The sequence below is a fragment of the Streptomyces sp. DG2A-72 genome, assembly GCF_030499575.1.
Taxonomy (GTDB): Bacteria; Actinomycetota; Actinomycetes; order Streptomycetales; family Streptomycetaceae; genus Streptomyces.
On record NZ_JASTLC010000001.1, the window covers coordinates 6389918 to 6447588 of the forward strand.

The window sequence follows — 57671 nt, forward strand, 5'->3', positions numbered from 1 at the left end:
TCGCCGAGGGTGAGGTGGACGCGGTCAATTAGGGCAGTCCGGCTTTGAGGAGGCGCTCGACGTCCAGCACCACCTTGCCGCCCACAGACTCGGGGAGCGTGACGAGCTCCCCGGGGATGTGGATCCCGCGTGCGGTGTAAGTGCCGCCTATCGGTTCGGTGAGGACATGAAGGCGCTGGTGCTTGCGGTCGATGATGACCGTGAACAGCTCATGCACCTCCCGCACCAGCGCGCGTGGTGAGCCGCCTCAGGCCCTCCGTGCGAGCTCGGGCCGTTTCGTGTAGTCGGTGAGCCCGATGACGTTCCCCCACGGGTCGGCGACCTCGACGGTCCAGCCGGTGGCCACGGAGAACGGCTCGTCGAGCAGGGCGATACCGGCACCCAGCAGCGCTTGGGCGGCGATCTTGGCGTTCGGCACCTCCAGCCACACCTTGGGCGAGGGCCACGTCGGCGGCCGGTGCCCGAACTCCTCCTCGGCCCGCAGCAGAATCCCCGGCGTCTCGCCCCCGACCTTCAGCAGGGCGATCCCGGCCTCGTCGAACCGGAACGCCACCGCGAACCCGGCCCGCTCGTAGAAGTCGACGGCCTCACCGAGGTCCCCGACGGGCAGCAGCACGTTGTCGAAACCGAGCAGCTCGTACGACTCGTCATCTGACATGACGTCAGAGTAAGAAGTGGTACGGCTCTCCTGGCGGCAGCAGAGCCCGGGCCGACGATGTGATCACTCGTTGAGGTGAAGCGGCTCGGAACGCTGAGCGGACAGGCGGGACTCCGTCGCGCAACTGACTGCCCAACGCCAGAGGGCCCTGTTTCCGAAGTAGCGGAAACAGGGCCCTGAAGCCAGACAGAGAGGGTCAGAAGCGGCGCGTGATCAGCGCCTTCTTGACCTCCGCGATCGCCTTCGTGACCTCGATGCCGCGCGGGCAGGCGTCCGTGCAGTTGAAGGTCGTGCGGCAGCGCCAGACGCCGTCCTTGTCGTTGAGGATCTCCAGGCGTTGCTCGCCCGCTTCGTCACGGCTGTCGAAGATGAAGCGGTGGGCGTTGACGATGGCGGCCGGGCCGAAGTACTGGCCGTCGTTCCAGAAGACCGGGCACGAGGAGGTGCAGGCGGCGCAGAGGATGCACTTCGTCGTGTCGTCGAAGCGTTCGCGGTCCTCGGCGGTCTGCAGGCGCTCACGCGTCGGCTCGTTCGTGTCCTTGGTGATCAGGAACGGCATGACGTCCCGGTACGCCTGGAAGAACGGCTCCATGTCCACGACCAGGTCCTTGAGGACCGTCAGGCCCTTTATGGGCTCGACCGTGATCGGCTTCTCCGGGCTGAGATCCTTGATCAGCGTCTTGCAGGCCAGACGGTTCTTGCCGTTGATCCGCATCGCGTCGGAGCCACAGATGCCGTGGGCGCAGGAGCGGCGGAAGGTGAGCGTGCCGTCCAGCTCCCACTTGATCTTGTGCAGGGCGTCGAGGACGCGTTCCTTCGGGTCGATCTCCACCTGGAAGTCTTCCCAGGCCGCATCCGCCGAGACCTCGGAGTTGAAGCGGCGGATGCGGAAGGTGGCCGTGATGTACGGGGAGTCGGCGAAGCCGGGCTCAGGCGTGCCGGCCGCGTCCGCCTTGTCCAGGGTCGGGGTTGCCATCAGTACTTACGCTCCATCGGCTGGTAGCGGGTCTGGACGACCGGCTTGTAGTCGAGACGGATGGACTCGGTGCCGTCGTCGCCCACCTCGCGGTACGCCATGGTGTGGCGCATGAAGTTGACGTCGTCGCGGTTCGGGTAGTCCTCGCGGTAGTGGCCGCCGCGGGACTCCTTGCGGGCCAGGGCGGAGACCGCCATGACCTCGGCCAGGTCGAGCAGGTTGCCCAGCTCGACGGCTTCCAGGAGGTCGGTGTTGAACCGCTTGCCCTTGTCCTGGATCGAGACGTTCAGGTAGCGCTCGCGGAGTTCCGCGATCTTCTCCACCGCCGTCTTGATCGTCTGCTCGGTGCGGAAGACCATGACGTTCGCGTCCATGGTCTCCTGCAGCTCGCGACGCAGGACCGAGACCCGCTCGGTGCCGGTGGCGTCGCGAAGGCGCTCCACCTGGTCGAGCACCAGCCGCGCGGGGTCCTCGGGCAGCTCGACGAAGTCCGCCTTCTGCGAGTACTCGGCGGCGGCGATGCCGGCCCGCTTGCCGAACACGTTGATGTCCAGCAGGGAGTTGGTGCCGAGGCGGTTCGCGCCGTGGACGGAGACGCAGGCGACCTCGCCCGCCGCGTACAGGCCGGGGACGACCGTCGTGTTGTCGGCGAGCACCTCACCCTCGACGTTCGTCGGGATGCCGCCCATCGCGTAGTGCGCGGTGGGCTGGATCGGGATCGGGTCCGTGTACGGCTCGATGCCCAGGTAGGTGCGGGCGAACTCCGTGATGTCGGGCAGCTTGGCGTCCAGCTGCTCCGGGGGAAGGTGCGTCAGGTCCAGATAGACGTGGTCACCCTCCGGGCCGCAGCCCCGGCCCTCGCGGATCTCGGTGTAGATCGACCGCGATACGACGTCACGCGACGCCAGGTCCTTCATCACCGGCGCGTACTTCTCCATGAAGCGCTCGCCGTCCTTGTTGCGGAGGATGCCGCCCTCACCACGAGCGCCCTCCGTCAGCAGGATGCCCATGCGCCAGATGCCGGTGGGATGGAACTGGAAGAACTCCATGTCCTCCAGCGGCAGCCCACGACGGTAGACCGCCGCCTGGCCGTCACCCGTCAGCGTGTGCGCGTTCGACGTCACCTTGAAGAACTTGCCGCAGCCGCCGGACGCGTAGATCACGGCCTTCGCCTGGAAGACGTGGATCTCGCCGGTCGCCAGCTCGTACGCCACCACGCCGGCCGACCGCTTCACGCCGTCGACCTCGGTGATCAGCTGGTCCAGGACGTAGAACTCGTTGTAGAACTCCACGCCCTCCTTCACGCAGTTCTGGTACAGCGTCTGGAGGATCATGTGGCCGGTGCGGTCGGCCGCGTAGCAGGAGCGGCGGACCGGGGCCTCGCCGTGGTTCCGGCTGTGACCGCCGAAGCGGCGCTGGTCGATCGTGCCGCCCGGCGTGCGGTTGAACGGCAGGCCCATCTTCTCCAGGTCGAGGACCGAGTCGATGGCCTCCTTCGCCAGGATCTCGGCGGCGTCCTGGTCGACCAGGTAGTCACCGCCCTTGACCGTGTCGAAGGTGTGCCACTCCCAGTTGTCCTCCTCCACGTTGGCCAGCGCGGCGGCCATGCCGCCCTGCGCGGCGCCCGTGTGGGAGCGGGTGGGGTAGAGCTTGGTGAGCACGGCGGTGCGGCTGCGCTTCGTCGACTCGATCGCGGCGCGCATACCGGCGCCACCTGCGCCGACGATGACTGTGTCGTACTTGTGGATCTTCATGAGTGGTTCTCTCAGTCCCTCAGTCCCGTGCGCCTAGCGGATGTTCGGGTCGAAGGTGAAGATCACCAGCGTGCCCAGCAGGATGGTGAACACCGTGGCGGTGTAGAGCAGGCCCTTCAGCCACAGCCGGGTGTTCGCGCGCTCCGCGTAGTCGTTGATGATCGTGCGCAGGCCATTGGTGCCGTGCAGCATCGCCAGCCACAGCATCAGCAGGTCCCAGACCTGCCAGAAGGGGCTGGCCCAGCGGCCGGCCACGAAGGCGAAACCGATCTTCGACACGCCGCCGTCCAGCACGAGCTGGATCAGCAGGTGGCCGATGACCAGGACGACCAGCACCACGCCGGACAGGCGCATGAACAGCCAGGCGGCCATCTCGAAGTTGCCCCGCGTGGACTTCGGGGTCTTCTTGGTCCGCTTGCGCGGAGCTTCGATCAGCGGTGCCGGGTTGTCGACGGTGTAGATGGACTCGCCCTCTACAGGGCCGATCCCGGCAGCGGTCTTTTCGGTGGTGGACATGCGCGTCAGCTCCCGAACAGTTCACGAGCGGCGTGACCGAGGACGGGGTAGATCGCCCCGAGCATCAGTACGAGCCACAGGCCGACGACGGACCAGAGCATCTGCTTCTGGTAGCGCGGGCCCTTGGACCAGAAGTCGACGGCGATGACACGCAGGCCGTTGAGCGCATGGAAGAGGATGGCGGCGACGAGGCCGTACTCCAGCAGCGCGACGAGCGGCGTCTTGTACGTGGCCACGACGTCGTCGTAGGCCTCGGGAGAGACACGGACGAGAGCGGTGTCCAGCACGTGAACGAACAGGAAGAAGAAAATGAGGACGCCGGTGACTCGATGAGCCACCCAGGACCACATTCCTTCCCGGCCGCGGTACAGCGTTCCAGCCGGCACGGAAGTTCCTCCGGGAGCGGGGATTGGGGCCGCGCCGGCTTGTGCTGTCGGTCGGGCCCGGCCGGGTACGGTCCACCGGCCCCCAGCATCGTAGCGAGGCGCTGCGGCTGGGCTTCGCCGGGGCCTCTCGGTGTGATCAATGTGGCAGGCGAACGGGCTATTGGGGGTGGTGTGTGCGGTTATGTGCCGGGTGCGGCTGGGTGGGGGCTGGTCGCGCAGTTCCCCGCGCCCCTGAGGGCATCTCTCAACCGTCCCTTTGCCAGGCGGCGGAGTTCCTCTGCCGCTACCACCCGTTCCTCTTCCGGATCGTTTGTCAATCGTGACCGGATTCCTGCCAGTACGTGGTTGAGGACCTCGTTCGGCGGCAGGTTGCCCACGTAGATCACGAATACATGCCCGAATTTAGCCTCGTATGCGGCATCCGCGGCACGCAGTGCGGTATGGGCGGCCGAGTACGTTCCGTCGGGGAGTTCAGGAAGCGTTTCTTCTGCCAGTGCCGCTGCCAGGTCGGCCGCCGTCAGGTCGTACGCCGCCTCGTCGGACGCGGCCAGGAGGGACTCGAGGTCCGGGTAGGGGCGGTGGTCGGCTACCCGGTGGGCCCAGCGGGGGCTGTGGAGGCAGGTCAGGAGGGTGTGGTGGACGTCTTCGAGGGGGGCCGTGTTGAAGTGGTCCAGCGGGGAAGACGTGTGCCGGGTCTGCTCGGGTATGGCGACTTGGCCAGGGAGGTGTGTGGGCGTCACGTGATTCGGCAGGGGATGGTGTGAGAGATGTGCCACCACGTTATCGAGAACGGACATGACGTGTCCGACGGATGCCCGAATTTCACCCGCACGGGAGAGTTTCGGAACGCGTGGTGGACGGATGTCGCACGGCTCAGGGCCTAGGTTGGCGCCCGTGAGTCAGCACAGGCGCAGGATCTCGGCATGGACGGACAGGCGGCGGATGCTGGTCGCGGCGGCGACCGTGGTGGCGGTCGGGCTCGGTCTCGGGATCTGGGCGGCCGCGGGGGACGAGGGTGATCCCGGGACCGGTTCGGCGTCCCGGCTGCCCACGGCCGGAACGACGACGACGTCGGCCGCGGCCCCCTCGGAGACTCCGAGTCCCCGTCCCAGCCCGAGCCGCACCTACCCGCTGTCGAAGACGCCCCGCACCATCCCCGCCGTACGCGCGCACACTCCCGCCCGTGGGCCCGGCTGGAAGCCGGCGCGCGGTCAGCGGGTGGTCGTGAACGACGCGGAACTCGTCGACGAGGGGCGGCTGCTCGCGGGTGAGCTGGGGCTGTCGTACGCGGGGGAGAAGGGCGACGTGCGCGCCGGGGACGTACGGCTGGCGCTGAACGACGACGAGGGCGCGGATCCGGAGTCGTACACCATGACCGTGCGCGGCGGGCGGGTGAACATCAGCGGGCCCGCGGACTCGGGCGTGTTCTACGGCACCCGGACGCTCAAGCAGGCGGTGCGCGGCAGTGGTGCGGCGCCGGAGGGCGTCGTACGCGACGAGCCGGCGAAGCCGCAGCGGGGGCTGATGCTCGACATCGCCCGCAAGCACTTCACGGCCGGCTGGATCGAGAACCGGGTGCGTGAGCTGGCGGACCTGAAGTTCAACCAGCTGGGGCTGCACTTCTCGGACGACCAGGGGTTCCGGATCGAGTCCGACACGCATCCGGAGATCGTGTCCAAGGAGCATCTGACCAAGGCGCAGGTGAAGAAGATCGTCGAGCTGGGGGAGCGGCTGCATGTGACGGTCGTGCCCGAGATCGACTCTCCGGGGCATCTCGGGGCCGTGATCGCCGCCCATCCCGATCTGCAGCTGCGCAGCGCGCAGGGGGCGGCGCCGCGGGGTGCGATCGACATCTCCAAGGATGAGGCCGGCACCATCGTCGACGATCTGTTGAACGAGTACGCCGAGCTGTTCCCCGGCGGCTACTGGCATCTCGGCGGCGACGAGTACGCGGCGCTGACGTCGGACGATCCCGAGGCCGCCTATCCGCAGCTGGCCTCCGCGGCCACCGAGGCGTACGGCTCAGGCGCCACCGTCGCCGATCTCGCCACCGGCTGGCTCAACGACCGTGCGGACACGATCCGTACGCACGACCGGACGATGCGGGCGTGGAACGACGGCTTCTACGCCGGTACGTCCGTCGAGGCGGCCGAGGATCTCCAGGTCGCCTACTGGACGGGCAAGGAGATCGGGGCGCGGTTGCCGGTGGAGTATCTGAGAGCCGGGCGCGACCTCGTCAACTACAACGACGAGTTCCTGTACTACGTCCTCGGGCAGCCGCAGACCTTCGTCTATCCGACAGGGCAGCGGATCTACGAGCAGTGGACCCCGCGGGTGGTGCGCGGTACGCAGGCGGTGCCGGTGCGGTACGAGGACCAGATCCTCGGCGGCTCCTTCGCCGTGTGGTGCGATCTCGCGGACTCGCAGACCCAGGACCAGGTCGCGGCCGGGATCCGGATGCCGTTGGCGGCGACCGTGCAGAAGCTGTGGAACCCGGGCCGGCCGCAGCTGTCCTGGGCGGAGTTCAAGGCGCTGGCCGAGCGGCTGGGGTGACGGCTGGAGTTGCGCAGACACGCGCGAATTGTCCGATGTTGCTGCGAACTCCCGTGCGACTGTGGTGTATTCGGCGCGAGCCGAAGCCGAGAAGGGGGCCGGGATGGGCTACTGGGGGTACTTCGTCGTGGGGCGCAGCGAGCGGCCGCTCGGCGAGTTGGTGATGTTGTGGGGCGCGCTGGGTATGACCCCAGCGCGCCTGCCCCAGACGGCCAACTGGCAGGTGTGGGAGTACCGTTCCTCGCGGCGTCGGGTGATTGCCTGACTCCGCGTCCGGGATGTGCCGGACTGCCCCGCGAACGGTCTTCGGGGGCGGGGGCGCGCTGGTCCGTCTCGGCGATCCGCGTCTTACGGCCGACAGGCTGCGCGAAGTCCTCGGCGGGGCTTGACCGCTCCCCTGCGATCCTCGGCTGCAAGCGCCCCGACGGGTAGCTCTCTCGGCACGATCCTCTGGTCGCGCAAAGTCACACCTCGCCGATGGCAGGCACTCCGCTGTGATCGACGAATGTACGGTATCACCCAATGAGAGTAACCCGTGACCTACTGTGACCACTGGCGCCGATCCGTTGGCCGAAAATCTATTCTTCCGTATGCTCGACCGGCTCGGCGTCGTTCCCCTGTGACACTCGCGGGCCGTCGCACGCAGTAAGGGGAAGTGCGGGCTCCGTAAAGGTGGGCGCCCCGCGAAGCCCCGCAGAGGGAGGCGTGGATGAGCCTGGTGGAACTGATCGCGCAGGCCGACGAACGCGGCCTGGCCGCCAGCGGGTTGGCTTGTTTGGATCGCTGCGTACCGCTGCTGGGCGGTGACGACGAGGTGCTGCGGCCGTTGTGGGGGAACCTCGCGGACGGCGGGGACACCGCCGCGTGGGGCGAACTGCTGGAGCAGGCGCGCGGAAAGCTGGGCATCGCGGACGTCATGGACGACGCGGATGTCGAGGACGAGGCCGCGCTGCTCGTCCGGCGCATGCTGGCCGCCGCCCCGGCCGTCCGGTCCGCCGCCGAGGCGCGGACGTGGGCCGACGCCTGCTCCGTCGCCGCGCTGCAGATCCACCGGCTCCTCGACGTCGCGGACGACGACGCCTCGCTCGACGCCCGCCGCGAGGGCCGTACGGAGGGCATGCCGCCGCTCGTCGCCGCCGAACTGCGCCGCCAGGTCGCCGTCCTGGAGCTGCTCGCCGGGCATGGTGCGAGCGGCCTGCGCCATGCGCTGGAGGTGTCGACGGAGGGGCGGCGCGTGCTGCGCGCGGTCGTGTCGCGGCGGGCGCGGGGGCGGCGCTGAGCGTTCGGCTCAGGTGACCAGCCACTTCACCACCGCGTCGCCGTACTCCGCCGTGCGGGCGTAGAACGCGGTCAGATCGCGGTGGGACGCCGCGAAGACGCCGTGGACTTCCGGCTCCGCGTCGGGTCCGCCGTACCGCGGCAGCAGCTTGTCGCGCACCGGCCGCCACAGGGCGTCGAAGTCGGCGCCCGTGAGGAACGCGGCGACCCGGGCCACCTGCGCGGCGGTCAGCATCAGGAACGGGGGCCTGTCCGGCTCGGGATGGAGCACCGGCCGGCCGCCCAGGACCACATGGGCCCACGGTCCCTCCTCGGCGTGGTGCGGGGGCGTGCAGGCGTAGAGGAGCTGGTGGTCGACGTAGTGCTGGTCGAGCATTTCCTCGCGGTGCCGGTCGAGGCGCCGGCGCACGGTGTCCCAGTCGTCCTCGAAGAGCTTCTGCTGCCAGGTGGCGCTGTTGCGCAGGGCCGCGGGTGGTACGGCGCGCAAGTGGAAGTACATGCTCATCGGTGACAAGAGCGCACCGACACCCCGAATCGTCACTGGGGCGTCAACCCGTCGTGCTGAGCGAATCCTGTGCGGGTCGTGCAGGCGGTGGGGCGGTCCTGCACCGGTCTCGCGCAGTGGCCCGATCCGCGTGACGAAATACCCGCTGACCTCGCTTTTCCCTATGTGACGACACAGCAGGAGAGCAGGCCCCAGGCCGCGGTGAAGCCGGTGCGTTGGGCGGCGGACGCGGTGGCGACCATGCGCGAGGGTGCGCGGCTGCGGCTCGACTACTCGGCGCAGAGCCTGTGGCGCGTCGACCGGATGATCGAGGAACTGCGCCGCGAGGGCACGCCGTACACCGCCGTGGAGAGCATGCTGCGCGGCTTCGGCGCGTACGCCGGTGAGGTCGTCGTCCGGCAGACCGGCGCCGAGTGGTGGGCGGGCGGCGGCGACCACTGGGTCCGCACGCCCGACGGCCGGCTGTGGGACCCGATCGACGAGGCCCGGCGCTGCTTCGCCGGGGACGGCTCGCTGCGGCTGCTGTGCCGGGACGCGACCCGCGGAACGGCACGCCACTGACCGGCCGGGGCCCTGCCCACTGCACAGGGCCCCGGCCGACCCGCCTCGCTTACGGCGCCAGGGTCTGGCCCAGGCGGGCTCCCGTCGGCAGGCCCAGCGTGCCCTTGCCGAACATGACGGTGTACGAGTACCCGAGCCCGGTGCTGTTGCTCGGGACGTACGTCAGGACGCCGTTGCCCGCGTCCTCGCCCTGCGCGCCGAACGTCAGGTCCGTGCGCCCGTACCCGGACAGGTCCGCCAGCGACACGGACGAGCCGAACGCGTCGCCGCTCTCGGTGGCGCCGGGGACGCCGGTGGTGTCCTGCGAGATCGAGACCGCGCCGGAGCCGGTGAGACCGGACGACGTGCCCTTGATGAGGATCGCGTTGCCCGCGTTCGTCTGGTTGACGCCGCTGCGGATGAGGTCCTCGTTCGGGACGCCCGCGAGGACGTCCGCGTAGCCGTCAGCGTTGTAGTCGCCGATCGAGACCGAGGCGCCCATCGCGTCGTACGACTCGTTGGCGCCGGGCACTCCCGTGGTGTTCTGGTGGATGGTCGTCATCCCGGTGGTGGTGAAGCCGGTGGACGTGCCCGGGACCATGGTGACCTGGCCGGCGGTGACCCCGCTGGACTCGGCGGCGATGGGCTGGCCGATGACGATGTCGTCGTAGCCGTTGCCGTTGACGTCGCCCGCGGCGATGGAGCGGCCGCCCTTGACGGAGATGACGCCCACCTTGGCCAGGCCGGTGGCCGAGCCCGCGAAGCGGACGACGCGGCCGATGCCGCCGGTGTCGCGGTAGTTGAGGGCCACGTCCGCGTAGCCGTCCCGGTTGAAGTCGCCGGTCGCGGCGTCCAGGTAGGCGAGGGAACCCGTGGCGCCGGTGAGCCTGCCCGATGTATAGCCACCGTCGGTCAGCCGCACGTTCCAGTTGCCGCCCGTGCCGGTGCCGGCCGAGAAGACGTCCGCCTTGCCGTCGGCGTTGAAGTCGCCGACGGTGACCGTCGAGCCGAGCTTGGCGCCGGACGCCGTGACGCCGCTGGTGGTGTACGCGAAACCGCGGGTGAGGTCCGGGCCGTACATCACGGACACCTGGCCGCGATCGGCGTTGCCGCTGGTGTCGTCCTCGCCGGGGGAGCCGATCGCGAGGTCGGCGTAGCCATCGCCGTTGACGTCGCCCCACGCGGTCGAGTAGCCGAAGTTGTCACCGGTCTCGGTGGTGCCGGGGATGCCCGCGCTGTTCTGCGTGAACGCCCGCTTCGAGGCGGTGACCGGGCCGTCCAGGCCGCCCGGGACCACGGTCACCAGGTTCACCCTCGGCGTGCCCGCGACCAGGTCCTCGGTGCCGTCGCGGTTGAAGTCGGCGGTCGGGATCGCGGAGTTCTTGCCCGCGCTCGCCGCGAAGCGCCGGATCTCGGCCAGCTTGGCGTAGAGGTTCTTGCCCGGGCAGGCGGTGGCGAAGCCGTCGCGGTGACCGGAGATGGTGTTGAGCGTGGCCTGCTGGCCCTCGTCCCAGACGCCGGTGTCGGCGCCCGCGGTCAGCGTGACCTTGCCGGTCGGGTTGCCGCCGTACTGGCCGAGCTTCCAGGCGGCGACGCGGGCCACGGACTCCAGGGTGGCCCGGGTCGGCCGGCCGGCGGGCTTCGCGGGTGTGGTGGCCGTAGCGGCGGCGCCCTCGAAGTCGCCGAGGACGGCGATGCCCGTCGAGTCACCGTTGAAGCCGTAGGTGTGCGCGCCGCGCACCGGCAGGTCGACACCGCCCGCGCGGCCCTCGAAGATCCGGCCGCACTTGTCGACCAGGAAGTTGTAGCCGATGTCGTTCCACTGCTCGGTCTGGACGTGGTACGCCATGATGCCGCGCACCAGCGAAGCCGACTCGGCGCAGCTGTAGTTGTTCGTGCCGACCGTGTGGTGCACGAAGACCGCGCTGACCTTGTCGATGTACTCCGCCGGGTCGTCGACCATCGACTCGTCGGCGCCCCACTGGGCGCGGGAGATGATCGGCGGCCGGTGGACGGTGGAGGGCGGGGCGGTGGGGACGGTCGCCGTGGGGGTCGGGCTGGGGCTCGGGCTCTGGCTCGCGCTCGGGCTCGAACTCTGGCTCGGGGACGGGCTGTTGCTCTCACTCGGGGAGGTCGAGGTGGTCGGGGGCGGCGACGCCGATGTGCTGGACGGCGACGCGCTCGCGTCCTCGACGACGAAGGCCGCGGCCTCCATGCCGGAGCCGGAGCCTGAGCCGTCGAGCGCCTTGTTCTTCGCCTCCGCGGCGGTCACGCCGGGGTCGACGAGGTTGATCTCGAGTCCCTTGGGCAGACCGGCACTCGCCGAGCCTCCCCCAGAGGGGGTACCCCCAGCGGCGACGACACGGGCCTCGACCCCGTCGGACGGCCCGACCCAGAGCGGCTCGGAACCGCCCCGGGCGTCCTCGGCGCCGGGCTCGGCACGGTCGACGGGGTGCGCCTCGTCGACGTCCAGGTCCTGCCAGCCGGTCCACTCGCCGGTCTCGACGCTCCGGGTCCGCACCTGCGCGGTCCCGTCGAGCGCCTGGGCGTCCTCGGCCCAGGTGACGCCGAGCAGCGAGAACTGCTGGGTGCCGGTCCTGGCGAGTTCCCGCTTGCCGGTGCCGGCGGCCTTCATGGTGAGGTCGTGGACTCTCACCGGCCGCTTGTCGCGGGCGACTTGGGCCGCTTGATCGGAACTCGGTTCGGCGACCGCGTAGGTCACGACTCCCGCGCCCCCCAGTACCACTGCCCCGATGGTGAGCCACGTTCTTCGCTTGAGGCTCAGTGGTCTGTACGCATGGGTCGTCTTGCGACTCAAATGTCCCACCCCTAGAAATCAACAGAAGGCCCACCCGTCACAGGGGTCGGCGATCCTTACAGCGCCTGGCGGTCTGTGAACATCACGGGACGGGGATGTGCCCTGCGTCACTCCCTTCACCGGCGGCACGCCGGGGGCGCTGTGACACTTCCGTGAAGCCCGGCGCTGATGACCATGGGGGCTGTTCGCGCGGGCGGTGACGTCGCGCCGGGCGGTCCGCCACGGACTCGGTACGAACGAGGACAGTTCTTGGGCCAGGGAAGGGAACCCCGCCGCGTGCACGCGTACGACGGGGAACTGGGCGCGGCCGTCGCGCGGGCCCAGGACGGTGACGAGGCCGCCTTCGCGGTCGCCTACCGGATCGTGCAGCCCGGACTGCTCGGCTATCTGCGCGGGATCGTCGGCGACGACGCGGAGGACGTGGCCTCGGACGCGTGGCTGGAGATCGCCCGGGACCTCGGGCGGTTCAAGGGCGACGGGGCCGGGTTCCGGGGCTGGACGGCGACCATCGCCCGGCACCGGGCGCTGGACCATCTGCGCCGGCAGAAGGTACGGCCCCGGTCGACGGCGACGGAGCAGGACGTACTGGATCTGCCCTCCGCGCACAGCACGCACGACCAGGCGCTGGAGGGCATCTCGACCGAGTACGCCCTGCAACTGGTCCGCGGACTGCCGCGCGAGCAGGCCGAGGCCGTACTGCTGCGGGTGGTCGTCGGCCTCGACGGCCCCGCCGCCGCCCGCGTCCTGGGCAAGCGGCCCGGCGCGGTGCGCACGGCCGCGTACCGGGGGCTGAAGCGCCTGGCGCAGCAGCTCGGAGTCGAGGGTGTGACGGATGACGGGTCCCGGACGCTGGGGGAGTCGACATGAGCGATGACGCCGGCGGGCCGCCGGACAGGCCGGAGGGCCGGACGAGGAACGGGATCGGACATGGGTGAACGGCAGCGCGGAGACCGGGCCGCATCCGGCCGCCGGGGTGCGCGACCGGGCGACGCCGTGTCCGGACCCGGGCGCGACGGGGCGGGTCTGGAGGCGCTGCTGGCCGCCGCGATCCGCGAAGGCGGTGTCGACACGGCGGGCGAGCAGCGGGCCGTGGCCGCGTTCCGGGCTGCCCGGGACGCCGGCGAGCACCGGGCCCGCACCCGCCGCCGCGACGACTGGCGGCCCCGGGAGCAGCGCGGCGTGAAGCGCTCTCTGAAGGCCACGCTCTCCCTGTTCCTCGCGAGCCTCACCCTGGGCGGCGTCGCGGTCGCCGCGATCGGCACGGTCGGTACGTCCTCCGACGGCGCCGACGGCAGCCACCAGCGCCCGCACGCGTCGGCCGGCCCGACCGACGCGACCGACGCACCGGCCGCGGAGCCTTCGGCGACGGAGTCCGTACGTCCGCACCGTCCCGCCACCGCCCGGGACACCGAGGCATACTGCCGCGCCTACGAGCACGTCAAGGGAAACGGCAAGGCCCTGGAGTCGACCGCCTGGCAGCGGCTGATCGCGGCCGCGGGCGGGGAGCGGAACGTCACCGCCTACTGCGCCCGGCAGCTGACCGACGGCAAGAAGGGCAACGCCGACAAGGCGGATAGGGCGGACAAGAACGGTAAGGGCGGCGCTCGGGCCGGGGTCGGCAACCTGAAGGGGAACAAGAAGTAACCCCTTCGAGACCTGGACCGCCGTGCCACCTCCCGGTCAGCCCACTCCTCGGCCGTCAGCCGACCACCGTAGAGACACCTCACTCGCCGGCAAGGCCCGGCCCACGACAGCCATCACGACCCGACGTACCCCGAACCGTTGAACATCCCCAAGAACCACAGGAGTTGCGTCCACGCCGCGGTTGCCGGAAGAGATGGTAACGTCACCAGCCGCGCGTACCCGGTACCAGGTAGTGAAGTCGGCTGCCTTGGCCTGTCAACCATAGGAGTCGGCTTGGCACCTCGTAAGGGAACCGGCTGGTGCGCCGCTCTCCTGTTGACGGCCGTGTCGGCGACCGGAGCTCTCACCGGGTGCCAGACTCTTGCAGATGCTGCTTCCGCCTCGGGCTGCGAGGGTACCGAGAGCCGGGTTGACGAGCTGAAGTCGCACGGCGTTCTCGACTCTCGGCCTCAGGGGACAATCGTGCCCCAAGGATTCGAGGATCTCGAGGCCGGCTGCTGGGAGGACAGCGGCGAGGCATGGTTGTACGCCGAGCGAACCTACGTCTTCCCCGGCGACAAGGCCGACGTGACCCAGCACTACCGGGCCGCGGCGGAGCGTGAAGGCTGGAAGCCGTCTCCGGCTACCCGGCAGTCCTCGAAGGAAGATCAGCCCGCAAGCCTGTGCTTCACCCTCGGCAAGGCGGACAACGCGGCGATGCTGGACGTCTACTTCCTGACCGAGGAGATCCTCGACGCGGAAGAGAGCAAGCCCGGGCCCGAATTCAGCTCTGGAGCCGGCTACCGCGTAGCCATCACCTCCACGGCCGACGGTTCCGCGACCAGTTGCTCGGATTGAAGCCGATCAGCTGCGCAGGACGAACCGTCTAGGGCAACAGCTCCTTTTCGCATGACCACCTGCAACAGATCGCAACTTTCCTCACGATCCGAACCATGAGACGACCGGTCAACTGTGCTTCCTGCAGAGCGGTTGTACGGGGCCCGTCGACTGGTGATCGCGATTCCTGCTTGTCCTCGGCCATCGGCAAGGTGAACAAGTCGTTTCCTCCAACTCTTGCCGGAGAGCGGCCATTTGGGCATTGACATATGTGAGCATCGTGTAAAGATCCTCAGATGCTTGCGGGGGGACCCGCACCGTTGCAAGGAGTGAGCTTGACAGCCACGTTCCTCAGACCGGGGCGGAGACCGGACAGACCGTCCGTCCAGCCCTTCCTCCCTACGGCTCAGCGAAGACGCCTGCGTTCGGTGGCAGCGGCAGTCGTACTGGCGATGGCGTTCGAGACCACCGTGATAGTCGGGAACGCCAACGTGGCAGCAGGCGTGGGCCTCGAAGCCCCGACTGCTGACCGAAACAAGCCGGCGAAGGACCTTGGGCCCGCGACCGCCGGCTCGGTGGCCGCCGCCCGCTTGAAGGCGAAGATCCAGAACCGTCGGATCGAGGCGCTGGACGCCCGGACCGAGACGTCCACGACGTACGTCAACCCGGACGGTTCGGTGACCGAACAGGCGTATGCCGGACCGATTCGGTTCCAGGACGACCAGAATCAATGGCAGGACATCGACGTTTCCCTGCAGAAACTGTCGAACGGCTCGGTCGGTGCCCGGCGGCATCCGCACGGGCTGCGCTTGGCAGGCAAGGCCACGGCTCCCAAGGGGCTGAAGAGTGTTGGTGAGAGCACCGGTTCGGCCGGCGTGCCCCTGGTGACGATGGAAGGCCGGACCGGGCAGCGGATGCGGCTGGGCTGGTACGGGGCCCTTCCCGCGCCGGAGATCGAGGGCGAGGAGAACAACATCGCCCGCTACCGGAGCGCCCTCCCCGCGACGGACCTCCTGATCGAGTCGACGCGTACCGGCTACGAGCAGTTCCTGGAACTGAAGGATCGTTCCGCCGTCGACGCGAGCGGGGCGATCACCTACAGCCTGACGGCCAAGGGGCTGACGGCGAAGGAGAACGCGGACGGCTCGGTCTCCTTCACCGATGCCAAGGGCAAGTCCGCTGGGGTGCTGCCGGCGCCGGTGATGTGGGACGCGCAGGTGGACGCCAAGTCCGGTGAGCACAAGCGCACCGCCCCCGTGGGGGTGAAGGTGGCCCAGGACGGCGACACCGTCACCCTGACCCTGACACCTGATGCGAAGTTCCTGGCCGACGGTTCGACGCAGTTCCCGGTGACGATCGACCCCGCGATCAACGTAGGGGCCAGCTTCGACACCTTCGTACAGGAGGGGTACACCACCGACCAGTCCGCCTCCACGGACCTGAAGCTCGGCAACAACGGCTCCTCGCAGGTGGCGCGGTCGTTCCTGTCGTTCCCGATGAAGAACATCACGGGCAAGCAGGTCACGGCGGCGAAGCTCAATCTGTTCGAGTACCACGCGTGGTCCTGCACCGCGAAGAGTTGGGAGGTGTGGTCCACCGGAGCCGCGAGCACGTCCTCGCGCTGGACGGCACAGCCGGCCTGGGGGACGAAGTACGCCACCAGCACCCAGACCAAGGGCTTCTCCAGTGCCTGCAACGACGGATGGGTCACCGCCGACGTGACCTCCCTGGCGAAGGCGTGGGCGGCCAACGGCAATGGCACCAATCACCTGGGTCTGCGGGCCACGGACGAGACCGACCCGTACGGCTGGAAGCGGTTCAACTCCGGCAATGCCGCCTCCAACACCCCCTATCTGTCGGTCACCTACAACTCGGTTCCCGAGCTGCCGACTCTGATAGCCCCGCTGAGTGCGGCGGCCACCAATGACACCACCCCGACGCTGTCGGCGAAGGCCCTGGACGGCGACGGCTCGCAGGTCACCCTCGACTACGAGGTGTGGACCTCCACCGGCACCTCCGCCCTGCGGACCGGTAGCAGTGCCGCGGTCGCCTCCGGAGCCCAGGCCAACTGGACCCCGGCCGCACTCGCGACGGGCTCCTACAAGTGGCGGGTGCGTGCCGGTGACGGCTCCGCCGTCAGCGCTTGGTCGGCGTTCCGTACCCTGACCGTGGACACCACCTCCCCTGCCGCGACCGCGGTCTCCTCCACCGACTTCCCCGCCGGGCAGTGGTCCGGCGCTCCGGACAGCAGCGGCGACTTCGCCGGAAGCTTCGCCCTCACTCCGCCCTCGGCGGACGTCAAGGAAGTCCAGTGGCAACTGGACGGCGGAGCCTGGCAGTCGATCGCCACCACAGGCGCGGCCGTGACGGCCAAGCCGGTGTTCCGCGCGGGCCGGCACACGCTGGCCGCCCGTACCAAGGACGCCGCCGGTAACGCCTCCACCACCACCAGCTTCACCTTCTACGCGGGCTCGGGCGCGGCGCTGCTCACCCCGACGCAGGGAGACCGCCCGGCGCGGCGGACCGTGCTGACGGGCCAGGGCAAGACCGCTGACACGGGGGTGCGCTACCAGTACCGGCGCGGTGAGACTGATGCCTGGAAGGACGTCCCCGTCGCCGACGTGCGCCGCAAGTCGGACAACGCGGCCGTCACCGCCTGGCCGGTGACGGTGAGCGGCGGCCTGCCGGAGGCGTTGGTGTGGAACATCACCGACAGCCTCGCCGAGGACGGTCCGATAGACGTCCGCGCGGTCTTCGGCAACGGCTCCAGCACCGACGCCTCCCCGGCAACCTCCATCACCGTCGACCGCGATGCAGGCGCCGCACCGACCCAGGGCGCCGGCCCGGGCGACGTGAACATGCTCACCGGTGATTACACGCTGTCCGCGACCGACAGTTCGGCTTTCGGCCTGACTGCGAGCCGCACGGCGTCGTCACGCCGTCCCGCGGAAGGCGGGCAGCAGGAAGGACAGGTCGCCATCTTCGGTCCGCAATGGACCGCGGGCACCGCTGCGGAACTCAGCGACTCCGAGTCGCTGTACATCCGCAAGACGTCGAGCACCTCTGTTGCGTTGGTGGACGTCGAAGGTGAGGAAACCGGGTTCACCGCGACGAGCGGCGGCGGATGGAAGCCCGAAGAAGGGGCTGAAGCCCTGACCCTGACCGGCAGCCTGACGGGCTCCTTCACCCTGAAGGACACCGAAGGAACCACGTCGCAGTTCACCAAGATCGACGCGGCCGCGACGACCTGGCAGCTCTCCAAGAGCTCGCTCTCCACGGAGAATTCCACCACCTCTCTCATCTCGGAGAAGGTCACCGTGGGCGGCACCGTGCTGGCCCGCCCGAAGTATGCGATCGCCCCCACCTCGGCGGTGAGCAACGAAACCTGCGCGAACACCCCGTCCACCAAGGGCTGCCGGATCCTGGAGTACCAGTACGCCACCACGACTACGGCGACCGCCGGCACGCTGGGCGACTACGCCGGACAGGTCTCCCGTATCCGCGTGTGGTCCACCGACCCCGGCGCGGCCGGCGCCACCGCCATCGTGGTATCGAGTTATGCCTATGACGCCTCGGGTCGCCTGCGCGAGCAGTGGGATCCCCGGGTCTCCCCGGCGCTGAAGACGACGTACACGTACGACAGCGCCGGCCGGGTGGTCACCCAGACCCCGCCGGGCGAGCTGCCGTGGACGTTCGAGTACGGCAAGGCAGGCGCCAGCTCGGTGGTCGGCGACGGCATGCTGCTGTCCGTTTCACGGCCCACCCTGAAGCCGGGCAGCAAGGACGAGACCGACGGCGGCAAGGCAGCGGTCTCCCTCGTCTACGATGTTCCGCTCTCCGGCGCCAATGCGCCCAACCAAGTGTCTCCGGCCGACGCCAGGACGTGGGCACAGACGGACACGCCCACGGATGCCACCGCCGTCTTCCCCGCCGATCAGGTGCCTGCCTCTCACAGCGGGAATGATCTCGGCGCGGGCGACTACGACAAGGCGACCACCACCTACACCAACGCCTCGGGGCTCCAGGTCAACACCGGCCTGCCCGGTCGGCACTTGACCACCACCCAATACGACGCGTTCGGCAACGTCGTCTTCGAGCTGGGGGCCACCAACCGCGAACTCGCTCTCGGCAGCGAGGAATACCAGGTCAACACCCAGAGTGAACTCGGCATCCTCTCTGATTCGACAGCTGAGCGCGCCCAGAAGCTGGCCACCGTCGCGAAGTACTCCGCCGACGGCAGACGGATGCTGGAACAGCACGGACCGGTTCATCTGGTCACCCTGACCAAACAGCTCCAAGGCGACGCCGACAGCCCCGGCATCGCGGTCGGCACCCAGGTGCCCGCGCGTGAACACACCGTCACTCGATACGACGAAGGCCGCCCCACTGACGGGTCCGCTCTGGTCCTGGACCAGCCGACCACGACATCAACCGGTGCGTCCGTCGAGGACTACCCGACCGACGGCGACGTTCGTACCACCACCACCAGCTACGACTGGGTGAAGGGCCTGCCCACCAGCAGGGTGACGGACCCGACCGGGCTCAAGCTGACCCGTTCCTCCGTATACGACGCCCAGGGACGAGTCACCAAGAACAGTCAGCCCAAGTCCAACGGAGCTGATGCCGGAACGGTTGTTTCCCAGTATTGGTCGGCCGGCGGGACCGGACCGTGTGCGGGGCGCCCCGAATGGGCGGATCTGCTCTGTTCCAGTGGCCCGGCAGGAAAAATCACCGGTGGCGGCTCGAATCCCGATGAGCTGCCCGCCAAGAGCCTCGAATACGACCGCTGGGGCAACGCCACCAAGGTCGCCGAAACCGCCAACGGTGTAACGCGCACCACGGTCACCACGTACGACGCGGCCGGACGAGGAAAGCAGATTCAGATCAGTGGGGGCGTCGGCACAGCAGTACCGACTCAGACCATCACCTTCGATCCTGCGAACGGACAGGTGGCCACCATGTCCGACGGTGCCGCCACAGTTCGTCATGTCGCTGACAAGCTCGGTCGTGAGATCTCGTACGACGACGGCGCGGGCAACGTCACGCGTACCGAATACGACGCCCGCGACCGCGTCACCAGGAGATCCGACTCGGCTCCTTCGGAGACCACGTACAGCTATGAAAGCCTGACCGGCCTGCCGACCCGGATGCACGACTCCGTCATGGGAAGCATCGGCGACGTCACCGGCTCCTACGATTCCGACGGGCGCCTCTACAAGCAGAAGCTGCCCTGGAACATGGACGTCGAGTTCAACCTGGACCCCACGGGCAGTGAGACCTCACGTTACTGGCACTGGGAATCCGGCTGGACCGTCCAGGGCGAGTCGCTCAGTGAGAACATCCACGGCCAGGTCGTCTCCCGCACCACCTACACGGGCGGTGGCGCGTACCAGGCATACTCCTACGACGCGGCCGGCCGCCTGACCAAGGCCGATGACACCCAGACCGGCGTCACGACCCACCGCGGTTATGGGTTCGACGACAACACCAACCGCACGTCCCTGGTGACCACGGTCGACGACGTGGACGGAGGAGCCCCTGCCACCACGACGGTCAACTCCTCCTACGACAGCGCCGACAGACTGATCGCCTCCGGCACTGCCTACGACGCTTTCGGCCGTACGACCACCCAGTCGAGCGGCGCCCAGAACTCCTACTACGCCAACGATCTGGTGCGCCAGATCACGGCGCGCGGCGAGCGCACCACCTGGAGCCTCGACGCGGCCGGCAGGCTCGCCTCGTCCACGACCGAGAGTCAGGACGACAACGGGGCCTGGGCCACCACGGCAACGGTTCGCAACCATTACGGGGCTGACGGAGACAACCCCACGTGGATCAGCGAAGGCGGCAGCAAGATCAGCCGAAACCTGTCGGACCTGACCGGGGGCCTGATCGCCACTACCGGCGGTACCGCTGGTGATGTGGTCCTCCAGCTCGCCAATATCCACGGTGACATAGCCACCCAGATTCCCCTGGTGGACGCCACCACTCCCGTCGTCAACAGCTACGACGAGTACGGCAAGCTCCTTCCTGGAACAGACGTGGCCCGGTACGGCTGGCTCGGCGGGGAGCAGCGTTCGTCCGAGACCCCGAGCACGGTCACGCTCATGGGAGTTCGCCTCTACGACTCGGACACAGGGCGATTTCTTTCCGTCGATCGCATAGTCGGAGGGAACGCCGGCTCCTACGACTACTGCTTCGCCGACCCGGTCAACTGCTATGACATCAGCGGAAACTACAGCATCAACGGCCTCATCCCGGAAGCCGCGATATGCGCCCTGTTCCTGCTGTGGTGTGCGGACATGGCTTATATCACTTACTGGGCCCTTGGTGAGGCGAAGAAGAGATACTCGAACGGGGCGAAGCAGAATGCCTACCGTCACTGCATTTGGCAGGCGATGCTGACCTGGGCGGTCGGTTCCTACTTGGCCAAACAACTCGGTAATGCCCACGAGAAGAATGCGGGAAGCTCTGCGGCGGCAAAGCGTGACTCCAAGGCCGACCAGTACAACAACAAGATCGGAAGAAACCGGGGAGGGAAAATCACGGCCTGGACGTACGGGAAGGCAAAAGAGACTGCTTGTCGCTTCTGCAAGGAGGCGGTCAAGAAGCACAAGCTGAAATCCAACGCCGCAGGCAAGACATGGGTCTAGCGTAGTGCCCGTGCGGGCTTGGGTTGAGCGGGGTGGCGCGGCGGTTCGCACCACCCCGCTCAACACGGGATCAGAGGCACGCATCGCACCTGACACTCGCCGTCATGTCAGGGAAGGAGTCGCCGGCCCACTGGCCGTGTCCCCGGCCTCATCGGCGAAGGCCAGGACTCCGTGCATATGGCGCAGGGGGTGGGCATTCATCTTGCGATTCGCGAAGTCATCCAACAATGCGTATCCGGCGACCAGCACGACCTCATTTCCCTCATACGACTCCAAATTGATCACCGCAGCTTCGAGTGAAGCAATCTCTTCGGCAAGTAGAGGGATGCTGTGGATGCCCTGGATCGATGCGAGTCCGACCCGTGCGAAAAGTGACGGTATCAACGTGGAACCGCTGGCGTCGGCGATCGTTTCCTTGTCTGTATCGCTCAATTCGGAAATCCGAGCATGTGCATGCTCGAAAATCTCAACGAGAGTGATTGTTTCCCGAACTGTAATGGCAATCGCATCTTTAGTGGCTGGCGCCAAAGGGGGGTGATGCTTGTCACGGTTACGTCGGCGCATTGCTATGCTCCCGGAAGAACCTGTGGCGGGGAAGTCAATGCCTCTTGATGCTCGGGCATTCCATTCCAGGGCTGATGACCCAGGGGGTCAAGTGGTGTCCCAAGTGTAGCGCAAGCGCTTTCTGTTTTTGAGCAGTCCTGATCGCATTTTTGTAAAGACTTGCATTCAGGCCGGCGACCCATACCTATACGGACTCGGGCCGCGACCGATAAGGCCGATCCGCCTCCACCTCCACGTCAAGCCGCACATCTGGGGTGCGTTCTCCGGATCCGGCGATGCGGTCGCCACTCACGCCGGCCTACGGCCAGGGAGTCTGCGTCTGACCGACTGGCGTGCACACGCACTAGTGTGTTGCGGCAGAACGGCCCTGTGACGCATGGGACTTGGAAGGGTTGACAGAGGATGCCGCTGAGCACCGACGAGCCGGAGTCCATCGGCGCGATAGGCGGCTACACGCTCGTCCGACGCCTCGGCAGCGGCGGCATGGGGGTCGTCCACCTCGCCCGCTCCGCCTCCGGCCGCCATGTCGCCGTCAAGGTCGTACACGCGCAATACGCGCAGGACGAGGAGTTCCGCACCCGTTTCCGCCAGGAGATCGCCGCGGCACGGCGAGTCAGCGGAGCGTTCACCGCCCCCGTCGTGGACGCGGACCCGGACGCCGAACTGCCGTGGATGGCGACGCTGTACGTGCCGGGCCGCACCCTCGATGACATCGTTGCCGAGCAGGGCCCACTCGGCGGACCCGGACTGCGCACGCTGGCCCTGGGGCTGGTGGAGGCGCTGCGGGACATCCACCAGGCCGGTGTCGTGCACCGGGACCTGAAGCCGAGCAACGTGCTGATGGCCGACGACGGCCCGCGCGTCATCGACTTCGGCATCTCGCGGGCGGCCGACAACGAGGCCCTCACCGTGACCGGACGACTCATCGGCACCCCGCCCTTCATGTCCCCGGAGCAGTTCGCCTCGCCCAGGGACGTCACCGCCGCCTCGGACGTCTTCTCGCTGGGCTCGCTCCTGGTGTACGCCGCCACCGGCAACCGCCCCTTCGACGGCGGCAGCCCGTACATGACGGGCTATCAGGTGGTGCACGAGCAGCCGGCCTTGAGCGGCGTCGCCGAGCCGCTGCTGGGCATCGTCGTGCGCTGCCTGGCCAAGGACCCGGCCGACAGGCCTCAACTGGCCGAACTGCACCGGCTGTTCAGATCCCTGCCGGACCTGGCCGACGCCCCGGCGGTGAGCGGCCCGCCGGCCGCGCCGGGACACCGAAGGCGCTCCCGGGGTGCCGACGACTCCACCGCCGCCGGGCGCTGGGGCCGCGGACGCCGGCCGCGGCGGCTGGTTCTCCTCGGCGCGGCTCTGGCCGTCACCGGGGTGTCCGTGTCGGCGTACCACCTCATGTCCAGCGCTCGGACCACCGAGGCCGGTCCTGGGGCGAGCGCCTCCGCGCCCTCGGCCCCGGCACTCCCCACCGGCTGGCGGCCCTGGCAGACGAATCTCACCCGAGCCGTACGGGATGACCCGCTGAGCGTCAACGTGGACAGTGTGGAAGCCGGCTGTGTGTCCGCCGGATCCGCCCTGTACTGCGCGGGCACCGGCTTCACGGTGGCCCGTCTCGACGCCGCATCGGGCCGTGTCGCGTGGCGGTACGGCAACAGCGCCCAGGCGGCCGAGCGGCCCCTGGGCGTGCGGGACGGGATCGTGTACACGTACGAGCGACCGGACGAGGTGAACGCGGACCAGCGGGTGATCGCCCTCGACGCCGACACGGGCAAACGCGTCTGGACCCGGGACGTCGACGCGAGTCACCGCGTCGCCCTGTTCGACGGCGGCGTCCTGACGGTGTCGGACACCGCGAACGCGTTCGTCGCCCTCGACCTCACGTCGGGCCGGGAACTGTGGCGCCTTCCGGCCAAGTCGTCGGCGGGCAGCCTCTGTTCCCCGGTGGTCCTGGGCGACGCACCCTACGGCCTGTGCGCCGACGCGAACGAACCCGGCAAGGGCCCGGTCGGCTTGTTGCGCCTCGCCCCGGACGCCGGAACGGCTCGTGAACTCGACCCGGTGCCTGTGGGCGCGACGCCGCTCGGCACCCTCGGTGGGTGGCCGCTGTTCGTGTTGCCGAAGAGCATCACCGAATACGAGTCGGACGACGGCCGGGACGAGTCGTACACCACCCTGCTGCGGGTGAACCCGGTCACCGGCACCGCCACCAGGGTCTTCCTGGAAGGCGCCCCACGCGGCACGCCCACTGTGATCGACGGGACCGTGTACTTCGTCCGCCCCGACGGGACGGTCACCGCGGTCAAGGCGTCCAACGGCGCCCGGCTGTGGCAGCGGGACGCACAGATCGAGAACCTGTCGGCTCCGGTGCGCTCGCCGGCGTACGGCACCGTCTACTTCGCCAACCGCTACGGCCGCCTCCTCGCCCTGGACCAGGACACCGGGGCCGTCCGCTGGACCACGGCCAAGCTGGATGATCCGGGCACTTCGGCCGAGAACACGATCCCGAGCGTGCTGCTGGTGAAGGACGCGATCGTGGCCGTGGCGGGGGAGACGGCGTTCTCGGTGAACCCGGTCCGGGAGACGGCGGGCGAGACGGTGAACTGACGGCGGCATCGCCCCCGCGGAGGTCTCGGCCAATGCGAGACACCACTCGTCGGCCTCGGGAGGAGACGACGCGGAGACGGCCGGGGCCGCCACCCCCCACAGGAGAGGCCCCGGCCGTCGCGCGGCACGGGCCGCGCGGCGGCCCGTATCTCCTACAGCGTCATGAGTGCGGTTTCTGTCACACCTCGCGCCGTCCCGCGGTGGTTGCATCTTGTGCGGACATGGACGAGCAGCGGTTTCAGGTCGTAACGTGCCTTTCGCGCCGGACGGGGAAGGTGACTGATCACGGTGAGCGGCGGCTGAGAAGCCGCGGCCGGGCTACTGACCATCTACCGAGGAATGCGGGTGCTGGGGGACGACGCGGAGCTGACGGCCGCGGTGCTTGCGGCACAGGACGGGGACGAGACCGCGTTCCGGACTGTGTACCGCGCGGTGCACCCGCGGCTCCTCGGGTACGTCCGGACGCTCGTCGGTGAGTACGACGCCGAGGACGTCGCCTCCGAGGCCTGGCTGCAGATAGCCCGTGACCTGGAGCGGTTCAGCGGGGACGCGGACCGCTTCCGCGGCTGGGCCGCCCGGATCGCCCGCAACCGCGCGCTGGACCACATACGGATGCGCGGCCGGCGCCCGGCGATCGGCGGCGACGAGACCGAGCTGACCGGGAAGGCCGCCGAGTCCGACACGGCCGGGGAGGCGATCGAGGCGCTGGCCACGGACAGCACACTCTCGCTCATCGCCCGGCTGCCGCAGGACCAGGCCGAGGCCGTCGTCCTGCGCGTGGTGGTGGGCCTCGACGCCAAGACCGCCGCGGAGACCCTCGGCAAGCGCCCGGGGGCGGTGCGTACGGCCGCGCACCGGGGCCTGAAGCGGCTCGCCGAACTGCTCGGCACCCCTCCGGAGACGGATCCGGAATCGATCGGCGGGCTCGACGCGCTGCCGCCGCAGAGAGAACCGCACGACCGTGCGGTGACGTCCGCGAGTGTGACGCATACGCGTGCGCGGACGCAGAAGGACATGTGATGGCCGACGAGCAGTACAGATGGCTGGACCGCGAAACGGCGGAACTCCTCCTGCGCGGTGAGTCACTGGAAGTTGTCGACCCCGCCGACCACGACCGGGCCGCCCGGCTCGCCGAAACCCTGGGTGCGCTGTCCGCCGTACCCCCACAGGCCGACGACGCCGAACTCCCCGGTGAGGCCGCCGCGCTGGCCGCGTTCCGCAAGGTGCGCGCCGAGAAGGGCGAGCCGGCGGTCGTCTTCGGCGGTGCCCGGCACGGGGCCGCCGACGCGGGTCTGGTCCGGATCGGCGCCCCCGCCCGCGCCGACCGGCGCCCCCGCTGGGCCCGCCCGTTGCGCCTGGGCCTGGCCGCCTCGGTGGCCGCCGTCATGGTCGGCGGCGTCGCCGCCGCGGCCGGAACCGGGCTCCTGCCCACCCCGTTCGGCGGTGACGAACCAGTGGTGCCCGGCGCCTCGGTCTCGGCCGCCGCGAGCCCCGACCGCCCCCTGGCGTCGACCCCGCCGAGAGACACCCCGGACGGCGGAACCGGAACCCCCGAGCCGAGCGGCTCCCCGAGCGGCCCCGCCGCCGGCGCACCCCCGCAGAAGCAGAACACCCAGCCCGGCGGCGAGGCTCCCAAGGAGACCCCCGGCACCGAGCGCCACGGGGACGGCTTCCGCAACTGGTGGGGCTCCGTCACCGACGCCTGCCGCGACGTGCGCGCCGGCAAGGAACTGCACCCCGACCGCCGACGCGCGCTGGAGGGCATGGCGGGCGGCTCCGGGCGCGTGACGAAGTACTGCGAGGCCGTCCTGAACACGGCCGACGGCGACGATGAGGCGGGCGACTCCGACGACCGCTCCGGCGGGCACAGGGGCGACCAGAGGGACAACGACGAGCAGGACCGAAGCAGTGACGAGGACGACGACGGTGGCATAGCGCCCGGCGACACCGGGGACGACAACTCGATGCTGCCGAAGCGTGCGACGACGACCTCCCCGGAGGCGGAACCGACGCCGTCCTCGCCCGCGCCGACGCCGAGCCCGTCGTACAGCGCCCTGAGCTCCCCCGCGCCTGATTCAAGCCTTTGACCTGCGGCTTTGCCTGTTCTAGGGCTTTTCTCGCGGTGAGTGTGACACTTTCGGCCGCCCTGGCGCAGTAATGAATGAGCCGACTGGTCATCGGCCGTCGCACAGAGCCGGGGTTCCCCCCGTACCTACGGCTCGTGCACCGGCGCGGGCGGGACACGTTCCCCCGGTCCCGCCCGCGCCCCCACACCGCTTCTCACCAGTGGACGACGACCTTGTCGCCGTTCCTCACCTGCGCGAACAGACGCGCGATCGCCGCCTCGTCCCGTACGTTGACGCAGCCGTGCGAGGCACCGGCGTATCCGGTGGCCGCGAAGTCCGACGAGTAGTGCACCGCCTGGCCGCCGCTGAAGAACATCGCGTACGGCATCGGCGAGTCATAGAGCGTCGACACGTGATGCCGCGACTTCCAGTAGACGCTGAACACACCTTCCCGGGTGGGCGTGTACTGCGAGCCGAACCGCACCGGCACCGTCAGGACGGTCCGCCCGTCGATCATCCAGCGCAGCGTCCGGCTCGTCTTGCTGATGCAGAGCACCCGGCCGGTCATGCAGCGCGTGTCGGGCGCGTCGGCCGGCTGGCCGCCCATCAGATACAGGTCCCACTGGCCCGGCTCCCGCGTCATGGTCAGCAGCCGCTGCCAGGTGACGGCGTCGGTCTCCCCGGTCTTCGGCAGCCCGCGCTTGCCCTGAAACCCCTTCACCGCCTGCTCGGTCAGGTCGTCGTACGTCCCCGTCGGCCCGTCGAACAGCCAGGCGACCTGCCGCAGCCGGGCCTGCAGCTCACGCACGTCCCGCCCGGTGTCGCCGGGCTTCCACAGGACCTTGGGAGGGGTGGGGGACGGAGTGGGCGGCTTGGCGCTGGGGGTGGAGCCGGGCTTGTCGTCGGCCGCCGGCGTGCGGGAGAGCTCTATGCGCACGGGCGGCGGCTGTCCGCCCTCCGAGCCCGCGGCCTGCACCGTGCACCCGGTGAGCACGCACACTCCGGCGAGCGCGCCTGCCCACGATCTCTCCATGCCCCTGTTACGCATCCAGGCCCCTGTCGTCTCACTGTCCGAGCCGTAGGTCACCTGAGATGTTCCCCGCGGGTGACGGGTTGCGAACTTGGCGGCATGGTGGTGACCGGGGCCGAGCAACGCGGGAGGCACACGCATGACGCGCGAGTCGGAGTCCGGACTGCCCATCGAGCCGGTGTACGGGCCGTCGGCGCTCGACGGCTGGGACCCGGCGCGGCAGCTGGGCGAGCCGGGGTCGTACCCCTTCACCCGGGGCGTGTACCCGTCCATGTACACGGGCCGCCCGTGGACCATGCGCCAGTACGCCGGTTTCGGCACGGCGGCCGAGTCCAACACCCGCTACCGGGACCTGATCGCGCACGGCACGACCGGCCTCTCGGTCGCCTTCGACCTGCCCACCCAGATGGGCCACGACTCCGATGCTCCGATCGCGCACGGCGAGGTCGGCAAGGTGGGCGTGGCGATCGACTCGGCCGACGACATGCGGGTGCTGTTCGGCGGGATCCCGCTGGACCAGGTCTCCACGTCCATGACGATCAACGCGCCCGCGGCACTGCTGCTGCTCCTGTACCAGCTGGTGGCGGAGGAGCAGGGGGTGAGCGCCGACCGGCTCACCGGCACCATCCAGAACGACGTACTGAAGGAGTACATCGCGCGCGGGACGTACATCTTCCCGCCGAAGCCCTCCCTGCGGCTGACCGCGGACATCTTCAAGTACTGCCGCGCCGAGATCCCCAAGTGGAACACCATCTCGATCTCCGGCTACCACATGGCGGAAGCGGGCGCCTCGCCCGCGCAGGAGATCGCTTTCACCCTGGCGGACGGTATCGAGTACGTCCGTACGGCGGTAGCGGCCGGCATGGACGTCGAAGACTTCGCCCCCCGTCTGTCCTTCTTCTTCGTGGCGCGTACGACGATCCTGGAGGAGGTCGCCAAGTTCCGGGCGGCGCGCAGGATCTGGGCGCGGGTCATGCGGGAGGAGTTCGGCGCGCGGAACCCGAAGTCGCTGATGCTGCGCTTCCACACCCAGACGGCGGGCGTGCAGCTCACCGCCCAGCAGCCCGAGGTGAACCTGGTCCGCGTCGCCGTCCAGGCCCTGTCCGCGGTACTCGGCGGCACCCAGTCCCTGCACACCAACTCCTTCGACGAGGCGATCGCGCTGCCCACGGACAAGAGCGCGCGGCTGGCCCTTCGTACCCAGCAGGTGCTGGCCTACGAGACGGACGTGACGGCGACGGTGGACCCCTTCGCCGGCTCCTACGTCATCGAGTCGATGACCGACGACGTGGAGGCGGCGGCGGTCGAGCTGATGACGAAGGTCGAGGACCTCGGCGGCGCGGTGGCGGCGATCGAGCGGGGCTTCCAGAAGGGCGAGATCGAGCGCAACGCGTATCGGATCGCCCAGGAGACGGACGCGGGTGAGCGGGTCGTGGTCGGCGTGAACCGCTTCCGGCTCGACGAGGAGGAGCCGTACGAGCCGCTGCGGGTGGATCCGGCGATCGAGCGCCAGCAGGTGGAACGGCTGGCGAAGCTGCGGGCGGAGCGGGATCAGCGGGCGGTGGACTCGGCCCTGGCAGCCCTGAAGAGGGCCGCCGAGGGCGAGGACAACGTGCTGTATCCGATGAAGGAGGCGCTGCGGGCTCGGGGGACGGTGGGGGAGGTTTGTGGGGCGTTGCGGGGGGTTTGGGGGGCTTATGCGCCGTCGGATGTGTTCTGAGCTGGGCGGTTCCCTCGAATGAGTGATCGGGGGCGGAAACTGCACGTCCCCGGTTAATCTCGTGGAGGGTGTTCCCGAAAGGAGGGTGCCGTGGCTGTGATGCTGCACGAGTCGTCGCTTTCTGAGGCTGCCGACCGGCTCTGGGAGGAGCTGCCCGGACACCGGGTGGAGATCCTCAACGGGAGCATTGTTGTGACACCGCCGCCGGATGGGCCGCATCAGGAGACGCTGACCTGGCTGGTCGAGGAATTCGGACGGGCGGGAGCCCGGAAGGTAGGGCTCAGGTATGTCCAGGGCATCGGTCTGTGGTTGCCGACCGGGCCGGATGATTACGCCGTGCCGGACTTCTCTGTCGTCGACGCGGACTACAAGGACGCACTCGTCGAGAAGAACTGCTACGCCCCGCACGTCTTCCGGCTGGTCCTGGAGGTGACCTCCTCCAACTGGACCAACGACACGGCCACCAAGGTCGATATCTACGCCCGAGCCAACATCCCGGCCTACGTCGTCGCCGACCGCAAACACGACGAGGCCCTCCTCTACAAGAACCCTGTCGACGGCAAATACCCCGACCCCGTCCGCTACAAGCGAGGCGAGTCGGTCCCCGTTCCCGAATCCGTAGGCGTCACCCTCGACCTCTCCGTCGACACCCTCCTCGACGGCGACGACTAGCGAAGCCCGAACCGGCCCAGGTAGTCCACGACCCCGGCTGCCTGGTCCCCGGCCCACCCCACGTAACCGTCCGGCCGCACAAGAAACAGCCCGGCGCCGTACGTCTCCAGCCCCGCCCCGCCGACGACCCGCACCGACTCCGGTACCCGAGGGGCCGGGACACCGACGGCCACCAGCGTCCAGTGCGGCCCGCGGAACGCGTCGAACAGCCGTACGCCGTCCAGCGTGCTGTCAGGCGCGCGGTCGCCCGCCCGCACCGGGCCCGGGGCCTCACGGGTCTCCCTCGTCAGCGTCGAGTCCCGGTAGCCCAGCCCCAGTTGCTGGGTTGCCATGCCACGCCGCACCTCACCGCGGTGCACGCTCGTCGACAACCCCAGCATGTCCGCCGCGATGGCCCGCCGCTCCTCCTCGTAGGTGTCGAGCAGCGCCTCGCCCGCCCCGTCCCGTAGCACCGCGCCCAGCTTCCACCCCAGGTTGTACGCGTCCTGCACGCTGGTGTTGAGCCCCTGCCCGCCGGCCGGCGAGTGCACATGGGCCGCGTCTCCCGTGAGGAACACCCGGCCGTCGCGGAAGCGGTCCGCAAGGGCCGCTCGCGGGCGGAAGTCCGAGGCCCAGCGCAGCTCGGTCACGTCGTCGGGAGCGAGGTGCGAGCGGTCGGCGACGAGTTTGCGGATGCCGTCGAGGGACAGGTCGGGATCGGTGCCCTCGGGGAAGCGGGCGGTCAGCTGGAAGTCCTCGGTGCCGGCGAGCGGGCAGATCGCGAGGTAGTCCTCGCCCTCGCGCGGCGGGAAGATGTGCCAGTTGTCGCGGTCGAGGCCGGTGATCCGTACGTCCGCCACGAGCATCGGGCTCGGGTCCACCGTCTCCCCGGTCATACCGATGCCCAGCGCCCGGCGCACGACCGAGCGGCCCCCGTCGGCGGCGACGAGGTAACGGGCGCGGATCCGGTCCCCCGAGGCGAAGTGCGCGGTCACGCCCGCCGGGTCCTGCTCGACCGACACGACCTCGTGGCCGAACGCGACCGGTCCGCCTGAGCCGCCTTGGCCCATTCGGCGGCGGTTCGGCCACGCCTTGAAGGGCGCGGGGCCGTATCGATGTGCGGCTCCGCCGCGCGGGCGCGACCAGCCCTCACCAGCCTGCAGATGATCGACGGCCGATCGTGGCGCTTCCAGCGGAGCGTTCAGTTCCGCCAGCCGGGCGAACAGGATCTCCTGGGTGCGCCACTGCGGCACCATCCACGGCGCGGTGTACGGCGCGTCCTCCGTCGGCTCGGCCGCGTCGAACATCTGGTGCTCGCCCACCCGCCGGCCGTCCTGCCAGATCATCCCGACCGGATAGCCGCCGCCGGCCGCCCGGATCGCGTCCAGCACGCCCAGGTCGTCGAAGACCTCCATCGTGCGCGGCTGGATGCCCTTGCCGCGCGAGCCCGGGAACAGCCGGTCCGCCCGCTCCACCACCAGGGCGTCCACGCCACGCCGGGCCAGGTCCACGCCGAGGGCCAGTCCGATGGGGCCCGCGCCGACGATCAACACGTCCGTGGAAACGGTCACGATCCACTCTCCTTAACGCTGTTAAGTTCCATCGGTGACGAGAGTGCCCTTAACGCTGTTAAGCTGTCAAGTGTGAGCACGGAACGCCGAGCGCCCCTCGACCGCAAGCGGGTCGCGGACACCGCCCTGAAGGTCCTGAACGAGGTCGGTCTGGACGGCCTGACCCTGCGCGCCATCGCCAGGGAGCTGGACGTCAAGGCGCCGGCCCTGTACTGGCACTTCAAGGACAAGCAGGCGCTGCTCGACGAGATGGCGACGGAGATGTACCGCCGGATGACCGCCGGGACGCCGCTCGGTCCCGGGGACACCTGGCAGGAGCGGCTGCTGAAGGCCAACCGTGCGCTGCGCACGGAGCTGCTCCGCTACCGCGACGGCGCCAAGGTGTTCAGCGGCTCACGCTTCACCGGTCTGGAGCACGCCGGGCAGATGGAGGAGAGCCTGCGCCTGTGCACGGCCGCCGGGTTCACCCTCGCCCAGGCGGTCCGCGCGACCCAGACGACGTACCTCTACACCCTCGGCTTCGTCACCGAGGAACAGGGCGTCGAGCCGCTGCCGGGTGAGCGCCGTGAGGGCTTCGACGTAGCAGAACGCGCCCGCCTGATGGCCGACTTCCCTCTGTCGGCCAAGGCGGGCGCGGAGCTTTTCCAGGATTTCGGCCAACACTTCGAGGAAGGGCTGGCCCTGATCATTGCGGGGATCGAGACGCGCTACGAAGTCGGCTGAGGCTCAGCGCCCCGAAGGGGCGCGGGGAACTGCGCGACCAGCCACGACGGAGCCGCAGCCGAACGACAACACAGCCCGGCACTACCCGCGGAGCGCCCGCGCCGCCCGGGTGACGATCGGCGGCAGCAGGTCCCGGCCGATGCGCCGGGCGAGCGAGGGCCGGCGCATCGGGGCGGCGGGAACCACCGGTTCCGGCTCGGGCTCCTTGTAGTAGCGGGAGCGCGGGAAGTCCGGCGGCTGCATCCCCTTCTTGGCGCGGGTGCGCACCAGCCGGTGCCCGGCGGCCTCCTGGATGCTCAGCCCGACGTCCGTGCGCTCCCGGATCATGGCGAGCAGCTCCTCCTGGACGGGCTCGGGGTCGCCCCAGGTGCCGTACAGCTTCTGCGTGCTGAGGCAGATCGGGCGCAGCCCGCGGTTGAGGACGGCCTCCCAGGTGGCGACCGAGACGCCCGGGGTGTGCTCGGAGCGGAAGTCGTCGAGGACGACGATGCCGTCGGGCAGCAGCAGGTCGTGCGCGGCGCCGATGTCGTCGCGGACGTGCTCGTACAGGTGCGAGGCGTCGATGTGGAGGAAGCGGCAGCTGCCGGGGTCGACCTCCTTCGAGATCAGGGAGCTGGGGCCCTGGATCACCTTCGGGAGGCTGTCGTGGAAGGCGAGGTAGTTCCGCTCGAAGGCCTGCCGGGTGAGGGACCCGTACGACTTGTTGTGCTCGGCCCGGTTCGCCCCGTCGGGAGCGTCGCTCTCGAACAGGTCGCACACCGTGAACCTCTCGCCGTCCCCCAGGTGCTCACCCAGAAGGATCGCGCTTTTGCCCATGAAGACGCCGAGTTCCACCAGGTCTCCGGGGTGCCCCAGTCTTTCCTGCCGGTCCAGGAACCAGGTGAAGAGCACCTGGTCCAGTGGGGGGAACCAGCCAGGGACGTCCTTGAGTTCTCCGGGATCCGCGGAGATCTGTTGTGGATTTGCCATGAAGCGAGCCTGCTCAATCGGTGCCGGGCAATCTATCTGCGGACTGAACGTCAAGTGAACAAAGTCCCCCAAGCGGACAGCCTCACGGCCACCAGCCTAGGGGGGTGAACCCCGTCAGCGCGTCTTGGCGAGCGCGGTTCGCAGCCGCGGCGTGAGTGGCTTCTCGACGAAGCGGTGCAGCAGCCAGGCCAGCAGCAGCATCGAAGCGATCGTCAGGATGAACGTCAGGCTCGAAGATACGTACATCTCCTTGTGGAGCGCGTGTATCACGACCCAGCCGAGGTGCTCGTGGACCAGGTAGAAGGGGTACGTCAGGGCTCCGGCCACGGTCAGCCAGTGCCAGTTCGCCCAGTTCAGCCAGCCCAGCGCGATCGCGGCGACGGCCACGAAGCCGAACGTCACGATGGCCACGATCACCAGCTGGGAGCGGTTGGCGAAGGCGTCCGGGCTGGGCGCTCGCCACAGGCTCTGGACCACGGTGTGCTGCCCGACCAGCCAGCTCACCGCCACGATGCCCCAGCCGTAGACGTCCTTGCGGTCGCGGTGGATGAGGTAGAGGCCGACGCCGCCGATGAAGAAGGGCGCATACTCGGGCATCAGCACGATGTCGAGGAATGGTTCCTTCGCGCCCGTCGCGATCGCCGACAGCAGCGTCCAGCCCGCGCAGAACATGATCACCCGCTGCCGGGTCGCCCCCGGCAGCACGACGCACAGCGCGAACAGCGCGTAGAAGCGGACCTCGGCCCACAGGGTCCAGCAGACGCCGAGCACCCGGTCCACGCCCAGCGGATACTGAAGCATCGTCATGTTGACCAGGGTCTCGCTCGGCGACAGCGCCTTGTAGGCGACCATCGGCAGGGCGAACACGGCCGTAACGATCAGGATCGCTGCCCAGTACGCGGGCAGCAGCCGGGAGGCGCGCGAGGCGAAGAACGACTTCAGGGGCCGGCCCCAGCCGCTCATGCAGATCACGAAGCCGCTGATGACGAAGAAGATCTGGACGCCGAGACAGCCGTACGAGAAGAGCGTATGGAGGCTCGGGAACTGGTGCTTGGCCGAGCTGCCCCAGGCGGTGGTGACCTCTCCGCCCCGGCCGCCGTAGTGGTAGGCGGCCACCATCAGGGCGGCGACGAGCCGCAGGCCGTCGAGGGCGCGCAGTCGGGTTTCGCGGGGTTTCGTCCGTTCTGGCTTCCGGTCCGGGACTGGGGCCGCCTCGGACGCGGGTCGGACGGTTGTGCTGGTCACGAAATTCCCCTCGACGGGTCTCCTGTGGGTGACCCCAGCACATTAGTCCGAATCACAGACGTGCCTTGGTTGACGCGGCTACGATTATCCGTCTAGTTGCAGGGAGTTCACCTTGAGGTCGTTTTGACTTCCTAATTTTTTCCTCCATCCCCCCACGGATGCGTAAACGGTTTCAAGATCCCCCCACTTGCCTATACGCGGCAGCAAACATGAAGCATTGGCTTGGCAAAAAAAACAGGAGCGCCATGACGAGGGTCCAGAACAGACGGGCACGTGCGCGTGGGGGGAGCTGGACGACTGCTTGCGTGCGTGCGCTGTACACAGCGGCAAACTCGTCGGAAGCATCGACCGCCGCCGCATCGAACTCTCCGAGCAGTTGCGGAAGCTGCTGGTGGTGTGGGGAACGACACCCGCCACGACGGCACCCGCCCCGGCGGCCGGTGCCACAGCGCTGCTCAAGCGTGCGGTCAAGGGCTCGGCGGCGGCCCCCAGCGGCGGAATCGCCCCTGAACTGCTCGACGCCCTGCTCGCCGTCGCCAACCAGGCGCTCAAGTGCGGCTACGACGACGAGCTCGACCTTGCCCTGGTGATCAGCGACACAGTGCTGGCCCACCGCAAGAACTCCCGCGCCGGCTGGCGGCTGCGTGCCCGCCTGCTGGAGGCCCTCGGCGAGGAGACCGAGGCGCGGGAGGCGTACGAGCGCTACCTCGGCCTCACCGAGGAGGACGGCTTCGGCGTCACCGCGAAGATCGCCGGCCTGAAGGTCGCCGCTGACCGCGAGCGGGAACTGCTGGAGCTGCTGAAGCGTCAGGTCCCGGGCGCCGAGGGGTTCGCCCGCGGCAACCCCACCGAGATCTGGACCGAGGGCCTCACCGCGCACGCCCTCGGCGACTGGGCCGCGGCCGAGCCCCGTATGGTCGGCGCGCTGCTCGCGCTGGCGGACGACGGCGCCCCCGTCGCCGACCGCCAGGACCTGCTCAGCCAGTACCTGGACCTGCGTATCGCCGTCGACAGCGATGTCACCGCGCTCACCGAGGTTCTCGCGATCTACGCCGAGCAGCGCCGAGGCCGGATGCGCGGTCCGGTCGCCGACCCGTCGATCGGCGGGGTGAAGTGGATCAGCCTGGGCGAGTTCCGCAACCGGATCGCCGGCAAGTCCGTCTGCCTGATCGCCAACTCCGGCCGGGTCGGCGCCAGTTCGATGGGCGCCGAGATCGACGCGTACGATCTGGTGGTGCGCTTCAACTCGTACAAGATCGACCCGAAGCACACCGGCAGCCGTACCGACATCCACGCCACGATCCACAAGCACGGCTTCAACTGGGAGAAGCCGGTCGACACCCGGCTCGTCTTCGGCGGCGTCTCCGGCGACTGGAAGTGGTCGTTGCGCAACCGGCTGGTGCCCGGCGCGCAGACCCACCTCGGCGACGAGTCGCTGCGCTGGCCCGTGCGCAACATCGGCCGGCTGTCCAGCGACCAGTGGTCCGGTATCCCGACCACCGGCTTCAACATGCTGTTCCTGCTGGACTTCCTGGACGTCAGCCCGACCCTGGACCTGATCGGCTTCGACTTCTACGAGAGCGGCGCCTACCGCGTCCAGGAAGCGATGAAGCTCGCCATCACGTCCGTCCACGAGTACACCAGCGAGAAGGCATGGGTCATGGAGCGGGCCCAGAGCGTGACCGACATGAGGATATCCCTGCGATGACGACCACTTCCCTGACCGGGGCCCCCACCGAGACCACGCACTCCGCGGCCGACCTCACCGGCAAGCGGCGGATCGCCTTCGCGTCGTACGTCGACGAGAACTACCTGCCCGGCTTCCTCGTCCTGCTGCGCAGCCTCGCGCTGTCCAACCCGAGCGTGTGCGAGGACTTCGTCGTCCTCTACGACGATCTGCGCCCCGGCTCGATCGCCAAGATCCGCGCCCTGCACCCGCGCATCGTGCTGCGCCGCGTCGACGACGCGCACTACGACTCGTACAAGAAGGGCGACCAGGACAACTACCTGGTCCGCAAGGCGTACTTCATCCTCGACGTCTTCCGGATGCGGGAGTACGACACCGTCATCACGCTCGACACCGACATGGTCGTCCTCGGCGACCTCGGTGAACTCCTCAAGCTGCGCCACGGGCTGGCGGCCGTGTCGCAGTTCTTCTACGGGCAGCACAAGCTCAACTCGGGTCTGCTGGTCATCCAGCGCGAGTACCTGAGCGACGAGTTCTGCGCCAAGCTCGACGCGACCGGACGCAGCGGCGACTACGAACTGGACAAGCACGACCAGGGCATCCTGAACGCGGTGCTCGACGGCGACTTCATCCGCCTGGACGCGCGCTACAACTTCGTCAAGCGGCGGCTCTCCGGCGACCTGCCCGTTCCCGAGGACACCGCGATCCTGCACTTCACCGGCCGTCACAAGCCGTGGCAGGGCGGCGAGTCCGGGTACAGCCTGGCCGAGGAGAAGTGGCGCGAGTACCAGCTGAACGACGCCGACTTCCACGCCGCCTACCTCGCCTCCTCCGGCGGACTCCACCACGACCTGGTCGTGCACTACGGCACCCCGCACGTCGCCCGCACGGGTGACGTGGAGACCGCCCGCAAGGTGGCCGCCGCGCACATCGCGACCGGCAACTACCAGGACGCCGTGGACATCCTGGAAAGTGTCCGCATCCCGCTCGACGAGGCCTGGCCGCACGAGGTGCTCGGTCACGCCCTGATGAGCGTCTCCCGCTACGACGAGGCCAAGGCGCAGCTGCTGCTGGCGACGGCCGCCCCCAACCGGGCCGCCACCGCCTACGCCCGGCTCGCCCAGATGGCCTGGGTGCACGGCGACAACGCCTCGGCGCTGAAGTACGCGACGGCCGGTATGTCCGTCGACATCACCCACCGCTCCAGCCGCCTGTGGGCGCAGCGCGCGGCAGCCGTCCCCTCGCAGGAGCAGGGCTCCGCCGAGGACCAGCTCGCGCACGTCGCCTTCTACATGGACCGGCAGGGCAACGCGGGCGACAAGCTGCTCCCGGAGAGCGTCCGCAGCGCCTTCGGGCCGGACACCACCTCCCGCCGCTGGCACTCCGTGCACGCCCACCGGCTGTTCGACGAGGGCGCGCTGGAGCGGGTCAACGCCCGCCGCGGCCTGGTCATCGGCGGTGGCGGCCTGTTCATCCCGGACACCATGCCGAACGGCAACAGCGCCTGGCAGTGGAACGTCCCGGACGACCTGATGCGCCGCATCGACGTCCCGATCGCGGTGTACGCCGTCGGCTTCAACGCCTTCGACGGACAGTCCTACCGGGCGGGCCGCTTCCGCGACTCGCTGCGCCTCCTGGTCGAGAAGTCCTCCTTCTTCGGGCTGCGCAACCACGGCTCGATCGAGAAGGTGCGGTCGATGCTCCCGGCCCACCTGCACGACAAGGTGCGCTTCCAGCCGTGCCCGACCACGGTGACGCGCCAGCTCGTGCCCGGCTGGCAGGACCCGGCGACCCGCGACGACACCATCCTGATCAACGCCGCCTACGACCGCGCGGGCCTGCGCTTCGGCCATGACTACGCCTACTTCCTGGCCCAGATGGCTCAGGCGGTACGGGACTTGGGCGAGCTGGCCGAAGTCCAGTGCGTGGCCCACTCGCTCGACGACGAGAAGATCGTCTTCGACCTGCGCCGCGAGCACGGCATCTCGATGCCCGTCATCCCGATGTACGACTTCAACAACGACGGCATCCGGGACCTGTACGCCCGCACCAAGCTGGTGATCGGCATGCGCGGCCACGCGGGAATGATCCCGTTCGGCTGCGGCACGCCCATCATCAGCCTGATCTCGCACCCGAAGATGGCGTACTTCCTGCGCGACATCGAACGGCCCGAGTGGGGCGTCTCCGTCCACGACCGCAACCTCGCCGCGGTGCTGGTGGAGCGTTCCAAGGACCTGCTCAAGGACCACGCGGCCACCGTCGCCGACGTACACGGCCGGCAGCAGGAACTGTGGAAGGTCACGGAGGCGAACGCCGCCGATCTGCGTGTGATTCTCGGCGGCTGACCATGTCCGACGTCCTCGTGGAGGATGTCGACGACGCCCCCGCGGCAACCGCGCCGCGGGGGCGTCGTCGCTCCGCTCTGTGGTGGCCCCTGGTCGCCCTCGTGTCGGCCGCGGCCGTCGCGTACGCCGTACTCACCCGACGCCTCACCGGCGACCTGCACTACAGCCTCGGCGCTCTGCGCACCGGCGGGGAGGGCGACTACTCGCCGTCGGAGGTCTTCACCCACCGGCCCTACTTCTACCGCTGGTTGATCGCGCTCCTAGACAGCTGGACCTTCGGTATGACGACCGCCCGCGAGGCCCTGATCGCAGCGGCGGGCGTCCTGCTGGCGGCGGCGTCCGCCTACGCCCTCTACTCGGCGCTCCTTCGCCGGGTCACCGGACGCGAGGCGGCCCTCACCGCGGGCGCCACCGGCCTCGCACTGGCCCTGGCCCCCAGAAACGACTTCCTCCAGGCGGAGTGGGCAGCCGTGGTCCTGACGGTCGTGGCCGTCGCCGCGGCCATCGGCCCGGAGCGGACCTGGCGGGCGGTGCCGCTCGCCGCGCCGCCGCTCGCCCTCGCAGTACTGATGAAGTACTCGACCGCCACCACGGCCGTGATCGGTGTGCTGCTCGTGTACGCCGTCGACCGCGGCCGCGCCGTACGGCTCGCGCTCGTGTCCGTGCCCGCCGCGGTCGGCCTGTTCGGGATGAGCCTGCTCGCGGGGTCCCACGAGTGGCAGTGGGTCGGGGACATGACGGCGACCAACCAGTCCATCCTCGGCCGGACCGGCATCCACCCGCTCTTCATCCTCGAGCGCTCCGTGGACTACCTCGCCGACCGGGCGGTGCCGAGCCCGGTGCTGCTTCTGGTGCCCGGAGCGCTGCTGCTGGTGCTCACCCGGGTGCGCGGGCGGCGTCGGCGGATCGAGCTGTCCCTGGTCGCCCTCACTGTCGGCCTCTGCGCCCACGCGGCCGTGGTCGTGCAGGGCAACTGGTTCCTCTACCACGGCGCCCCGATGCCGGTGCTAGCCGCCGCGGTCTGGGGCCTCGCCGTGGGCGGTGCGCGCCGCTCGCCGCCCTGGTGCTTCGGCGCGGTGTCACTGCTGTACGGGGCGCTGCCCGTGATCTACACGGCGGCGCCGCGGGGTTTCCAACGGCCTTACGTCCTTTGGGCGTTGGGTCTCCTCGCGTTGCTGGCGGCCCTGGTGGACGCGGTACGGGAGCGTCGCGAGGCCGGCCCCCGACGCCGGTCAGCCGCGCTGGTGGCCCTGGCCGGTGTCGTGTGCCTGGCCGGGTGCGTGTGGCCCGGCTCCCCGCATCTGGTGCGGCAGGGCAAGGTCACCATGACCAGTGCCGAGTACCTGCGTGCGACGCGACTCACCGAACAGGACGCGGACCGGCTGCGGTCCGAAATACCCGCCGACGCCCCGGTGCTCTACCTCGCCTTCGGTAACACGGCGTACTACGTCGACCACCCGGTCCAGTGCCGCTACCCGGCCGCCACGTTCCTCCAGCGCACCCGTCTCATCCCGGACATCATCGAGGCCACGTCCTACAAGGAGAACGCCGACTGCATCGACCACGACCCGGCCCCGTACGCCGTCCTGGACCGGGCCTGGTTCCGGCCCGCCAAGGTCGACCCGGAACTCTGGCGACGAGTCACGGCCGTGTACGACTGTCCGACCACCAGCGGAGGGCCGTTGGTGGTGCTGTGCCGCCGCAGATGAGGGTCACAGGCGGGACGCGGTGACCTTCCGGGCGAGTGCCACCGAGTAGCTCTGCCCCCCGGTCCTGGAGGTAGATCTGCACCATGGTCGCCAGCTTCCCCCGGCTCATCGGGGTGTCGTGGCCCGGGATCAGCGACCGGTACTCCGGCGTCACCACCGGCTGTGCGAACCCGGCCTTCGAGAAGTGCCAGTCCTTGATCCAGGCCTTCTCGAAGTCCGGGTTGATCCGGCGCAGGTTCGGCAGGAACTTCTCCAGCAGCTCGGCCGGTTCGCCGGTGAAGCGCCAGTCGTCGCGCTCCACATAGTTGCCGATGTAGAGGATGTGACGCCCGCTCGTTGATGTTGAGCCAGTAGTGCGGGATCACGCTGCGGTCCAGCTCCAGGCGACGGGCAGATCAGCCGCGCTGGACAGGCTGCACGGCGTCTTGGGCGGCGTCCCCGTCGTCTGGCCTATCGAGGGCATCGAGGGCATCGAGGGCATCGAGGTCGTCGTAGGCCGGTGCGGGCAGGCGTGCGCCTCGGCTCACCGCGATCCGGTGGACGTTTGTCAATGCCTCGGCCAACTTGACTGTCAGCAGGTGCAGTTCGCCGGGCGTCCACTGGCGCCCGTCCAGAACCCGCTGTGCCTCATGAACGACTTCACCGGCCAGGCCGAGTTGGGCTGACTCCATCTTGTCAGCGAGGCGTGACAAGTATCCAGTCCCGTCGCCTGCGAGGTAGCAGGGTTTTCCTTCCGGCCCGGCCCAGGGGAGCAGGCGGATTTGATTCGTGTGGCTCATCAGGCCCGCACCTCCACGCTGTCAAGCAGCAGGGGCCCGATGTCGATGCCGTGCACGGCCAGCCGCAGTGCGCGCCGCGGTGCCCGTCGGCGCTGCAGCTCCCGCTGTTCGTGCGCGACCAGGAACGGGCGGACCAGTCCGATGTCCTCACCGCGCAGCACCGAGGCAGCGGGTACGCGAGGCGGACACTCAGTTGATGCCTCCACTCGGAGGCTCATGGAGTGACGATCAGGTCTGCGATGGCGGCCCGGTGCGGGCCAGAACAGCCGCAGCAGCGGCTCGAAGAGGCGGGCGATACAGTGCGACATGTCGACGCTCCTAGTCAGCGCTGGCCATGCCCCCGGACCGTTCGCCCGGTCGCGGGGGTCCTGACGAGACGTCAGCCTGCCGACTGGCGATGCAGGGCAGTTGCACCGAACTGTGCAACTCCGCCTGCCGGGATCTGCTATATCCCGACCCACTCCGCGTACTGCGCCAGCGAGCCGTTACGCGCCCGCTCCTGCCGCTTCAGGGCCAGCACGGTCTCCCGCACGGTCGGGTGGTAGCGGGTCTGCTGCGGGGCGATGCGCCGGGCTTGGTGCAGGCAGTCCAGTGCCTGATCCGGATGGCCTGCCCAGGTGTGAGCCCGGCCGAGGTCCATCCAGTGATGCCCGGCCCGGGAGCGAGTCCAGCCGCGTGGGATGCATACACCCTCGGCGAGTTCGATCGCGCGCCCGAAGTCGTCCATCTCCGAGGCGATGGCCACGGCGTGCACACCGACATTGGTCGGCCCCCAGGTGACGCCAAAGTCGGGCAACTCACCCGTGGTCCTGGCGAGTACACGGGCCTCGGCGAGGCGGGCGTCCGCGTGGTCCCGGTCCTTCATCCGGCCCGCGATCGTCGCTGCGCGCAGGTGCAGCATGCCCCGCATGGCCTCAACGCCTGCCGGGCGGCGTGACTCCTGGCCATCGAGGTCCCGCAGGGCCCGGTCGACCACCCGCATCCCCACGTCGTACCGGCCGGAGGAGAGCGTGGTCTGCGCGCGAAGGAAGGCGTGCATGGCAGCCAGCCCCGCCTCGTCGGCGCGCGGTGCAGTCCACGCCAGCCGGTCCAGCGCCACGGTCGCGAGATCGAGGAAGCCGAGCTTCCAGGCCACGGTGAACACACATCGGAACGTCTCTGCCAGACACTCGTAGGCCAGCCGTTGCTCGTCCCCGGTACTGGTGTGCACCACCTGTACGGACTCGTCGATCAGCGCTGGCAGGTCACGCACCATGTCCGTGTACTGCGCCTGACGGCGCTGCTCCAGAGCCCTTTGTACATCTGTCCAGATCAGCGCGGCGGGGCGCGGGGCTGTCTCCCAGTCCAGAGAGATGTCCCAGTTCTCCAGCCCTTCACGAATCGGCTGGATCAGTGCGTCCATCCGGTCCCGGCGCAGTTCCTCGGCGTACGGCTGCCCCAGCAATTCGGACGTGGAAACCCCCAGCGCGCGGGCGCACGAAGCGACAAGAGCCGGAGACGCGGGCTTCTGCCCGCACTCGACCTTCGACAAGAGGGACTTCGACGCATGCGCCCGCATCGCCAGCCCCTGCTGCGTCAGTCCACGCTGTTTCCGGATACGGGCGATTCGAGCGCCGGTGTGCTCATCGATGCTCTGCGACACGGCGAACTCCGTTCTGCGGCAGCACTCCAGACGGTACCCCTACGGCACTGGCCCGGATCAGCCAAGCGGTCACCTCGCACCCCGCAGGCTCCCGCATCCTGCCGGCTCGTTGCTCCCTGACCGCGCCCCAGCCAAATGGCCAACCGACCGCTGCGGCGTACCGCCGAAGCGGTATCGGTGAGGAGTACCGGAACTGGAGGAGGATGAGGGCGGCTTTAACGAGACGGCCAAGCAGATTATTGGCTGGGGCGCGGCCTGGCTGGGCGCTTGTGAAAGCTCGACCGCCCTCGGTGGCACTCCGTTCCGGGGTGCCACAACATCCGGCTTCGTCGGCATCAGCGTCGCCGTCAGCGATGCGGCACGAACAAGATCATGTCGGCGCACGGGCCCAACCATCCCGCCTGGCGCAACATGCTGCTGGACCTCGCCGCGCCAACCCTCCGCCCGCGATTCATCGCCGCTGACTCCAGGTCATCACTCGGTCAGCCGTGCCGCACAATAGTGCGGTGATCGACGATGCTTCGCCGACAGCGGCCCAACTGCCGCCCCAGTTGGTCAAGGACGACGAGTTGACCGGCCATTCCGTGGTGGCCAACAACGTCATGAACCGCGAACGGGTCCTGACGGGCGTCAACAGCTACAGTCGCGAACTCGGCTTCGACCCCGCCGAGTTCCTGTACAGCCACGGCCCCGCCCCGGCCTGGCTGGACATGTGCAGCGGAGAAGGGCTTGCCCTCCACGCAGCAGCGCGGCAGCTCCCGCAGGCCATCATCACCGGCGTGGACCTGGTTGGCCCGCTGCTGCCGTCGGCACCGCCCGACGGTCTCGAACTCATCACTGCTGACCTCGGCCGTTGGTCTCCAGAGCGTCGCTATGACTTGATCACCTGTGTCCACGGGCTCCACTACATCGGTGACCGGCTCTCCCTACTGGAGCGGGCAGCCTCGTGGCTCACAGAAACCGGCCTGCTGGTCGCCCATCTCGACCCCTCGACACTGCGGCGCTTCGACGGCAGCGACCTCTCCCGGCCGGTCCTGCGGGCATTGCGCGCCGTCGGCTTCCACTACTCGGCCCGCGACCACCGCCTCAGCCTGCGGGGCGGGCGTCCCGTCACCCTGCCCTTTACCTACCTCGGCGCCGACCCGCAGGCCGGCCCCAACTACACAGGCCAGCCGGCCGTCGCGTCGTACTACCGCCCCCACGGCAGTCGACCACCCGCCTTCGACAACCGCTGAGCGTCAGGGCCGGCGATAGATCGTGATCGAGTGCCCGACCTCGTCCACCGCGCTGCTGCTGTCGATCAGCGCGGCCAGCGGGGCCTCTGCCGTGGCGGCCGCGGTGTCCGACACGACTAGCAGTCCGCGGACCTTGTCCGGGGAGACGGTCATGGGGTCTTAGGCGTGGATGTCGTAGTAGGAGGGCTCGCCGCTGCCCTTGTAGACCAGCCAGACCGTTTCTCTTCCGACACCAAGGCGGCGCGCTCTTGGGCGCTCTGTCGCACGCGCCCGTCCGGGAGTTCAGCCGTCTCGGCTACGAGGCCCACTGGATCACCGGGCAGGACGGAACCCGCGTCCCGCTGAGCGAGGAGCGGCCGGCCGGCAGCCGCAACGTCTTTCGAGGCCCACGGCTGAGGAACGAGCGTCAGGTTCGCGCACCGGGACCCGCACCGAACACCTCGGTGCGGGTCCCGTCGGCCCATCAGTAGACGGACATGCTCTTCGCGTCGAGTAGCCGCTGGACCGGGTAGTAGTAGCTCCTGCCGGCGACCGAGTCGCTGCAGGGCGAGGCGACATCGAGGGCGCCGGACGTGATGCCGAGTGCGGTGGTTCCGTAGAAGAGCGGGCCTCCGCTGTCGCCGCTCCGCAGGCAGAGTGTCGTCTCGATCATGTGCTCGCGCGTGGCGCCGTCGCTGAAGTGCATCGTCATGTCCGTCTGCAGCACCGTGCCCGACATGTCCTGGCTGGTCGCGCCGGTACGTCTGACGGTGTCCCCCACACCGGGGTTGTCCCCCACACCGGGGTAACCCGAGCGGTCGATCTGCAAGACCGTGCCGTCCCTGAGTCTGATCGTCCCGTACGGGGTGACGTCGGAGTTGAGGTAGTTGACGACCGCCCAGTCGCCGGGCCTGTCGTTCCAGTCGAGCACCCTGCCGATGTAAGTGCTTCCCTCGCCCACGTACCAGTGGTCGTTGCCTCTGGCGCAGTGCCCCGCGGTGAGCAGGTACTTGTTCCCGGTGTTGCCCTGCACGTTGAACCCCGCGCTGCAGTAGCCCGAGCCGGGATTGATCATCATGCCGCCATGCACCGGGGTCGCGGCCTCCTGCAGCGTGCCGGAGAGCCGGTCGATGCGCACGGCACCCGGGTGCGCCGCGGTGACCGCTTCGATGCGGGCCCGGTCGGCGGCCGAGACACCGTCGAAGAGCTCGACGGACACCTGGTTGGTGCTGGGGTCGACGCCCCATGCGGTGTTGCCGATCCAGCCCAGCTGGTCCAACTCGGCATGGATGGCCTTGAGGTCCCTCATGCTGTGCGCGACCAGCTTCGCTGTCCCGCCGGCATTCCGGATCGTCTCCGCGGCCGCCGCGTCGGTCACAGCGACGACCAGGCGACCGTCGGCGCGGTAAACGCCCCCGGTGCGATCGTCGCCGAGCTCGTCGGCCAGCGCGGTCATCGCCGCGCGACCGGCGGACGGTTCCGGTGTCTCGCGGGCGTGCGCGGGGGGCATGGTCAGCAGTGCGAGCAAGCAGCCTATGCCGGTCAGCATTGCGTAAGGACGTCTTCGTCTCATGAGCTCTCTTCCCTATCGGGACGACAACTTCGGTCCAGGCCAATGTGGGTGGGCCGGGTGCCGCCAGGCAGGGTTCGGACGCGCCCCTTGTGCAAAGGGCGCGAGGATGTTAATCGGACGTCTGTTCATATCGAATGATGGGGCGGACCGTGTCCAAGTGCCTTGCCGTCATGGCCTGTTGGTCTACCGGCTAGCTGGTGTCCATGACAGGTTCGCGTTACGCCGCGATGATCATCGCTCACTCTATGTGACGGGGGTGATCTGGTGTGGCGGTCCGAGCTGCGCGCGTTCCTCGGGTCCCGGCGGGCCCGGCTCCGTCCCGAGGACGTGGGCCTGGAGAGCTACGGCACCGTCCGCCGCGTTCCGGGTCTGCGGCGCGAGGAGTTGGCGCAGCTGGCGGGCCTTGGGATCGACTACTACGTCCGCTTGGAGCAGGGCCGCGTCAGACACGGGGTCTCCGACTCCGTCGTGGACGCCCTGGCCCGGGTCTTACGGCTGAGTGACACGGAGCGGGAGCATCTGTACAACCTGACCCACCCCCACCCCCACCGGCGGCGGACAGTGGCTGCCGAACGGGTCCCGACGGGTGTGCGACGGCTGTTGGACGGCCTGGACGACACGCCGGGATACGTGGTGGGGCAGCGGACGCAGCTGCTCACCTGGAACCGGCCCGCGTCGACGCTGTTCCTCGACTTCGACTCCCTGCCTGAGGCGGAGCGGAACCTCGCCCGCCTGCTGTTCCTCGACCCGTCGACACAGAAGCTCTTCCGCGACTGGGATTCGGTGGCCCGCGACACCGTCGCCCGGCTGCACCTGGAGGTCGGCCGCCGGCCATGGGACGGTGGCCTGGCGGCACTGATAGGCGATCTCTCCCGGTCCAGTGCCGCGTTCGAGGCGCTGTGGGCCGAGCAGGATGTGACCGACAGACTCTCAGGCAGCTATCGCATCGAGTCCCCCGGGCTCGGTCGCCTGTCTGTGGGTTTCTGCACGTTGGTGCCGCCCGGCGAGCCGGATCAGGCGCTGTACCTCTTCACCCCGGAACACGAGGATCCGCCGCGCGCACTAGTGGCGGCGGCGGTTGCCCGGCCCGCGACTTCGGGATGAAACGCACTCAATCGTGCGGCGTGAACAGCAGATTCCGCGTCTTGCGCGGCCGAGGCGCATACCACGGCACGAGGGTCCCGTCGGCTTCGGTGACCCAGTTGCAGTCGTAGCCGAGGGGGTTGAACTCGGAGAGGAGCGCGTCCATCTCCGCGTCCAGCAGCGCTTCCAGCATCACAGTCGGCCGGTCGCGCTTCAGTACTTGCCGGGCCCCCTCGAGGACCGACATCTCATGGCCCTCGACGTCGATCTTGATGAGGTCCAGCTTGGTATCGGCGAACACCTCGTCCAGGGACAGCAGTCGGATCCGCTTCAGCTCGGCGTCGGCGGCGGCCGCCTCCAGGGTCGAGCCCGTGGAGAGGAGGTTTCCCGAGAAGCGGACGCTGATCTCGGCCCATCCAGCCTGACTGGAGACCCCCGCCTGGTAAAGCTTGACGTTCTGGACGCCGTTCGAGCGGACGTTCACCGAGAGGCGGGCGTGGATCTGGTCCACCGGCTCGAAGGCATGGATCTTCGCCTTGGGGCTGGCGAGGGCGGCGATCATCGAGAAATAGCCGACGTGCGCTCCGACGTCGGCGATCGTCGCGCTCTTCGCGGCCAGCTGCGACCAGGTGGCGAGGCTGCCGGGCTCGTAGCCGAACTCGCCGTTCCACAAGGTGTCGAGGGCGACCGCGTCGTCGTTCACGCAGAACATGACGAACGGCGGGCAATAAGGGGAGTTGATCTCTGCGTAGCCTCTATAGGGATGCTTCTTGCGGTGGGTGACGATGATGTCGCTCGTGCTGACCGGTCGAACGGATGGTGCGTGGGCCAGCATGCGGGCATTGGCTTCGTCGAGCTGGGGTATACGCATCACGCGATGGTAGAGCCGTGGCCATCCTCTGTCACAGGCTCTGCAAAACTTCGAAAAGGCCAGGTCACGGGTGCGCGACCTGGCCTTTTTCGGGAGGACATCTTCAAGGACCCCCGTGTTCACGGCTAATTCGCTCAGCGTTTCACGGCCTTCTTCAGCGCCCGCGCCCGCCGCACCACCCGGCGTGCCGTCGAGTTGCGGGGCAGGAAGGAGAGCCGCTCCGGGATGCCGCCGGGCAGGCCCAGCGAGGTGAGTCGCTTGCGCTTGAAGTAGCGCTGGGTGCGCGGGCCGAAGTGCTCGGAGAGGTAGCGCTCCGCGACCGGGCGCAGGCTCGCGTAGATCTGCGGCTGCATGGTGAACCCTATGGCGGTGACCAGGGCCCACAGCGTGTCCGCGGGGACGGTCTCCTCGCCCTTGCGGTTCTCCAGGTCCGGCAGCACCGCGTCGGCCAGCACCGCGGGGACGCGGTTGCTGTTCTGGTACGGCGTCAGCCGCTCCAGGAGCGGCTCGGTGCCGATGCGGGCGACCGGGAGGTCGTAGAACGCGGAGGCGGTGAACAGCGCCGTCGAGAAGCAGCCGACGACCAGCCCGGGCCGGGACTTCTCGAACAGCACCTCGGCGAGGACCGGGGAGTCCAGGACGGTCAGGTCGACGCCGAGCTTCTCGGCCTCGGTCTCCAGGATCCGGCTGTAGCGGGCCGGTGCGGTGGGGTGCGGCTTGAAGACGATCGAGCGGTGCCCGCGCGCCACGGCTCCGCGCATCATCCGCACGTGCAGCTCCTCTTCCTCCTTGGGGGAGAGGATGTTCAGCGCGGACAGGTACTGGCCGAGCAGCAGCGCCGCGTTGTCCGGCAGAACCGGCAACTCCGGTACGACGCCGCCGAGTCCGCTGAGCACCTTCAGGAACGCCGGCGCCGGCACGACCTGCGCCGGGACGTCGAACTCGGTCAGCAGCATCGGCGTCAGACCGGGCACCAGGTCCAGGTGCAGCAGGCGCCGTACCCGGGTGCCGACCAGCGGGTCCAGCTTGTTGCGGGTGGGGCCGTAGCTCATCAGGCCGTCGGCGTACACGTCGATCGGGGCGCCGGTGAACAGCTGGGCCAGCGTGAGTGCCGGGCTGACCTGGATGGACTCCAGGACCAGCTCCACCCGGTCCTCGCCCAGGCCCCACAGCAGCCGCAGATACCGCTCGAACAACGGGATGTCGTCCGGGCGGGGCGTCCAGGCCCCGGGGTGGAAGGGCTTGATGGCCTCGTTGTAGGACAGCACGCCGTCGAAGTGGTCGCGCAGCGACTCGAAGCCCGGCATCTCGTCGACGGCGGGCGTGGTCTCCGGCGTCCCGGCGTTGTTGAACACCAGCAGCAGCCGGCGGTCCGCCTCGGCGAAGCAGTCCGAGTCGATCGCGGCGGCCAGCGTGGCCGCTCCGTACAGCGTCGAGGCGCAGAAGATCTGGGTCGTACGGGAGGACGAGGACATCAGGCGGCCGCCTTCGCAGTGGTGACCCGGCGCCGCAGCCGCCGCAGCTTGCTGGCCCGGCGCAGGTCCATCGTGTCGAGCACATCGACGAGCTGGTCCTGCGGCATGCGCTTGATCGCCGCCGCGGACCGGATCCGCAGCTGCTTGGCCACCTCCGGCTCGAACTTCTCGATCTCGGACAGGTGGTGGGCGATGATCGCGCAGTACGTCCGCACGGCCTTCGGCAGCAGCCGGTCGGCGTCCCGGTCGGCCGCCGTCTCCTCAATCACCTGGTCGAAGGCACGAATGAAGTCGAGTTGACGGACGTCACCGATCTGAGTGAGAGAGGAAGCGACCCCGCGCCGGTAGAAGACACCCAGCAGACCGACCACGGCGAACGACTCCGCCTCGCGGTGCAGCTTCCAGATCCACGGCCGGTCCTCGGCGGTGCGCAGCCCGTGGGTGAAGTGCAGCAGTCCCTTGTCCAGCAGACGGCGGTGGTAGGCGCCGGCCCAGGCGTAGGCGTAGTCCACCGAGGTCGAGCGGTCGGCGGGGAGGATCGCGTCGCGCGGGTTGAGCACCTCGTTACGGCGGCCGTGCGGGTGTCGGTGCACCGAGCGGGCGCGGGCGGTGGCCTGGACGTGGTCCGTCCGGATGAAGTCGCAGCCCAGCTCCTCGATGGCCGAGACCAGGTCGGAGAGGTAGCCGGGGGCGATCCAGTCGTCGCCGTCGAGGAAGGTCAGGTACTCGCCGGTCGCCGCGTCGAGGCCCGTGTTGCGCGCGGTGGCCAGCCCTCCGTTCTCCTCGTGGCGGATGAAGCGCATCTGGGCGACGTCCGAGAGCTCCTCGGCGGCCCGTTCGAGAATCGCGGGGGTTTCGTCCTTGGATTTGTCGTCTACCAGGATGAACTCGAAGTCGCGCCTGGCGTTCGCGCGCAGGCTTCTGAGCATGTCGGGGGCGTATTGCTGCACGTTGTAGAACGGCACGATCACGGAGAGCTTTGGCACCTGCGAAAGCCTAGAGGGCTCACCGGCGGCAGAACTTTCTGGTGATCGTACTACAGGTGAACTCAGTGTGTCGGAACGGTGCATACCATGTACTTCCGCAGGTCTGACGGGCCAGTTCGGTTGTCGTGGTGCTGTTGTTAACCTTTTGTTGAGTCGCGGTTGGGCTATACATAGGAAATGCTTCCTAGCGTCTTCGACGTGCCAGCAAGTACAAGCAAGCCCCCGCGGATCGCCGTGCTCGCGGACTCCGACACCCGCTGGAAATGGGGTGCCCTGACCGCGGGTCGTATCGCTCCGGGCCCGTCCATGGAAACCGGACCGCGAGGCGACACGCAAGTTGCCCCTGCCCTGAGCGGTTTTCTGCTACGCGGCCGGGCCACCCCAACCGCCCGCCAGCTGGCGGAAGTCGGCGTCCAGGCCGACTCCCTGCGGGAGGTGACAGCCGTCGAGTTCCTGCGTGCCATGGACCAGGAGGAGTACGACATCGTCGTGCTCGCTCTCGTCGGCGGTGGTGTCCAGGCGATGCTGCACGGCCTCAAGCGGGTCTGGGAGGGCCGCCCCAAGCGTCCCGTCGTCGTCACCGGCTATGTCGGCGTCGTCTACGAGAAGCTCGCCGACGGCCTCCTGCTGCGGCACGGTGCGGACCTCGTCCTCGCCAACTCCCGCCAGGACGCGGACCGCTTCCGGGGTGTGTACGACGGTGTGGGCGCCGACTCCTCGTCGGTCACCGAAGTCGCCCTGCCGTTCCTGGGCGGCGCGGCCTACACGGGTGAACACGAGCCGTACACCGTGGTTTTCGCCGCGCAGCCCTCGGTCCCCGAGAGCCGCAAGGACCGTACGTACCTGCTGGACCGGCTGATTCAGCACGCCCGCAAGCACCCCGAGCGCGAGGTGCTGCTCAAGCTGCGCTCCAAGCCGGGCGAACACACCACGCACATCGAGGAGTTGCCGTACCAGAAGCTGGCGCAGAAGACCGATCTGCCCGCCAACTTCCGCCTGGTGTACGGGCACATGGGCGAGGTCCTCGACCGCACCGACCTGATGGTCACGGTCAGTTCCACGGCGGCGCTGGAAGCCCTGCACCGACGCATTCCCACGGTCATCCTCACCGACCTGGGTGTACGCGAGATGCTTGGCAATCACCATTTCGTGGGGTCCGGCTGCCTCGCCTCCTGGGACCAGCTCGACGAGGGACACCGGCCCACCCCGGACGAGGAGTGGGTGTCCCGGCAGGGCGTCGCGGCCGACGGCACGTATGAGACGGCGTTCGACGCGGCCCGCGAACGGATCGCCAAGCTGCTCGCCTCGCCCGAACTGCCGCCCCTCACCCCGTACTACACACCGGCGACCGCGCCCGGCTATCTGCCCGGCATACTCGCCCGCCACCACCTCGGCCCGGACGGCAGTCCGCTGCCCGGTGCGCCCGCCGCGGACAAGGAGCCCGGACCGGTCCGGCAGATCGTGCGCCGGGCGGCGCGCGGCGCCTACCGGCACGGCGTCCAGCGGGTCGCGCCCGTGATCCGGCGCATGGGGGAGCTGTGAGCGACCCGACCGGGGCGCCGGGACGCGTCCCGCACCCCTCGCGAGCAAACGCGGGGCCTTCGCAGGACAACCAAGGCCCTTCGCAAGAAGTCCAAGGAGTTATGTCCATGACCAACTCGCAAGCAGACCGAGGTGCTTCGGTGCGCCGGGTGCTCGCTGTGATCCCCGCGCGTGGCGGCTCCAAGGGCGTGCCCGCGAAGAACCTCGCCCCCGTCGGGGGCGTGCCGCTGGTGGCCCGCGCGGTACGCGAGTGCCGTGCCGCACGACTGGTGACCGACGTCGTCGTCTCCACCGACGACCAGGCGATCGCGGCCGCGGCCCGGCAGGCGGGCGCCGAGGTCGTGCTCCGCCCGGCCGCCATCGCCGGCGACACGGCGACCTCCGAGGCCGCCGTGCTGCACGCCATGGACGCGCACGAGGCGCTGCACGGGTCCTCGGTGGACGTGGTGATGCTGGTGCAGTGCACCAGCCCGTTCATCGCCCGGGAGGACGTGGACGGCGTCGCCGCGGCGATCGTCGACAACGGCGCGGACACCGCGGTGACCGTGGCCGCGTTCCACGGGTTCATCTGGCGGGACGGCGACGAGGGCGCGGACGACGGCGGCCACGGCGTCAACCACGACAAGTCCTTCCGCCCGCGCCGCCAGGACCGCCCCCAGGACTTCCTGGAGACCGGCGCCGCCTACGCGATGGACGCGGCCGGCTTCCGCAAGTACCAGCACCGCTTCTTCGGCCGCACCGAGCTGGTCCGCACGGACCCCGCCCGTGTGCTGGAGATCGACGACCACCACGAGCTGGCGCGGGCCCGGGCTCTCGCCCCCCTCTTCGACGCGGACCGCCCCGGTTCGCTGCCGACCGCCGCCGACATCGACGCGGTCGTCCTTGACTTCGACGGCACCCAGACCGATGACCGGGTGCTGATCGACGCCGATGGAAAGGAGTTCGTCTCCGTGCACCGCGGAGACGGCCTCGGCATCGCGGCCCTGCGCAAGTCGGGCCTGAAGATGCTGATCCTGTCCACGGAGCAGAACCCGGTGGTCGCCGCCCGGGCCCGGAAGCTGCAGATTCCGGTCCTGCACGGCATCGACCGGAAAGACCTCGCGCTGAAGCAGTGGTGCGAGGAGCAGGGCATCGCGCCTGAGCGCGTGCTCTACGTCGGCAACGACGTCAACGACCTCCCGTGCTTCGCCCTCGTGGGCTGGCCCGTGGCGGTCGCGAGCGCCCACGACGTCGTGCGCGGCGCCGCACGCGCGGTCACCACCATCCCCGGTGGCGACGGCGCGATCCGAGAGATCGCCAGCTGGATCCTCGGCCCCTCTCTCGATTCCCTCACCAAGTAAGGAAAACCATGAGCACCAACACCCGCATCCGTTCGTTCGGTTCGCGCGAGGTCGGCCCCGGCAAGCCCGTCTACGTCTGTGGCGAGATCGGCATCAACCACAACGGTGAGCTGGAGAACGCCTTCAAGCTGATCGACGTGGCCGCCGAGGCCGGCTGTGACGCGGTGAAGTTCCAGAAGCGCACCCCGGAGATCTGCACCCCGCGCAACCAGTGGGACATCGAGCGCGACACCCCCTGGGGCCGGATGACCTACATCGACTACCGCCACCGCGTGGAGTTCGGTGAGGACGAGTACCGCCAGATCGACGAGTACTGCAAGTCCAAGGACATCGCCTGGTTCGCCTCCCCGTGGGACACCGAGGCCGTCGCCTTCCTCGAGAAGTTCAACGTCCCCGCCCACAAGGTCGCCTCCGCGTCCCTCACCGACGACGAGCTGCTGAAGGCGCTGCGCGCCACCGGCCGCGCGGTCATCCTCTCCACCGGCATGTCGACCCCGAAGCAGATCCGCCACGCGGTCGAGGTCCTGGGCTCGGACAACATCGTCATGTGCCACGCCACCTCGACCTACCCGGCGAAGGCCGAGGAGCTCAACCTCCGCGTGATCAACACGCTGGAGAAGGAGTACCCGAACGTCCCGATCGGCTACTCCGGCCACGAGACCGGCCTGCAGACCACGCTGGCCGCGGTCGCGCTGGGAGCGGTGTTCGTCGAGCGCCACATCACCCTGGACCGCGCGATGTGGGGCTCCGACCAGGCCGCCTCCGTCGAGCCGCAGGGCCTCACGCGCCTCGTCCGTGACATCCGCACCATCGAGGCCTCCCTCGGTGACGGTGTCAAGAAGGTCTACGAGTCCGAGCTGGGCCCGATGAAGAAGCTGCGCCGCGTCACCGGCGTCGTCGCCGAGGCGGAGATCGCCGCCGCCGCGGGCGAGCCGCTCCAGGTCTGATCCCCCTCAGACAACGATTCGGGGCGGACACCGGCCGGTGTCCGCCCCGAACGCCCCCCCAGAACGCTTAGAGTTCGCAGCGCGCAGACAGCGCCTTACGACGGGACGGTCGTACGCCGATGAGCCCCCGTGCCGGGTCAGCCGGCCTGAAGACTCTCGCTTTCGTGGAGAGTCCGGTACAGCTCCTGAACGTGCTGGAGTGGGCGCATGCCCAGGCCCCGCACACCCAGGAGGGCCCCGACGCGGGGCTCACCCTGGTGGTCCTGTCCCCGATCGACCCGATGACCCGCGGCCAGCTGCGACGCATGTCCGAGCTGGCCCGCCAGGAGGGCCACGAGGTCCGCTGGGAGGAGGCGCGGGGCGGCGCCATGGCGCCGTTCCAGACCATCGGCGGTCTGACGGGCATGCTCCGCCGGGCCGACCGGGTCGTTCTGGGCGACCCCTTCTCCCGTTACGTCCAGCTGCTGCTGACCATCACCAAGGCACGTGACCTGGTGGTCGTCGACGACGGCACGGCGACGATGGAGTTCGTCGCCCAGCTGGCCAGCGGTGAGCGCCTGGTGCGCTGGCACCGCAAGGGCGGCCGCCCCGGGCCCAGGGACCTGATCTTCGCCCCCGTGTCGTCCTCGGCCCGCCGCCGCCTCACGCCCAGCGAGAAGCGCCGGGTGGAGATCTTCTCGTCCATGCCGATGGAGGAGACCCCGGCCGGAGTGACGGTCACCGCCAACACCTTCGCCTGGACCCGCTTGCGCTTCGGCCGGCCCCGGATCACCAAGGGCGCGGACATGGTCGGCACCTCGCTGGTGGAGACCGGCGTGGTGGACGGCGACCGCTATCTGGAGGCCGTCCGCTCCCTCGCCAAGGCCCATGGCGCCACCCGCTACTTCGCCCACCGCCGGGAGAGCACGGAGAAGCTCCACCGGCTGGCGGTCGAGACGGGACTGGAGATCGTACGGCCGGACCTTCCGCTGGAGCTGATCGCCCGCCGGGGCCCGATCGGACGGACGATCCTCAGCTTCCCCTCCACCGTCGTGCACACCCTGCCGCTGGCCCTGTCCGGCACGGAGGTCCGGGTCGCCGTGTGCGACATCGACCCCGCCTGGCTGACGGAGAGCGCCTCGCCCCGCGCGCAGGGCTTCCTGTCCGGCGTCACCGGGACGGCGCGGGACGTGCACCGGCTGTCGGCGGTCACGGCTGTGTGAGTCACTCCTGCTTGCGGGCCAGGACGAACGCGCGGGGGCGGGTTTCGTCCTCGTGCGGTTCGCGTACGACGCGCGCGCGGACGTCGAGGCCCGCCTTGGCCAGGTGGTCCGCCACCGTCTCCGGCGTGCGCCAGTAGCAGTCGAGCGCGATCTCCTGCCCGAAGCGTTCCGTGAGGCGCTCGGAGCCGTCGTGGTCGCCGGTCTGGAAGGCGAGCAGCACATGGCCGCCGGGGACCAGGACGCGATGGAACTCCGCGAACGTCGTCGGCAGGTGCTCGTCGGGGATGTGGATCAGTGAGTAGAGCGCGACGATGCCGCCCAGGGTCTCGTCAGGAAGGTCGAGCGACGTCATCGAACCGACGTGGAAGCGGAGTTCGGGGTACGTCCGGGTGGCCAGCGACACCATGCGCGGGGAGATGTCGATGCCGAACACCGGCAGGCCGAGGTCGTTCAGGCGGGCGGTCACGGCACCCGGGCCGCTGCCGATGTCGGCCACGGGATGCGGCGCGGCGCCCTTCACCAGGTCGGCGAAGCCGGTGAGCAGGGCCCGGTCCAGGGGCAGGTCGGCCAGATGGTCGGCATGACGGTCGCTGTACGGGCCCGCTATGGCGTCGTACGAGGTCCGGGTCGCGTGGAGGAAAGCGGGGGTTTCGGGGTTCACGGGGCGCACGCTAGTGGCGGCGGGCGGGGTCGGGGGCCCGGTTTGGCTGACCGCTGCTTGTCCGGTGCCGGCTGTTTTCCCGGGCGCCCGCTCGCCGATCGCGTTCCGGCTACTCCCTTGCCGGTCGCGGGCGTGCTGGTGGTGGTGTGGTCGCGGGGGCGTGGAGTGGCCGTCGTGCGCCGGATGGAGCTGCGGTCGGGGGGCCGTGGGGGCGCGGTCTGGGCCCAGGCCGGGCGGGGTGCGCCGGGCTCGGGCCGCCGTTCCGACAGGTGAACAGAACCGCCGGGGGCGCGGCGGGCGTGGTATCCGTGGAGAGTGGGTAACCGGGATCTCATGATCCACTCGGCCGGAAGTCGGGCGAGTGTACCCATCTCAGTCGAAAGCCATGCGTCTGGCGGCCAGATTTTCTTCCCCTAACGGGCTGAACTTTTGTTGATCGTGGGTCAGTTGGCCACCCGGGCGTCCTACCCTTCAGAGGGTGAAGCAACTGATGTCACTGGAGTCCGAGGCCGATCTCCCCGGGGAAGCCGTGCTTGACGGCACGCTGCCCGAGGCGCTGCGTGCCGAACTCGTCGCCTTCCGGCGCGACTTGCACATGCACCCGGAGCTCGGCAACCAGGAGTTCCGGACCACCGCGGCGATCAAGGCACGGCTCGAGAAGGCCGGCCTCGCCCCGCGTGTGCTGGCCATCGGGACCGGGCTCGTCTGCGACATCGGTGACTGGGACGGCGTACGCCCCATGCTCGCGCTGCGCGCCGACATCGACGCGCTGCCCATTCCGGACACGAAGAGTGAGTGCTCGTACCGCTCGACCGTGCCCGATCGGGCGCATGCGTGCGGGCACGATGTGCATACGACCGTGGTGCTGGGCGCCGGGCTCGTGCTGGCCGAGCTGCACCGGCAGGGGAAGCTGCCGCGGCCCGTGCGGCTGCTCTTCCAGCCCGCCGAGGAGGTGCTGCCCGGTGGTGCCGCCGATGCCATCGAGTGCGGCGTGCTGGACGGCGTGGGGCGGATCATCGCCGTGCACTGCGACCCCCGGGTGGACGCGGGAAGGATTGGGCTGCGGCACGGGGCCATCACCTCGGCGTGCGACCGGCTGGAGATCGCCCTGGACGGGCCCGGTGGGCACACTGCTCGGCCGCATCTGACCACTGATCTCGTGACCGCGGCGGCTCGCGTCGTCACCGATGTGCCCGCTCTTGTCTCCCGGCGGGTCGACTCCCGCAGCGGGCTCGCCGTGACCTGGGGACGGGTCGAGGCCGGGCACGCTCCGAACGTCATCCCGCAGCACGCCGAACTGTCCGGGACCGTGCGGTGCCTGGACATCGAGGCGTGGCGGCAGGCGCCGGACATCGTGCATGCGGCGATCGATGAAATCGCCAACCTGTACCGGGCCAAGTCCGAGATCAACTACGTGCGGGGCGTGCCGCCCGTCGTCAACGACGCGGGTGTCACCGAGTTGCTGCGGGAAGCCATGGTCGCGCGGCGTGGCGCCGAGGCCGTGGAGGACACCGAGCAGAGCCTCGGTGGCGAGGACTTCTCCTGGTACCTGGAGCATGTGCCGGGGGCCATGGCCCGGCTCGGGGTGCGGACGCCGGGGGAGCGGACCGTGCGCGATCTGCATCAGGGGGACTTCGACGCCGACGAGTCGGCGATCACGGTGGGCGTGGAGCTGTTCACCGCGGCCGCGTTGCTGGACGGCGCTCCTGAGCAGGAGGCGTGAAGAGGGCGCCCGGATGGTGCCCTTTCGTACCCTTGTGTCACCCTGGTGTAACCGGGGGCGCACAGACGTAACCCGGGTCGGCACGAATCGATAACGGCCACCTGTAAGTCCGTTCCCCTCCCCTTCTACGCGCGTTACTGTGCGCCAAATCGCCACCTGAGGCGGCTGATCGGGGAAGCGGGCCGGCGACGGTGCCGTGGGAACGAAGGGGTGCTTGCTGTGCGTCGGATATCTCGGAGGACGAGGTTCTCCCAAGCAGTGGTGACCATCTCGGTCATCGCACTCGCCGCGGTCGGCTGTGGCGAGTCCAGCAAATCGGCCGGTGGCGGTGAGACGGAGTCCGGCAAGTACTCCGGCAAGGGCATCGGCCTTGCGTACGACATCGGCGGCCGCGGTGACCAGTCGTTCAACGACGCCGCGTACGCCGGCTTCGAGCGGGCCGACAAGGAGTTCGGCATGGGCGGCCGCGACGTCCAGCCGAGCGACGGTGAGTCCGACGCGGACAAGGTGCAGCGCCTGGAGGAGCTCGCCAAGGCCGGCTACGACCCGGTGATCGGCGTCGGCTATATCTACGCGCCTGCCATCAAGGAGGTCGCCCCCAAGTACCCGGACACCACGTTCGGCATCATCGACGACGAGACGGTGAAGGCCG

Annotated in this window: 48 protein-coding genes and 1 pseudogene (2 of these 49 running past the window's edge); 25 read left to right on the forward strand and 24 right to left on the reverse strand. The window is 69.2% G+C overall.

Annotated features, from left to right (window positions below; translation table 11 throughout):
- Positions 1-32 carry the 3' portion of an MMPL family transporter gene (locus QQY66_RS30465; RefSeq protein WP_301987550.1) on the forward strand. The gene continues 2380 nt to the left of window position 1, outside the view, so 32 of the gene's 2412 nt are visible here — the last part of the coding sequence; the start codon falls outside the window, past its left edge; its stop codon occupies positions 30-32.
- Here QQY66_RS30465 and QQY66_RS30470 read toward each other — a convergent pair.
- The 7 genes from QQY66_RS30470 to QQY66_RS30500 all read right to left on the reverse strand — a co-directional run bounded on the left by QQY66_RS30470 (position 29) and on the right by QQY66_RS30500 (position 5030).
- Positions 29-226 carry a hypothetical protein gene (locus QQY66_RS30470; protein WP_301983463.1) on the reverse strand — a complete coding sequence of 66 codons (198 nt, stop codon included), beginning with the start codon at positions 224-226 and terminating at the stop codon, positions 29-31. The genes QQY66_RS30465 and QQY66_RS30470 overlap by 4 nt on opposite strands.
- A 21-nt stretch (positions 227-247) precedes the next feature.
- On the reverse strand, positions 248-658 hold the full coding sequence (locus QQY66_RS30475; RefSeq protein WP_301983464.1) for a VOC family protein: 411 nt from the start codon (positions 656-658) through the stop codon (positions 248-250).
- Between the two features lie 196 nt (positions 659-854).
- Complete coding sequence (locus QQY66_RS30480; protein WP_301983465.1) at positions 855-1634, reverse strand: succinate dehydrogenase iron-sulfur subunit; 780 nt, start codon at positions 1632-1634, stop codon at positions 855-857.
- On the reverse strand, positions 1634-3388 hold the full coding sequence (gene sdhA, locus QQY66_RS30485; protein WP_301983466.1) for a succinate dehydrogenase flavoprotein subunit: 1755 nt from the start codon (positions 3386-3388) through the stop codon (positions 1634-1636). Before sdhA ends, QQY66_RS30480 begins: the two co-directional genes overlap by 1 nt.
- Positions 3389-3421: 33 nt before the next feature.
- The gene (locus QQY66_RS30490; protein ID WP_301983467.1) at positions 3422-3904 is read right to left on the reverse strand and encodes a succinate dehydrogenase hydrophobic membrane anchor subunit; all 483 of its coding nucleotides are present in this window, start codon (positions 3902-3904) and stop codon (positions 3422-3424) included.
- Between the two features lie 5 nt (positions 3905-3909).
- The gene (sdhC, locus tag QQY66_RS30495; RefSeq protein WP_301983468.1) at positions 3910-4290 is read right to left on the reverse strand and encodes a succinate dehydrogenase, cytochrome b556 subunit; all 381 of its coding nucleotides are present in this window, start codon (positions 4288-4290) and stop codon (positions 3910-3912) included.
- 179 nt (positions 4291-4469) lie between these two features.
- Complete coding sequence (locus QQY66_RS30500; protein ID WP_301983469.1) at positions 4470-5030, reverse strand: 2-oxo-4-hydroxy-4-carboxy-5-ureidoimidazoline decarboxylase; 561 nt, start codon at positions 5028-5030, stop codon at positions 4470-4472.
- Between the two features lie 202 nt (positions 5031-5232).
- Here QQY66_RS30500 and QQY66_RS30505 point away from each other — a divergent pair, with 202 nt between their 5' ends.
- Positions 5233-6843 (forward strand): glycoside hydrolase family 20 protein, encoded by a 1611-nt coding sequence (locus QQY66_RS30505; RefSeq protein ID WP_301987551.1) that lies wholly within the window; start codon positions 5233-5235, stop codon positions 6841-6843.
- 709 nt (positions 6844-7552) lie between these two features.
- On the forward strand, positions 7553-8122 hold the full coding sequence (locus tag QQY66_RS30510) for a hypothetical protein (protein WP_301983470.1): 570 nt from the start codon (positions 7553-7555) through the stop codon (positions 8120-8122).
- 9 nt (positions 8123-8131) lie between these two features.
- Here QQY66_RS30510 and QQY66_RS30515 read toward each other — a convergent pair whose 3' ends face one another.
- Positions 8132-8626: a DUF1877 family protein gene (locus tag QQY66_RS30515; RefSeq protein ID WP_301983471.1), complete on the reverse strand. Its 495-nt coding sequence runs from the start codon at positions 8624-8626 to the stop codon at positions 8132-8134.
- Positions 8627-8791: 165 nt separating this feature from the next.
- On the opposite strand from QQY66_RS30515, the gene QQY66_RS30520 reads away from it, so the two are divergent.
- Entirely contained in the window at positions 8792-9187 is a 396-nt protein-coding gene (locus QQY66_RS30520; protein ID WP_301983472.1) for a hypothetical protein, read from the forward strand.
- Between the two features lie 49 nt (positions 9188-9236).
- On the opposite strand, the gene QQY66_RS30525 is transcribed toward QQY66_RS30520, so the two are convergent.
- A complete protein-coding gene (locus QQY66_RS30525) occupies positions 9237-11801 on the reverse strand; it encodes an FG-GAP-like repeat-containing protein (protein WP_301987552.1) in 2565 nt (854 codons plus the stop codon).
- A gap of 432 nt (positions 11802-12233) precedes the next feature.
- Between QQY66_RS30525 and QQY66_RS30530 the strand changes: the two genes are divergently transcribed.
- The 4 genes from QQY66_RS30530 to QQY66_RS30545 all read left to right on the forward strand — a co-directional run bounded on the left by QQY66_RS30530 (position 12234) and on the right by QQY66_RS30545 (position 21097).
- Complete coding sequence (locus tag QQY66_RS30530; RefSeq protein WP_301983473.1) at positions 12234-12851, forward strand: RNA polymerase sigma factor; 618 nt, start codon at positions 12234-12236, stop codon at positions 12849-12851.
- Between the two features lie 60 nt (positions 12852-12911).
- Positions 12912-13628: a hypothetical protein gene (locus QQY66_RS30535; protein WP_301983474.1), complete on the forward strand. Its 717-nt coding sequence runs from the start codon at positions 12912-12914 to the stop codon at positions 13626-13628.
- Between the two features lie 462 nt (positions 13629-14090).
- Positions 14091-14465 carry a hypothetical protein gene (locus tag QQY66_RS30540; RefSeq protein ID WP_301983475.1) on the forward strand — a complete coding sequence of 125 codons (375 nt, stop codon included), beginning with the start codon at positions 14091-14093 and terminating at the stop codon, positions 14463-14465.
- Positions 14466-14872: 407 nt separating this feature from the next.
- On the forward strand, positions 14873-21097 hold the full coding sequence (locus tag QQY66_RS30545) for a DNRLRE domain-containing protein (RefSeq protein WP_301983476.1): 6225 nt from the start codon (positions 14873-14875) through the stop codon (positions 21095-21097).
- Positions 21098-21199: 102 nt separating this feature from the next.
- On the opposite strand, the gene QQY66_RS30550 is transcribed toward QQY66_RS30545, so the two are convergent.
- Positions 21200-21661 carry a hypothetical protein gene (locus QQY66_RS30550; protein ID WP_301983478.1) on the reverse strand — a complete coding sequence of 154 codons (462 nt, stop codon included), beginning with the start codon at positions 21659-21661 and terminating at the stop codon, positions 21200-21202.
- Positions 21662-22063: 402 nt separating this feature from the next.
- Between QQY66_RS30550 and QQY66_RS30555 the strand changes: the two genes are divergently transcribed.
- From QQY66_RS30555 to QQY66_RS30565, 3 genes are all read left to right on the forward strand, one after another.
- A complete protein-coding gene (locus QQY66_RS30555) occupies positions 22064-24265 on the forward strand; it encodes a serine/threonine-protein kinase (RefSeq protein WP_301983479.1) in 2202 nt (733 codons plus the stop codon).
- Positions 24266-24610: 345 nt separating this feature from the next.
- Positions 24611-25285, forward strand: a complete 675-nt coding sequence (locus QQY66_RS30560; protein WP_301983480.1) for an RNA polymerase sigma factor — start codon at positions 24611-24613, stop codon at positions 25283-25285.
- Positions 25285-26352, forward strand: a complete 1068-nt coding sequence (locus QQY66_RS30565) for a hypothetical protein (protein WP_301983481.1) — start codon at positions 25285-25287, stop codon at positions 26350-26352. Before QQY66_RS30560 ends, QQY66_RS30565 begins: the two co-directional genes overlap by 1 nt.
- Positions 26353-26545: 193 nt before the next feature.
- On the opposite strand, the gene QQY66_RS30570 is transcribed toward QQY66_RS30565, so the two are convergent.
- A complete protein-coding gene (locus QQY66_RS30570; protein WP_301987553.1) occupies positions 26546-27364 on the reverse strand; it encodes a L,D-transpeptidase family protein in 819 nt (272 codons plus the stop codon).
- 136 nt (positions 27365-27500) lie between these two features.
- Here QQY66_RS30570 and QQY66_RS30575 point away from each other — a divergent pair, with 136 nt between their 5' ends.
- Complete coding sequence (locus QQY66_RS30575) at positions 27501-29081, forward strand: methylmalonyl-CoA mutase (protein WP_301983482.1); 1581 nt, start codon at positions 27501-27503, stop codon at positions 29079-29081.
- A 99-nt stretch (positions 29082-29180) separates the two neighbouring features.
- Positions 29181-29753: a Uma2 family endonuclease gene (locus QQY66_RS30580; RefSeq protein ID WP_367667092.1), complete on the forward strand. Its 573-nt coding sequence runs from the start codon at positions 29181-29183 to the stop codon at positions 29751-29753.
- On the opposite strand, the gene QQY66_RS30585 is transcribed toward QQY66_RS30580, so the two are convergent.
- Entirely contained in the window at positions 29750-31303 is a 1554-nt protein-coding gene (locus QQY66_RS30585; protein WP_301983484.1) for an FAD-dependent oxidoreductase, read from the reverse strand. The genes QQY66_RS30580 and QQY66_RS30585 overlap by 4 nt on opposite strands.
- Positions 31304-31375: 72 nt before the next feature.
- Here QQY66_RS30585 and QQY66_RS30590 point away from each other — a divergent pair, with 72 nt between their 5' ends.
- Positions 31376-32026: a TetR/AcrR family transcriptional regulator gene (locus QQY66_RS30590; protein WP_301983485.1), complete on the forward strand. Its 651-nt coding sequence runs from the start codon at positions 31376-31378 to the stop codon at positions 32024-32026.
- 81 nt (positions 32027-32107) lie between these two features.
- Here the strand turns inward: QQY66_RS30590 and QQY66_RS30595 are convergent, their stop codons facing one another.
- Both QQY66_RS30595 and QQY66_RS30600 read right to left on the reverse strand, forming a co-directional pair.
- Complete coding sequence (locus QQY66_RS30595) at positions 32108-32995, reverse strand: class I SAM-dependent methyltransferase (RefSeq protein ID WP_301983486.1); 888 nt, start codon at positions 32993-32995, stop codon at positions 32108-32110.
- A gap of 114 nt (positions 32996-33109) precedes the next feature.
- Positions 33110-34240: an acyltransferase gene (locus QQY66_RS30600; RefSeq protein WP_301983487.1), complete on the reverse strand. Its 1131-nt coding sequence runs from the start codon at positions 34238-34240 to the stop codon at positions 33110-33112.
- Between the two features lie 301 nt (positions 34241-34541).
- On the opposite strand from QQY66_RS30600, the gene QQY66_RS30605 reads away from it, so the two are divergent.
- Genes QQY66_RS30605 through QQY66_RS30615 form a run of 3 tightly spaced genes read left to right on the forward strand, consistent with a single transcriptional unit; the run spans position 34542 to position 39981 of the window.
- Entirely contained in the window at positions 34542-35948 is a 1407-nt protein-coding gene (locus tag QQY66_RS30605; protein ID WP_301983488.1) for a glycosyltransferase family 29 protein, read from the forward strand.
- Positions 35945-38272 carry a glycosyltransferase gene (locus QQY66_RS30610; RefSeq protein ID WP_301983489.1) on the forward strand — a complete coding sequence of 776 codons (2328 nt, stop codon included), beginning with the start codon at positions 35945-35947 and terminating at the stop codon, positions 38270-38272. Before QQY66_RS30605 ends, QQY66_RS30610 begins: the two co-directional genes overlap by 4 nt.
- A gap of 2 nt (positions 38273-38274) precedes the next feature.
- Complete coding sequence (locus QQY66_RS30615) at positions 38275-39981, forward strand: hypothetical protein (RefSeq protein WP_301983490.1); 1707 nt, start codon at positions 38275-38277, stop codon at positions 39979-39981.
- Here the strand turns inward: QQY66_RS30615 and QQY66_RS30620 are convergent.
- The 4 genes from QQY66_RS30620 to QQY66_RS30635 form a co-directional block, all read right to left on the reverse strand.
- Entirely contained in the window at positions 39914-40282 is a 369-nt protein-coding gene (locus QQY66_RS30620; RefSeq protein WP_301983491.1) for a hypothetical protein, read from the reverse strand. The genes QQY66_RS30615 and QQY66_RS30620 overlap by 68 nt on opposite strands.
- 94 nt (positions 40283-40376) lie before the next feature.
- On the reverse strand, positions 40377-40760 hold the full coding sequence (locus tag QQY66_RS30625) for a hypothetical protein (protein ID WP_301983492.1): 384 nt from the start codon (positions 40758-40760) through the stop codon (positions 40377-40379).
- Complete coding sequence (locus QQY66_RS30630) at positions 40760-41068, reverse strand: hypothetical protein (protein WP_301983493.1); 309 nt, start codon at positions 41066-41068, stop codon at positions 40760-40762. Before QQY66_RS30630 ends, QQY66_RS30625 begins: the two co-directional genes overlap by 1 nt.
- 137 nt (positions 41069-41205) lie before the next feature.
- Positions 41206-42402: a helix-turn-helix domain-containing protein gene (locus tag QQY66_RS30635; RefSeq protein ID WP_301983494.1), complete on the reverse strand. Its 1197-nt coding sequence runs from the start codon at positions 42400-42402 to the stop codon at positions 41206-41208.
- Positions 42403-42908: 506 nt separating this feature from the next.
- On the opposite strand from QQY66_RS30635, the gene QQY66_RS30640 reads away from it, so the two are divergent.
- Positions 42909-43637 (forward strand): trans-aconitate 2-methyltransferase, encoded by a 729-nt coding sequence (locus QQY66_RS30640; protein ID WP_301983495.1) that lies wholly within the window; start codon positions 42909-42911, stop codon positions 43635-43637.
- A gap of 3 nt (positions 43638-43640) precedes the next feature.
- Here the strand turns inward: QQY66_RS30640 and QQY66_RS30645 are convergent.
- Both QQY66_RS30645 and QQY66_RS30650 read right to left on the reverse strand, forming a co-directional pair.
- Positions 43641-43859 (reverse strand): annotated as a pseudogene (locus tag QQY66_RS30645) (phospholipid carrier-dependent glycosyltransferase); the annotation flags it as partial.
- A 241-nt stretch (positions 43860-44100) separates the two neighbouring features.
- Positions 44101-45165, reverse strand: a complete 1065-nt coding sequence (locus QQY66_RS30650; RefSeq protein WP_301983496.1) for a S1 family peptidase — start codon at positions 45163-45165, stop codon at positions 44101-44103.
- A gap of 288 nt (positions 45166-45453) precedes the next feature.
- On the opposite strand from QQY66_RS30650, the gene QQY66_RS30655 reads away from it, so the two are divergent.
- On the forward strand, positions 45454-46293 hold the full coding sequence (locus QQY66_RS30655) for a helix-turn-helix transcriptional regulator (RefSeq protein WP_301983497.1): 840 nt from the start codon (positions 45454-45456) through the stop codon (positions 46291-46293).
- A gap of 7 nt (positions 46294-46300) precedes the next feature.
- Here QQY66_RS30655 and QQY66_RS30660 read toward each other — a convergent pair whose 3' ends face one another.
- The 3 genes from QQY66_RS30660 to QQY66_RS30670 all read right to left on the reverse strand — a co-directional run bounded on the left by QQY66_RS30660 (position 46301) and on the right by QQY66_RS30670 (position 49604).
- Complete coding sequence (locus tag QQY66_RS30660; protein WP_301983499.1) at positions 46301-47143, reverse strand: FkbM family methyltransferase; 843 nt, start codon at positions 47141-47143, stop codon at positions 46301-46303.
- Between the two features lie 134 nt (positions 47144-47277).
- Positions 47278-48618: an alpha-2,8-polysialyltransferase family protein gene (locus tag QQY66_RS30665; RefSeq protein WP_301983500.1), complete on the reverse strand. Its 1341-nt coding sequence runs from the start codon at positions 48616-48618 to the stop codon at positions 47278-47280.
- Entirely contained in the window at positions 48618-49604 is a 987-nt protein-coding gene (locus QQY66_RS30670) for a glycosyltransferase family 2 protein (protein WP_301983501.1), read from the reverse strand. The genes QQY66_RS30665 and QQY66_RS30670 overlap by 1 nt, the downstream gene beginning before the upstream one ends.
- Positions 49605-49802: 198 nt before the next feature.
- Here QQY66_RS30670 and QQY66_RS30675 point away from each other — a divergent pair, with 198 nt between their 5' ends.
- The 4 genes from QQY66_RS30675 to QQY66_RS30690 all read left to right on the forward strand — a co-directional run bounded on the left by QQY66_RS30675 (position 49803) and on the right by QQY66_RS30690 (position 54635).
- Positions 49803-51146, forward strand: coding sequence for a DUF6716 putative glycosyltransferase (locus QQY66_RS30675; protein WP_301983503.1), 1344 nt, complete (start codon positions 49803-49805; stop codon positions 51144-51146).
- Between the two features lie 107 nt (positions 51147-51253).
- Complete coding sequence (locus QQY66_RS30680) at positions 51254-52486, forward strand: N-acylneuraminate cytidylyltransferase (RefSeq protein WP_301983504.1); 1233 nt, start codon at positions 51254-51256, stop codon at positions 52484-52486.
- An 8-nt stretch (positions 52487-52494) separates the two neighbouring features.
- Entirely contained in the window at positions 52495-53433 is a 939-nt protein-coding gene (locus tag QQY66_RS30685) for an N-acetylneuraminate synthase family protein (protein WP_301983505.1), read from the forward strand.
- A gap of 119 nt (positions 53434-53552) precedes the next feature.
- Positions 53553-54635, forward strand: a complete 1083-nt coding sequence (locus tag QQY66_RS30690) for a hypothetical protein (protein WP_301983507.1) — start codon at positions 53553-53555, stop codon at positions 54633-54635.
- A 1-nt stretch (position 54636) separates the two neighbouring features.
- Here QQY66_RS30690 and QQY66_RS30695 read toward each other — a convergent pair whose 3' ends face one another.
- Complete coding sequence (locus tag QQY66_RS30695) at positions 54637-55296, reverse strand: class I SAM-dependent methyltransferase (RefSeq protein WP_301983508.1); 660 nt, start codon at positions 55294-55296, stop codon at positions 54637-54639.
- Between the two features lie 490 nt (positions 55297-55786).
- Here QQY66_RS30695 and QQY66_RS30700 point away from each other — a divergent pair, with 490 nt between their 5' ends.
- Positions 55787-57019 (forward strand): M20 family metallopeptidase, encoded by a 1233-nt coding sequence (locus tag QQY66_RS30700; RefSeq protein WP_301987554.1) that lies wholly within the window; start codon positions 55787-55789, stop codon positions 57017-57019.
- A 261-nt stretch (positions 57020-57280) separates the two neighbouring features.
- On the forward strand, positions 57281-57671 hold the 5' portion of the coding sequence (locus QQY66_RS30705; RefSeq protein ID WP_301983509.1) for a BMP family protein. It continues 638 nt past the right edge of the window; 391 of the gene's 1029 nt are visible here — the first part of the coding sequence; its start codon is at positions 57281-57283; its stop codon lies off the right edge, out of view.

What these genes read in the sequence shown, in the direction of transcription:
- QQY66_RS30475 (WP_301983464.1), bottom strand. Translation starts at nt 658, where the DNA reads ATGTCAGATGACGAGTCGTACGAGCTGCTCGGTTTCGACAACGTGCTG.
- QQY66_RS30480 (WP_301983465.1), bottom strand. Translation starts at nt 1,634, where the DNA reads ATGGCAACCCCGACCCTGGACAAGGCGGACGCGGCCGGCACGCCTGAG.
- sdhA (WP_301983466.1), bottom strand. Translation starts at nt 3,388, where the DNA reads ATGAAGATCCACAAGTACGACACAGTCATCGTCGGCGCAGGTGGCGCC.
- QQY66_RS30490 (WP_301983467.1), bottom strand. Translation starts at nt 3,904, where the DNA reads ATGTCCACCACCGAAAAGACCGCTGCCGGGATCGGCCCTGTAGAGGGC.
- QQY66_RS30505 (WP_301987551.1), top strand. Translation starts at nt 5,233, where the DNA reads ATGCTGGTCGCGGCGGCGACCGTGGTGGCGGTCGGGCTCGGTCTCGGG.
- QQY66_RS30510 (WP_301983470.1), top strand. Translation starts at nt 7,553, where the DNA reads ATGAGCCTGGTGGAACTGATCGCGCAGGCCGACGAACGCGGCCTGGCC.
- QQY66_RS30515 (WP_301983471.1), bottom strand. Translation starts at nt 8,626, where the DNA reads ATGAGCATGTACTTCCACTTGCGCGCCGTACCACCCGCGGCCCTGCGC.
- QQY66_RS30525 (WP_301987552.1), bottom strand. Translation starts at nt 11,801, where the DNA reads ATGAAGGCCGCCGGCACCGGCAAGCGGGAACTCGCCAGGACCGGCACC.
- QQY66_RS30535 (WP_301983474.1), top strand. Translation starts at nt 12,912, where the DNA reads ATGGGTGAACGGCAGCGCGGAGACCGGGCCGCATCCGGCCGCCGGGGT.
- QQY66_RS30550 (WP_301983478.1), bottom strand. Translation starts at nt 21,661, where the DNA reads ATGCGCCGACGTAACCGTGACAAGCATCACCCCCCTTTGGCGCCAGCC.
- QQY66_RS30555 (WP_301983479.1), top strand. Translation starts at nt 22,064, where the DNA reads ATGCCGCTGAGCACCGACGAGCCGGAGTCCATCGGCGCGATAGGCGGC.
- QQY66_RS30565 (WP_301983481.1), top strand. Translation starts at nt 25,285, where the DNA reads ATGGCCGACGAGCAGTACAGATGGCTGGACCGCGAAACGGCGGAACTC.
- QQY66_RS30570 (WP_301987553.1), bottom strand. Translation starts at nt 27,364, where the DNA reads ATGGAGAGATCGTGGGCAGGCGCGCTCGCCGGAGTGTGCGTGCTCACC.
- QQY66_RS30575 (WP_301983482.1), top strand. Translation starts at nt 27,501, where the DNA reads ATGACGCGCGAGTCGGAGTCCGGACTGCCCATCGAGCCGGTGTACGGG.
- QQY66_RS30580 (WP_367667092.1), top strand. Translation starts at nt 29,181, where the DNA reads ATGCTGCACGAGTCGTCGCTTTCTGAGGCTGCCGACCGGCTCTGGGAG.
- QQY66_RS30595 (WP_301983486.1), bottom strand. Translation starts at nt 32,995, where the DNA reads ATGGCAAATCCACAACAGATCTCCGCGGATCCCGGAGAACTCAAGGAC.
- QQY66_RS30610 (WP_301983489.1), top strand. Translation starts at nt 35,945, where the DNA reads ATGACGACCACTTCCCTGACCGGGGCCCCCACCGAGACCACGCACTCC.
- QQY66_RS30615 (WP_301983490.1), top strand. Translation starts at nt 38,275, where the DNA reads ATGTCCGACGTCCTCGTGGAGGATGTCGACGACGCCCCCGCGGCAACC.
- QQY66_RS30625 (WP_301983492.1), bottom strand. Translation starts at nt 40,760, where the DNA reads ATGAGCCACACGAATCAAATCCGCCTGCTCCCCTGGGCCGGGCCGGAA.
- QQY66_RS30630 (WP_301983493.1), bottom strand. Translation starts at nt 41,068, where the DNA reads ATGTCGCACTGTATCGCCCGCCTCTTCGAGCCGCTGCTGCGGCTGTTC.
- QQY66_RS30650 (WP_301983496.1), bottom strand. Translation starts at nt 45,165, where the DNA reads ATGCTGACCGGCATAGGCTGCTTGCTCGCACTGCTGACCATGCCCCCC.
- QQY66_RS30660 (WP_301983499.1), bottom strand. Translation starts at nt 47,143, where the DNA reads ATGCGTATACCCCAGCTCGACGAAGCCAATGCCCGCATGCTGGCCCAC.
- QQY66_RS30665 (WP_301983500.1), bottom strand. Translation starts at nt 48,618, where the DNA reads ATGTCCTCGTCCTCCCGTACGACCCAGATCTTCTGCGCCTCGACGCTG.
- QQY66_RS30680 (WP_301983504.1), top strand. Translation starts at nt 51,254, where the DNA reads ATGACCAACTCGCAAGCAGACCGAGGTGCTTCGGTGCGCCGGGTGCTC.
- QQY66_RS30685 (WP_301983505.1), top strand. Translation starts at nt 52,495, where the DNA reads ATGAGCACCAACACCCGCATCCGTTCGTTCGGTTCGCGCGAGGTCGGC.
- QQY66_RS30690 (WP_301983507.1), top strand. Translation starts at nt 53,553, where the DNA reads ATGAGCCCCCGTGCCGGGTCAGCCGGCCTGAAGACTCTCGCTTTCGTG.
- QQY66_RS30700 (WP_301987554.1), top strand. Translation starts at nt 55,787, where the DNA reads ATGTCACTGGAGTCCGAGGCCGATCTCCCCGGGGAAGCCGTGCTTGAC.